The following is a 55,807-nucleotide window of genomic DNA, read 5'->3' as shown; positions in this document are numbered from 1 at the left end:
CTGGACATCGAGGTGCCGACCATGATCCCGGCGCGCGGTATCGCCCTGATCGGCGACGCCGCCTTCGTGGCCCGGCCCCATGTCGGGATGGGCGTGACCAAGGCCATGGAGGACGCCGGCGCCCTGGCGGAGGCGCTGGACGCGGCCGGCGGCGCCGTGGACGCCGCGCTGACGGCCTTCGACGCGCGCCGGCGGTCCTACGGCGCGGCGGTCGTGGCGCGGGGACGGGATCTCGGCGCGTACCTGCAGGCGCAGCAGCGCGGCGCGGCCGAGCGGGCGGCGGCGGAGCGGTTCCGCAGCCCCGAGGCGGTCATGGCCGGGACGGCGGTCCCGCCGGAGGTCCGCCTCCGTTAAGCCGCGCGGCAGGTCGCCTCGGCGCGCACGGCGGCCGGGAGGGCGAGGGGCGGATTCGCGCTGTCCAGAAACTCGACGGTGGTGAAGATCAGCTCCGTGTCGCCGATATTGGCGAGGTCGTGGGTCATCGACTCGCCCGGCCCGAACGACAGGTGCTGGATGTCGCCCGCGCGGTAATCGACCTCCGCGACCCGCCCGTCGCCGTAGTGCGAGCGGGCGCGCCCTGCCGTCACAGCGGTCCAGAAATAGTCGAGCACGTGCGTGTGGAAGCCGATCCGCGCGCCGGGCGCCAGGACGATGGTCCAGACCCGGCAGCGCGCGTCCTCCGAGAGCAGCCGGGTGCCGACGCAGCCGTTGTCCCGCGCCGCCGCGAAGTCCTGAGCCAAGTCGGGCGGCAGCGCCGCCGAGGCCGGTTCCGTTCCCTTGGTCATGGCGCTCCTCCGGCCCGTGAGGCTAACGCAGTTCCCGCGAAAGTCATCGCCGCGGCGGCACCTCTCGGTGACACGTCTCGGTGACACGTCCGCGGCCGAGGTGGCGCGTCCCGCGATCTGGCCATCCCGGCACGGCCTCTAGATCGCGTCGGCCGGTCGCGCGGCCGTCACCACCCGGCGGTGGGTGGCGAGAAGCCCCGGTAGGGCCGCGTCGAGCATCGCGGCCCGGACCGCGTCGCGGTCCGCCGTGCCGTCGATGCCGTAGACCCGCGAGCGCAAGCCGACATAGACCAGGGCGCCGTGGATGCCGAACAGGAGCTCGAACTCGTCGTCGGCGAGCGGCTGCGCCTGCGGGTCCGGCAGGTTCGATTCCGCGCGCATCCCGGCGAGCAGCGGCGCGAAGATGCGCGCGCGGACCATGCCGAGGTAGCGGCTCGGCAGATCGAACCCCTTGAGGCCCGCCGAGACGAAGATCCGCAGCCACGCGTAGTCGTCGATCCGGCGCTGGTAGTCGATCTCGAAGCGCCGGAAGCGCTCGAGGACGGGGAGCGCGGGGTCGCGCACCGTCGCCTCCCAGGCGGGATCCCAGCGCTTGAGGTAGACCTCCGCGTAGATGCGCTCGATCAGCGCGGCCTTGGTCGGGAAGTAGCGGAACAGCAGCGGCTGCGTGATGCCCAGCCGGCGCGCGAGCTCCCGGGTGTGCCCGTCGAGGCCGACCTCGGCGAAGTAGGCGACCGCCCCCTCGACGATCTGGCGCTCGCGGGCCTCGGGCGCCAGCCGTCGGCCGGTCGGCACGCGACCGTCACTGCCCGCCGGCCTGCTTGACGCCATCTCGGTTTCGCCTTCTATTGAGCGAACGATAAATAGAGGCTTCCAGCCTGTCCCATCGGGGCGGTCATGGGCAAGCCCGTCGGGAGGAGACCAGGGCTTGAAGGCGCCCGACTTCGCCTACGCGCGTCCAGCCTCGCTCGAGGCGGCGCTCGCCCTGCTCGCCGAGCACGGGGACGATGCCGTTCCCCTCGCGGGCGGCCAGAGCCTCGTCACGGCCCTCAACATGCGCCTCTCGGCGCCCGGGCTGCTGGTCGACCTCAACGCGATCCCCGAACTCACCGGCGTCTCGGAGGCCGACGGCGTTGTGCGGATCGGTGCCATGACGCGCCACCGCGACGTCGGGACCGCGGCGATCGTGCGCGATCGCCTGCCGCTGCTCGCCGCCGCCCTGCCGCACATCGCCCATCCGGCGATCCGCAATCGCGGCACGATCGGCGGCTCAGTGGCGCTGGCCGACCCGGCCACCGAGTGGCCCGCCTGCTGCCTCGCCGCCGGCGCCACGATCGTGGTGCGCGGCCCCGCGGCCGAGCGGCGCGTCCCGGCCGACGCGTTCTTCCGCGGCCTCTACACGACGGCCCTGGAGCCCGGCGAGATCGTCACGGCGATCGAGTTTCCCGTGCCGGGAGCCGACGCGGTCTGCGGGTTCGAGGAGTTGTCGCGCCGCCACGGCGACTACGCCCTCGTCGGCCTCGCGGCGACCGGGCGCCGGGCCGCGGGCGGCCTGTCGGACCTGCGCCTCGCCTTCTTCGGCGTGGCCGATCGGCCGGTCCTGGCGCGGACCGCCGCGGCGGCCCTGGAGGCCGGCGACCTCGCGGGTGCCCAGGCGGCGCTCGCCGGTGAGCTCGACCCGCCGGACGACCCGACGACCAAGGCCGCGACGCGGCTTCACCTCGCCCGCGTGATCCTCGGCCGCGTTGCGGCAGGGATGCGCGGCGGCGGAGCGCAGGAGGGAGACCCCGATGGCGTCTGAGAGCCCGGACCGCGCCCGCGCGGTCGCCTTCACGCTGAACGGCGAGGCCGTGCGGGCCCATGTCCCGGCCCGGATGCATCTCGGCGATCTGCTGCGCCAGTCCTTCGGCCTCACCGGCGTGCATCTCGGCTGCGAGCACGGCGTCTGCGGCGCCTGCACGATCCTGGTGGACGGCCGGGCGGTGCGGTCCTGCCTGATGCTCGGCGTCCAGGCCGACGGCGCCACCGTCGAGACCGTGGAGGGCCTGACCGAGAGCGGGCGCATCCGCGACCTGCAGGACGCCTTCCACGCCCGCAACGCCCTGCAATGCGGCTACTGTACCCCCGGCATGCTGGTGACGGCCGCCGAGCTCCTGGACGACGCGGACGCGGCGGCGTCGCGCGCGGCGATCCGCGCGGCGATCGCGGGCAATTACTGCCGCTGCACCGGCTACCACGCCATCGTCGACGCGATCGCGGCGACCGCCGAGGCGCGCCGGCAGGGTCGCCAGAATGCAGGCCGGGAGGCCGCCGAATGAGCGCGGATCCGGGCGGCCTCACCTTCCTCGATCGGCCGAACAGCTATATCGGCCGCTCGGTCCCGCGGCCGAACGCCCGGCGCCTCCTCGAGGGCCGGGGCGTCTACGTGGACGACGTGGCCGTCGCCCGCCTCGGCCACGTGGCCTTCCTGCGCAGCCCCCACGCCCACGCCCGCATCGTCGCGCTGGAGACCGCGGACGCCGCGGCGATGCCCGGCGTGATCGCGGTGGTGACCGGCGCCGAGCTGGCGGAGGTGTGCGCGCCCTGGGTCGGCGTGCTCGGCCACTTCAAGGGTCTGCGCTCGGCGCCCCAGCACGCGCTGGCGATCGACCGGGTGACCTGGGTCGGCGAGCCGTTCTGCGCCGTGGTCGCGCGCGGCCGGGCCGAGGCCGAGGACGCGCTGGCCGCCATCATGGTCGAGTTCGACCCGCTCCCCGCCGTCGTCGACATGGAGGCGGCGCTCGATCCCGCGACGCCGGCGATCCACGCCGAACTCGGCGACAACCTCGCCTTCGAGCGCGTCCTCGACGTCGGCGACGTCGACGCGGCCTTCCGCGACGCCGCCGTCGTGGTCGAGGAGACCTTCCAGTTCGGCCGGCACACGGGCGTATGCCTGGAGCCGCGGGCGATCCTCGCGGACTGGGCGGCGGCGGACGGGATGCTCACCGTCCACCATTCCTTCCAGGCGCCGCACATGATGCAGGACATCCTGTGCAAGCACCTCGCTCTGCCCGAAGGGGCGGTGCGGGTGATCTGCAAGGATGTCGGCGGCTCCTTCGGGATCAAGGTCCACATCTACCCCGACGAGATGGCGACCTGCGCGCTGGCGCTGATGCTGAAGCGCCCGGTCAAGTTCGTCGCCGACCGGCTGGAGAGTTTCCAGAGCGACATCCACGCCCGCGACCACCGGGTCACCGCCCGGATGGCCTTCTCGGCCGAGGGCGACATCCTCGCCCTCGACATGGACGACCTCACGGGCATCGGGCCCTACTCGGTCTACCCGCGCACCAGCGCGGTCGAGGCCAACCAGGTCGTCAACCTGACCGGCGGTCCCTACCGGCACCGGCATTACCGGGCCCGGGCCCGGGTCGTGCTGCAGAACAAGGCGCCGACCTGCCAGTACCGGGCGGTGGGCCACCCGATCGCCACGATGGTCGCCGAGGGGCTCGTCGACCTGGGCGCCGCCCGGCTCGGGCTCGATCCCCTGGCCGTGCGCGAGCGGAACGTCATCCCCGACGACGCCTATCCCTGCGCGGGCGTCTCGGGGATCAAGCTGGAGAAGCTGTCCCACCAGGCGGCGCTCGCCAAGCTCAAGGCGATGATGGACTACGATGCCCTGCGGGCCGAGCAGGCGCGCCTGCGCGCGCGGGGGATCCACCGCGGCATCGGGCTCGCGGCCTTCATCGAGATCACCAACCCGTCGGCGGCCTTCTACGGGGTCGGCGGCGCGCGCATCTCCTCCCAGGACGGCTGCACGATCCGGCTCGATCCCCAGGGCGGTGTCGTCGCGGCGGTCAGCGTCACCGAGCAGGGCCAGGGCACCGAGGGCATCATCGCGCAGATCGTGGCGACCGCCACCGGCGTGCCGATGGACAAGGTCCGGGTGATCTCGGGCGACACGCAGGCGACCCCCTACGGCGGCGGGACCTGGGCCTCGCGCGGGGCCGGCATCGGCGGCGAGGCGGCGTGGCAGGCCGGCAAGGCGCTGCGCGGCAACGTCCTGGCGGTGGCGGGCGCGATCCTGCAGGCCGATCCCGGGAGCCTCGACGTGCGCGACGGCGCCGTGGTGGACGCGGCCACCGGGACCGAGCGCATGCCGCTCGCGGAGCTCGGCCGCATCGTCTACTTCCGCCCCGACACGCTGCCGCCGGGCGTGCAGCCGGAGTTCGTGGCGACCCGCCACTACGTGCCGAAGGATTACCCCTTCGCCTTCACCAACGGCGTGCAGGCCTCCTACGTCGAGGTCGACACCGAGACGGGCTTCGTGCGGCTGCTGAAGCACTGGTGCGTCGAGGATTGCGGCACCGTGCTGAATCCGCTCCTCGTCGACGAGCAGATCCGCGGCGGCATCGTCCAGGGGATCGGCGGCGCCCTGTTCGAGCACTGCCTCTACGACAGCGAGGGCCAGCTCCTGAACGGGTCGATGGCCGACTACCTCGTGCCGATGGCCGGCGAGATGCCCGACATCGCGGTCGCTCACGTGGTCTCGGCCACCGCGTCGTCCGAGATCGGCGCCAAGGGCGCGGGCGAGGCCGGCACCGCCGGCGCGCCGGCCGCGGTCGTCAACGCCATCAACGACGCGCTCGCGCCGCTGAACGCCCGGGTCGCGCGCCAGCCGGTGACGCCCGAGGTCGTGCTGGAGGCGCTGGGACTGATCTGAACGGATATCGGGAACCGGTCCGCACGAACGAGACCGGTCCCGACGGGGAAACGCCGACGGAGGGACGAAGGGATGGGAACGGGCTTCGACAGGCGCCGGATGCTCCAGGGCGGCGCCGCCGCATCCGCGCTGGCGCTCGCCGCCCCGGCGCTCCTGCGCGCCGCGGCCGCGCAGGACGGTCCGATCCGCATCGGCTTCCCGGTACCGCTCACCGGCGCCTTCGGGGCCGAGGCGAACGATCAGGTCCGCGCCGCCCAGCTCGCCGTCAAGGAGTTCAACGAGTCCGGCGGCTTCCAGGGCCGCAACGCCGAGCTCCTGGTGCGCGACGACAAGCTCAATCCCGGCGAGGCCGCGACCCGGACCCTCGAGCTGATCGAGAAGGACAAAGTCAATGTCCTGGTCGGCGGCCTGTCGGCGGCGGTGACGCTCTCGATCAACAACGTCGCCCGCGAGCGGGGCGTGATCTACAACTCGATCAGCCAGTCCGACGCGATCAACGAGGCCAAGGATTTCGGCCGCACGACCTTCCACGAGGCCCTGAACCCGCACATGACCGCGGGTGCGGTCGGCCGCTACGTCTTCCCGAAATCGGGCAAGCGGGTCGCCTTCCTCAGCGCCGACTACGCCTACGGCCACGAGATGATGCGCGGGTTCAAGCGCGCCGGCGAGGCCTTCGGCATCGAGGTCGTCGCCGACATCCGCCACCCGATCGGCGCCTCCGACTACTCGGCCTTCCTGCCCCGCATCGCGGCGCTCAAGCCCGACGTGCTCTGCCTGTGCAATTTCGGCCGGGACCAGGTGGTCTCGATCCAGCAGGCCACCGAGTTCGGCCTGAAGCGCAGGACCAAGCTCGTCGCGCCGGTGCTCCTGTTCACCGCGCGCAAGGCCGGCGGCGACGCCTTCGACGGCGTGATCGGCGGCACCTCCTACTACTGGCGCCTGGAGGACAGCGTGCCCTCCGCCAAGGCGTTCAACGACCGGTTCCGGGCCGCCTACAACGGCGCCGTGCCCTCCGATTACGGGGCGCTGGGCTATGCCGGCGTCCGCTCGGTCCTGGAGGGGGTGAAGGCCGCCGGGTCGGTCGAGACCGACAAGGTCGTGGCCGCCATGGAGGCCCTGAAAGCCGATTTCTACAAGGGGCCCCAGAGCTTCCGGAAATGCGACCACCAGTCGGTGCAGTCGGTCCTGATCGTCGAGGCGAAGTCGAAGGACATGAAGACCCCGGACGACGTCTTCACGATCCTCGGCACGGAGGGGCCGGACGAGCGCTTCCTGCGCGGCTGCGACGAACTCGGCCACAAGGCGTGAGGCGCTCCGTGCGAACCCGCGGGAGGGCGCGGCCTTGAGCGACATCGCGATCGGCGGCTTCCCCCTCGATCTCCTCGCGCTCCAGCTCGTGACCGGCATCGCGCTCGGGGCGATCTACGTGCTCGTCGGCATCGGCCTGTCGCTGATCTTCGGGCTGATGAACGTGGTCAACTTCGCCCACGGCGCCTTCTTCATGGTCGGCGCCTATGTCGGGGTCTTCCTCTACGGCTACACCGGCAGCTTCTGGCTCAGCCTCGTCGCGGCGCCGCTGGCGATGGGGCTCCTCGGGCTCGCCGTGGAGCGCGTGCTCGTGCGCCCCCTCTACGGGCGCGGCATCGACGACCCGCTGCTCCTCACCTTCGGCCTGTCCTACGTCATGGTCGAGAGCGTGCGCATCGCCTTCGGGCTGACCGGGCTGCCCTTCGCGGCGCCGCCCGAGCTGCGCGGCGCCGTCGATCTCGGCATCGGCTACTTCCCGCTCTACCGCCTGTTCCTGATCGGCTTCGCGCTGGCGGTGGTGGGCGCCCTGTGGCTGTTCATCGAGCGCACGCCCTTCGGCCTCGTGATCCGCGCGGGCGCCCGCGACCCGCAGATCGTGCAGGTGCTCGGCATCGAGATCGCCAAGGTCTGGCTCGCGGTCTTCGCCCTGGGCTGCGCGCTCGCCGGGCTCGCCGGCATCCTCGCCGCGCCCCTCCAGGGCGTCACGCCCGAGATGGGGATCCCGGTTCTGGCCGAAGCCTTCGTGGTCACGGTGGTCGGCGGCATGGGCTCGCTGGCCGGCGCCGTGCTCGCCGGGCTGATCGTCGGCGTCGTGGTGGCGATGACGTCGCTCGTCGCCCCCGACATGACCAAGATGGCGATCTTCGCCCTCATGGCCCTGGTGCTGCTCGTGCGCCCCCGCGGCCTCCTCGGGCGGGCCGGAGCCCTCGGATGAGCGCCCGCGCCCCTGCCCCCGCCGTCACGAAGGCCGGAGCCCGGCCGACGGCCCGGCCGGGCTCCGGCCGGACCGGCCGACGGCTCGCGTGGTGCGGCCGGCACCGCGTCGCCCTGACGCTCGCCTTCCTCGTCGTGTTCCCCTGGATCGCGCCCTATCAGGCGCTCGCCGTGAACATCCTGGTGCTCGGCCTCTACGCCCTCGGGTTCAACCTGCTGTTCGGCTATACCGGGCTCCTGTCCTTCGGCCACGCCGCCTTCCTGGGCGGCGGCGCCTACGGCTGCGGCATCGCCATCGTCCGGTACGGGCTGCACCCGGTCCTGGGCCTCGCCGCCGGCACGCTGCTCGCCACCGGGATCGCCGCCGCCATGGGCGTGCTCGCGATCCGCACCCGCGGCATCTACTTCGCGATGACGACGCTGGCGCTGTCGATGTGCGTCTACTACGCCTTCTACCAGGCGGAAGCCTTCACCGGCGGCGAGAACGGCCTGCGCGGTATCAACGTGCCGGCGCTGGCCCTCCCGGGCTTCAGCCTCAATCTCCTCGACCCGGTGGTGAAGTACTACGCCGCGCTGGCGGTGGTCGGGGTCGCGGTCTGGCTGTTCTCGCGCCTCCTGTCCTCGCCGTTCGGGGCCGCCCTCGAGGCGATCCGCGAGAACGAGGGCCGGGCGCAGGCCTGCGGCTACGACGTGCGCCGCATGAAGCTCGTGGCCTTCGTGATCTCCGGGGCCCTGTGCGGTCTCGCGGGCGGTCTTCAGGCGATCCACCTCTCGATCGTACCGATCGAGACGATGCACTATTCGACCTCCGGGCAGGCGGTGATGATGGCGCTGCTCGGCGGCATGGGGACCTTCTTCGGTCCGTTCGTGGGGGCCGCGACCTACGCGCTCCTGCAGGACGGGCTCGCCACGGTCACGAGCCACTGGCAGCTCTTCGTCGGCGCCATCTTCATCGCCTTCGTGCTGTTCCTGCCGCTCGGTATCTGGGGCGAGGTGCTGGCGCGCCTGAGGAGGGCCGGATGGTGAGCGCTGCCCCGGCCGTCGCGGCGCCCAGTGCGGCGCCGCCGATCCTCGCCGCGGAGAGGCTCGGCAAACGGTTCGGGCATTTCCGTGCCCTGTCCGACGTGACCGTCGCGTTCCCGGAGGGTGGCATCACGGCGATCATCGGGCCGAACGGTGCGGGCAAGTCGACCTTCTTCAACCTGATCTCCGGCGCCGTCCCGCCGAGCGAGGGCCGCGTGCTGTTCCGCGGGCGCGACATCACCGGCGCGGCCCCGCACGCCTTCGCCCGGATGGGCATCGCCAAGTCGTTCCAGATCACCAACGTCTTCCCGCACCTCACGGTGCGCGAGAACGTGCGGGTGGCCGCCCAGGCGCGGCGCGTCCGCTTCGCGTTCTTCCGCGACCGCGCGGCCTACCCCGAGCTGACGGAGCGGGCCGAGGCGCTGCTGGGCGAGGTCGGGCTCGGCGTCCGGATGGACCGCCTCGCCCGGGAACTCGCCCACGGCGAGCAGCGGGCCCTGGAGATCGCGGTGGCGCTCGCCGCCGAGCCGCGCCTCCTCCTGCTCGACGAGCCGACCGCCGGGATGAGCCCCGAGGAGACGCGGGAGATGATGGACCTCGTGCAGCGCCTCGCCGAGACCCGGACCCTGATCCTCGTCGAGCACAAGATGAAGCTCGTCATGGGCCTGTGCCGCCGCCTGGTCGTCCTGCATCAGGGCCAACTCCTGGCCGAGGGCAGCCCCGACGACATCCGCGCGCATCCCGAGGTGCGCCGCGTCTACCTGGGCAACACGGCGAGCAAGACCGCATGAGCGCCGCCCCGCAGCGCGACGCCGCCCAGCCGCTCCTGGCGGTCGAGAACCTGCGGGCGTGGTACGGCCATTCCCACATTCTCCAGGGCCTCTCGCTGGAGGTGCGTCCCGGCGAGATCGTCACGCTGGTCGGCCGCAACGGCGCCGGTAAGACCACCACGCTGAAGGCGATCATGGGTCTCGTGGCGAAGCGCGCGGGCCGCGTCACCTTCGCGGGGGCCGAGATCCTCGACCGGCCGCCCCACGAGCGCTTCCACCGGGGCCTCGCCTACGTGCCGGAGGAGCGGCGCATCGTGCCGGGGCTGACCGTGGAGGAGAACCTGCGCCTCGGCATCCTGGCCGCCAGAGGCGCGCGCGCGACGCGCCGCGACGAGGCGCGGCGGATCGAGGTCATCGCCGAGACCTTCCCGCGGCTCAAGCAGCGCCTGAAGCAGGAGGCGGTCACGATGTCGGGCGGCGAGCAGCAGATGCTCGCCATCGCCCGGGCGCTCATGGCCGAGCCCGTGATGGTGCTCCTCGACGAGCCCTCCGAGGGGATCATGCCGATCCTCGTCGAGGAGATGTTCGCGCAGTTCGTCGCGATGAAGCGGGCCGGCACCACGATCCTGCTCGTGGAGCAGAACGTCGAGCTCGCCCTCGACGTCTCCGACCGCGTCTACATCGTCGACGGCGGCGCCGTCGTCTACCACGCCCCCGCGGCCGCTCTGCGGGACGATCCCGAGATCCAGGCGCGCTACTGCGCGGTCTGAGCGCCCGCGCCGGCCGAGCGGGCACTGCATCAGGAGGAGACCAGGATGGACATCGCTGGCGCGTATCGGATCCCGGTCGCGCGGGAGGCCGTCTGGGCGGCGCTGAACGATCCGGACGTGCTCGCCCGCTGCATCCCGGGCTGCAAGGAGCTGGTGCAGGTCTCCCCGGAGGAGATGACCGCCAGGGTCGCCCTGAAGATCGGGCCGGTCTCGGCGACCTTCACGGGCACGGTCCGCCTGGAGGACTTGCGTCCCCCCGAGGGCTACAGCCTCGTCGGCCAGGGCAACGGCGGCATGGCGGGCTTCGCCAAGGGCCGCGCCGCGGTCAGCCTCGCGGCCGAGGGCGGCGAGACGCTCCTGAGCTACACCGCCAAGGCCGAGGTCGGCGGCAAGATCGCGACGCTGGGCGGCCGGCTCATGCAGGCGACCGCGCGCAAGCTCGCCGACGAGTTCTTCGGCAAGTTCGCCGCCGAACTCGGGGCGGCCGGCGACCCGGCCGCATCGAGGGCGGCCGAGGCCTAGGCCGGCCGCCGCGCCTCAACCGCGGCGGCTGGGGCGGTCGCGCGCGGGGCCGGCTCGCCGAAGTCCGGTCATCGCTGCGTTCCGATCTGCAGCACATTGAACCCGCGCTGCCTGTACGTCTCGATGAACGCTGCGAACGGGGGCTTCGCGCCCTGTGCCTGAGCGACGCGAAGGACGGCGGCACAGCCGCGCCGCGGGCTCTCGACCGTGCGGCCGTCGAGCGAGGCCGCGGGCGCCATGCCGGCTTGCCACCGCGCCTTCAGCGCCGTGACGGCCCTGCCGGCCGTCCGGCAATCGGGATAGGCAAGGGACACGAGGAGCGCCGGGCCCGCCTTGCCCTGGTAGTCGGCCACGAGACCGCCGGCATAGGCCGGGACGCCGTCCGGATCTTGTTCGCGCCGGTCGTCGATCGCCTTCGCCTTGGCGGCCATCTCGGTCGGGGCCGACAGGACGGCGGCAGGATCGCCGGGGGGCGTGCCCATCAGCGGCGTGACGACGGCCGCTTGGACGATCGCGCCCGGGTCGCGGTCATCCGCGGTGGCCATGCCCGCCAGCGCCGTGGCGACCGCCCCGTGATCCGCCGCGCTCCGTCCGACCCCGGTGAGGTTCTCCAGATCCGCGGCCGCGGACGCCTGGGCGACGACCCGATCGATCGCCAGCACCGCGCTGGTCTCGCCCATGGGTCCGGACCAGGGATTGGTCGGCTGCCGATTCCTCAGACTCACGGCGCGCGGCTCACCGTTGGCGAGAATGCGCGGTGCGGTCGTGACCGGTCGGAAGGTCCTGTCCTGTAGCTTGCCGATCAGGTTGTCTGCCGCCGCCTTCGTCGCCAGTCCCCAGTAGCTCACGCGCGCCGGAGGCTGGCCGAAGGCTGCGAAATAGGAAATGTCGTCGAACGGGATGCCGGCGGTCTCGGTCCATGTCCGCGCGCCGCCATAGCTGAGCACGTTCAGCGGGCGAATGCTCTCGTGGAAGGCCATGCGCCGCAGGGCGGCATCGCTCAACGCGCCGCCGGCCGCCTCGGACAGCGCTCGGACGTCCAGGAAGACGATCGGCATCGGATCGGACGTCGCGAGGGCGGAATCCGGTACCGTGCGGAGAGCCGCCTCCAGATTGCCGGCCGCCCGCGCCGCCGGCACGATCATCAGGGCCGAGACCGAGACGGCGACGAGGCGCGATGAAACTGTGTGCCGGAGCGTTCGGGTCAAGATGAATCCCATGCCTTCGGGTCCCTCGGATGCGCCGCGCGTTCATCGGCCAAGTCGACGATCGCGACGGGCAAGAAGAGGTGTCTGCCGTGTTCGCCTGATCGTCCCTGTACAGGGTCTCTGCCGTGTCGATCTCTCGAGTCTAGCAGGGCGGCTCTCGGCCTCCACTAGGGAGGGTGACCTATTGACCGTGCCGCCCGGATCGCGCCCATCGGATGCCCGGCTCCCTCGCGGCGAGCGACGATCGACGAAGGCGGTTCGGGGAGAGCCGTGACGGGCGTGCCCGCCGGATGGGCTCCGGGCACGCAGCCGCAACGTCGGGCTCGTCGACCGGGCGCGGCTGCACGAGGCCGGAGATCTGTCGGAGGACCGCGGTCGGATCGTCTCGGTCAGATGCGATCCGCCACCTCCGGGTGCCGGGGATCGACCGTCGTCGGGCGCGGGCGGACACGCACGACCGGACCGTGACGTGGGCCGCAGCGCCTCGTCCCGAGTCCGTGCCGGACATCATCTCACGCGAGCGATTCTCCGGTCCGATCGCGCATCGTCAGGATCGCGGCGAGCGAGATGGCCGACAGCACGGCCACGTAGAGACCCGGCCCCGTAGGCCATGCCAGGTGGTGGACGATCCAGGTCGCGGCCATCGGGGCGGTGCCCCCGACCAGCGCCATCGAGGCGTTGAAGCTGATCGCCAGCGCCGTGCAGCGCGAGCGGTGCTGGAACATCTCGACGAACGCGGTCGGCACCACGGCGGCGTTGCCGGCGATCAGGATCGCGAACGCGACCTGGCTCAGGACGATCAGGAGCGTGTCGCCGGTGGTCAGCAGCATGAACAGCGGCCACGACAGGATCGTCAGGCCCGCCCCGGTCAGGACCAGAACGCGCTTGCGTCCGAAGCGGTCGGACAGGGCTCCGGCGATCGGGATGCACGCGGCTTGAACCACCATGGCAAGGGTGTTGATGAGAAACGCCGTGTGTTGCGGGAGACCCGACACGGTATGCAGGAAGGTCACGAGGTAGACGAACACCACGTAGAAGCCGCAGGCCAGGCCGAGATTCATCGCGAAGGCGCGCAGCATGGCGGCGCCGTCGATCTCGACGGCCATGCGCAGCGGTGAGCGCCGGTCCGCCGGCGCCTGATCTTCGCGCAACACGGTCTCGGCGTGCGCGTCGTCGATGTGCCGGCGCAGGGCGAAGATGAAGACGCCGAGCACGATCCCGAACAGGAACGGCAGGCGCCAGCCCCACAGATGCACGTCCTCGGGGGTGAGCAGCCCGGTGACGAGCGTCCCGGAAATGGAGCCGAGCAGGATCCCGCCGGCGGCCCCGATGCAGGCGAGGCTGCCGGTCAGCCCGCGGCGCGCGGGGGCCGCGGTCTCGGACAGGAAGATGGCCGAGGAGGTGTACTCGCCGCCCACCGAGAGGCCCTGGCCGAGGCGCAGCAGCACGAGCAGGACCGGCGCGAGGAGCCCGGCGGACGCGTAGGTCGGCAGGCAGCCCATCAGGAAGGTCGAGACCGCCATGAGGCCCGCCGACAGCAGGAGTGCCCTCTTCCGCCCGTAGCGGTCGCCGATGTGACCGAACACGATGCCGCCGATCGGACGCATGAAGAAGGCCGCGGCGAAGACCGCGAAGGCCGAGAGCAGCGACGTCGTGGGACTAGCGGACGGGAAGAAGTTCCGGCCGATGACGGCGCTGAAGTACCCGTAGGTGGCGAAATCGTACCATTCGAGCGCGTTGCCGATGGCGCCGGCGACCACGGAGCGACGCCGCGCCGTGCTGGGGGTCTTCGGGCCGTCGCCGATCGCCCCGGAACTGATCGGCACAGGCGGCTCACCGTACGGAGGGGTGAAATGCATGATCCGCCCGCCCTTCCGCCGAAATCAGTCTTGAAGCTAGACTGAAACGCCGATCTTGGCGAGACAATAGATAAAGAGGGATAACGCCCCGCGGACCGACAGGGAAAATGCTGGCGGCGAACAGGCGATCGGCGCCCGCGCCGCGGAAGGCCCGTTCGCCGAACCGGGCTCTGATGCGCCTATCCCGGCCAGACCGCGATCGGGACAGCCTCGGCCGTCACGATGGCCCGGGGCCGGCGGGCAGGTCCGCAGCGTCGGCCGCCGCCGCGAACGCGCGACGGGACCGCTCGATCTCGGCGTGGTGCGTCTCGGCCCAGATCCACACGCCGCAGAACGCGGCTCCCAAGCTCCGGCCGAGCGGGGTCAGCGCGTAGTCCACGCGCGGCGGGATCACCGGGTGGACCGTCCGCCGGACGAGACCGTCCCGCTCCATCTGCCGGACGGTCTGCGTCAGCATCTTCTGGCTGATCCGACCGACGGCCTTGCCGAGCTGCGTGAACCGGAGGGTGCCGTGCTCCTCCAGGGCTTCGAGGATCAGCATGGTCCACTTGTCGGCCACCTGACCGATGATGTCGTTCACCAGGGCCTCAATCGCCGGATCGGCGTCCTGCGGGACCGGGCCGCGCCGCTTCGCCTCGATCGCGGGGTCAGGATTGGACCGGCGCATCCGACACTCTCCTTTCGGTAAGTACAAATCTTTTCGGTGCCTACTTCAGGCTGGAGAGTGTGGGCCATACCCTCTGCGGCGGCAACAACGAGGGTCGCCACCATGAAGACTTCAGGCAACACGGTTCTCATCACCGGCGGCGGATCCGGGATCGGAGCGGCGCTGGCGCAGCGCTTCCACGACCTGGGCAACACTGTCATCGTCGCCGGTCGTCGGGTCGAGGCCCTGGACCGGGTCACGGCCGGCCGGCCGGGCATGCACGCGATGCCGCTCGACATCGCGGAGGCCGGCGACATCGCGGCGTTCGCCGAGCGGATCATCGCCGAGCACCCGACCCTGAACGTGGTGATCAACAACGCCGGGATCATGCGCCTCGAGGCGCTGGATCGGGCCCGCGACCTCTCCGATGCGGAGGCGACGATCACCACCAACCTGCTCGGCCCGATCCGCCTGACGGACGCGCTCGTCGCGCATCTGGTCACGCGCCCGGACGCGGCGCTGATCAACGTGTCGTCCGGGCTGGCCTTCGTGCCCCTGACGACGACGCCGACCTACTCGGCGACGAAGGCGGCGATCCACAGCTACACGGTCTCGCTGCGCGAGGTTCTGAAGGGCAAGGTCGAGGTGATCGAGCTCGTGCCCCCGGCGGTGCAGACGGATCTGACGCCCGGCCAGGCCACGCGCGCGGGCTACCTGCCGCTGGCCGACTTCATCGACGAGGTCATGGTCCTGTTCCAGCAGCAGCCCACGCCGCGCGAGATCCTGGTGCAGCGCGTCGCCTTCCAGCGCAACGCCGAGGCCGAACACCGCTTCGACGCGGCCGTCGCGACCTTGAACGAGGCCGCCCGCGCGGCCCGCGCAGCGCAGCGGTGAGGCCCGCGCCGTCGCGCGGGCGCGGTCAGTGTTCCGTCGATTCAACCTGGAGAAGATCGATGCCGTTCGCCAATTTCAAGATCCCGCAGGGCATGATGACCGGTGCGCAGAAGGCGGATCTGGTTCACCGCGCGACGGATCTGCTGGTCTCCTACTTCGGAGAGGCCGCGCGACCGCACACCATGGTCCTGGTCGATGAGGTCGTCGACGGCGGCTACGGTCGCGCGGACGCGGTGTTCGACCTCGCGGCCCTGCGACGCCTGCAGGCGCAGCAGGGGCCGGGTTCACGCTGACGGATCCGAGCCTCGGCGCGAGCGAGATCTTCGCGCGTCAAGACAGCCCGGGTCCGGTCGGTGGCGCCCCGGGTCAGGCGGAGAGCGAGGCGTCTCCGGCAGCGTCGCGGCTCGGCGGCCGCGCGAGCCCGAGATGGTCGCGCAGGGTCGCGCCCGCGTAGTCGCGCCGGAACAGGCCGCGGCGCTGGAGGATCGGAACGACCGCGTCCACGAAGGTCTCCAGCCCGTCGGGCAGGACGTCCGGCATCAGGTTGAAGCCGTCGGCGGCGCCCGCCCGGAACCACGCCTCGATGTCGTCGGCGATCGCCTCCGGCGTCCCAGCGACGATGCGGTGGCCGACGCCGCCGCCCAGCGCCCGCAGCAGCTGGCGCACGGTCAGCCCGTCCCGCCGGGCGAGCGCCACGGTGCCCAGGAACATCGTGTGGTTGGCGTCGGGCGGGAGCGGCAGCGGGTCCGGCAGCGGCCGGTCGAGGTCGAGCCGCGCGGGATCGATCCGCAGCGTCCCGGCGAGCCGCGCGAGGCTGTACTCGACCGGCACGAGGTTCCAGAGCGCGTCCTGGCGACGCCGCGCCTCGGCCTCCGTGGAGCCGATCACCGTGGCGAGGCCGGGCAGGATGACCAGCGCGTCCGGGGCGCGGCCGTAGCGCGCCGCGCGGGCGCGCAGGTCCCGCGCATAGGCCGCCCCGTCCGCGACGGTCTGGGCCAGGGAGAACACCGCGTCGGCGGTGGCGGCGGCGAGCTCGCGCCCGTCCTCTGAGCCGCCCGCCTGGAAGGTCACCGGGCGCCCCTGCGGGCTGCGCGGCACCGTGAGCGGTCCCTCGACCGCGTAGTGGGCGCCGCGGTGGCGGATTGCGTGGACCTTCCCGGTGTCGACGAACCGCCCGCCCGCCTTGTCGCCGACGAACGCGTCGTCCTCCCAGCTGTCCCACAGGGCGTGGACCAGCTCGGTGAACTCCCGCGCCCGGGCGTAGCGCGCCCCGTGCTCGGACGCGCCCGCGAAGCCGAAATTGCGGCCCGCGGCGGCATCGGCGGTGGTCACCACGTTCCAGCCGGCGCGGCCGCGGCTGACCATGTCCAGGCTCGCGAAGCGGCGGGCGAGATTGTACGGTTCGTTGTAGGTCGTCGAGGCGGTGGCGACGAGGCCGACATGGCTGGTCGCCGCCGCGACGCTCGCCAGCACCACGGTGGGTTCGAGGGCGTTGAACGGCCGGTAGTCGATCCGGTCGTTGATCGCCGGCGTGTCGGCCAGGAAGATCGCGTCGAGCTTGCCCCGCTCCGCGACGCGGGCGACGCGCACGAAGTGGTCGATGTCGACGAAGGCGTCCGGCCGGCTGTCCGGCAGCCGCCACGCGGACGGGTAGACGCCCGAGTGCAGCAGGTTGACGTTGAGATGCAGCGTGCGTCCGCTCATCGAACTCTCCGGATCAGCGGACGCGCGGCAGAACCTGCTCGGCGAAGCGGCGCATCTCCGCCTCGAACGGCTGGAACTGCAGCATGAACAGGTCGATGCCGGCCGCGTGGAACGCCCGGATCCGCTCCGCCACGGTGGCGTAGCTGCCCACCAGCCCGGCGGCCGTGCCGCCGTTGGTGCCGACGTGGCGGGCGGCGGCCGCGTCGGTCTTGGCGAACATCACGCTGGCCGTGTCGGTCCGGGCGCGGGTGTCGGCGCGCAGGTCGGCGTCGCGCTGCGCCAGGGCGAGGAGCCGCGCGTGCTCGGCCTCCGCCGCCGCGTCGGTGTCCCGCGCGATCACGAAGGCCGAGAGGCCGTAGCGCAGCGGGCCGTTGGCGGCGGGCCGGCGGGCGACGTCGGCGATCAGGGCGGCGACGTCCTCCAGCGGCTGGCCGTTGATGAACCAGACATCCGCGTGGTCGGCCGCCAGCGCCCGGGCGGGCTCCGACTCGCCGCCGAGATAGATGGTCGGCCGCTTCCGGAACGTGCCGGCGGGGCGGAGCTGGTAATCCTCCACGCGGAAATGCGCCCCCGCGAACGTGACCCGCTCGCCGCGCATCAGCCGGTCCACGAGGCCGATCCACTCGCGGCCGTAGGCGTAGCGGTCGTCGTGCGCGGGGAACGGCAGGCCGGCCCGCTCGAACTCGGCCCGGTTCCAGGCATTCACGAGGTTCAGCGCGAAGCGGCCGCCGCTGATATGCTCGATCTGGAGTGCCATCTTGGCGAGCACGACCGGGTGGTAGAGCCCGGGCTTGATCGCCGCGATGATCTCGATGCGCCGGGTGAGCGCCGCGAGGGCCGCCGCCCCCGTCCAGGCCTCGAGCTGGTCGCGGTCCCCGTCGTAGGGGTTCATCGTGTGCTGGGCGACCAGCACGGAATCGTAGCCCAGGGCCTCCGCCTCCAGGACCAGGGCGCGGTTGCGCTCCCAGCTGGCGTCGTCCGGCTCGTCGGGGTCGTGGTGGGAGGCCCGGGAGCCGTGAACGGCCGCCCAGATGCCGAAGCGGGGTGCGTCGGTCGGTCCGGCCACGGCCTCAGCCCCGACCCACGGGCGCCTGCCAGATCGGCACGTCGGTGGCGTCGATCCGGCGCGGGATGAGCTTGGCCTCGTAGAACACGTCGGCGATGGCCTGCTGCTCGCCGAGCTGGGCGCGGTCCACCGGCTCGACCGCGTAGGTGCGGCGGCTGTTGGCGGCGGCCACCACCGCGGGCGGCAGGTCGCCCCAGATCGGCGCGAGGAGCGCCACCGCCTCCTGCGGGTTCGCCCGCATCCAGGCGCCGGCCTCGACCAGCGCCCGGTAAACCGTGGCGACGACCTCCGGCTGCGCGGCGACGAAGCTGTCGTTGACGAGGTAGTAGCGGTGATAGCTCGTCAGACCGGTGGCGTCGGCGACGACCCGCACCGGGCGCTTGGCCTGCGCGAAGGCGAGGAACGGGTCCCAGATCGACCACGCGTCGAGGCTGCCCTGCTCGAAGGCGGCCGCGCCCTCCGGTGCCTGGAGGTAGGCCGGCTTGATGTCGGCGAAGCTCAGGCCCGCGCGCTTCAGGGCGGCGGCGAGCACGTAGTGGCTGCCCGAGCCCCGGGAGACGCCGACCGTGCGGCCCTTCAGGTCCGCGACCGTGCGGATCGGCGAGTCCGCCGGGACGATGATCGCCTCGGCGGCCGGCGCGCCGCGCTCGCGGGCGTAGAAGGTCAGCGGCGCCCTGGCCGACTGCGTGAAGATCGGCACCGCGTCGGCGACGTCGGCGTGGATGTCCACGGCGCCGGCCGACATGGGCTCGATCACGCTGGTGAACAGGTGCCAGCTCGGGGTGAAGCCCAGCGGCGCGAGGCGCTCGGCGAGCGTCCCCTTCACCTTCAGCACGGTGAACAGCACCGAGGAGCGCTGCATGCTGATCTTCACCTCGCGGGGACCGGCCAGCACCGCGGGCGTGCCGAGCGCCAGGGTGGCGGCGGCGCCGAGGCCAGTGCGCAGCACCGATCGGCGGGACGGGGCGATCCGGCTCAACGTGTCGTCGGTCATCGAGATCTCGCGGATCGGACGGTGTGGTCGAAGGCAAGGCCGGATAGGCGCGGCGGTCCGGATAGTCCGCGACGGTCCGCGCCACATCTGGCTGCGTACTATTCAAGACCGGCGCCGATGACCGGATCAATGGAATAGGATTTCTATTTACTCGCGGAGTGGAAAAGCGCGTCCTCCCGATGGCGGTGCGCGCAGCAAGGCCGTCTTCCGAACGCATCGGAGGGCCCGTCTCATGTTGCGGGCGGCCTCGGCCGGCCCGATGGCTGGGCCGGATCCGGCGCCGCAGAGGATCTCCGTGACGCGCGCCCCGGGCGAAGAAAAGTATTTCCTCGGAGGATCAACTTGTAAATCAAACCTATTTCTGAAGAGTATCTGCCGAGATGTTGGTTCCAAATGCCTGGCCGGCATCCGGATTCGGCTTGAGTGCGGAGATCATCTCACCGATTCCATGGCCGTGCGCCCGGGGGCGCGGGTCGGAATCGGGAACAGGAAGCCATGTCGCAGACGGAAGCGGGGTGGGGTGCGGGTGCGAGCGCGCGCTACGAGGCGCTGGCGGATCGGTTTCGCCCGGTCTTCGCCGAGATCCGCGCCACCGCGGTCGAGCGGGACCGCACGCGTCGCCTGCCCCATGCCGAGATCGGCTGGCTGCGGGAGGCGAACTTCACCACCCTGCGTCTCGCCCTCGAGGAGGGCGGACACGGCGCCAGCCTTCCGGAGCTGTTCGCGCTGCTGATCGAGCTGTCCCAGGCGGATTCCAACGTCACCAACGCCCTGCGCGCCCATTTCGGCTTCACCGAGGACGCGCTGTGCTCCGCGTCGGCCGCTTGGCGCACCGCCTGGATCGCCCGGATCGGCGCCGGCGAGACGATCGGCAGCGGCGTCTCGGAGACGGGGCCCGCCAAGGTCGGCGCCTTCGACACGGTGGTCCGGCGCCGCGACGGGACCCCCGTCGTCGACGGCCGTAAATTCTACACCACGGGCTCGCTGTTCGCGGATTACATCCACCTCTCGGCCGAGGACGAGGCGGGCGGCGCCGTGACCGCCGCGGTGCCGGTGCGCGCGCCGGGCGTGACCATCGTGGACGACTGGGACGGGTTCGGGCAGGCGCTCACCGCCAGCGGCACCGCGACCTTCGCGGACGTCGCGCTCGACCCGGCGCTGATCAAGCCGGATCCGGCGCGCTTCCCCTACGCCATGGCGTTCTTCCAGCTGGTGCATCTCGCCACGCTCGCCGGGATCGGCCGGGCCGCGGCCGAGGACGTGGCGCGGCTCGTGGCCGAGCGTTCCCGGGTCTACAGCCACGGCAATGCCGGGCGCGCGGCGGACGACCCGCAGATCCAGGCGGTGGTGGGGCGCGTCCGGGGGAACGCCTACGCGGCCGGCGCCGTGGTGCTGAAGGCCGCCGAATCCCTCCAGCGGGCCTACGACGCGCATCGGGCCGGCGACGGCGCGGCGGCGGACCGGGCGGCGACGCTCGCCGATGTCGAGGTCAACCAGGCGGTGAGCGTGGTGACCGATCTCGTGCTCCAGGCCACGACGAGTCTGTTCGACGCGCTGGGCGCCTCGGCGGTGAAGGCGGGCCTCGGACTCGACCGCTACTGGCGCAACGCCCGCACCATCGCGTCCCACAACCCGCGGATCTACCGGGACCGGATCGTCGGGGCCTTCGCGGTCACGGGCGCGCCGCCGCCGCGGCAGTACCGCGTCGGATCGGCGTGAGGCGACCGTGCCGCGCCGCCGCGAACGCCTGCGCCTGGGCGCCTGCCTGGACCCAGGCGGGCACCACGTCGCCGCGTGGCGGCACCCGTCCGCGCAGGCGGATGCCGGGAGCAACGCCGCCCATGACCGGCAGATCGCCCGGACCGCGGAGGCCGCGAAGTTCGACCCGGTTTTCCTCGCCGACGGGGTCAGCATCCGGGGCGACGACCTCGACGCCCTGAGCCGGACGGCGAACCGCTACGCCGGCCCGGTCGAGCCGCCGACCCTGCCGGGGGACCGCGACGGTTTCGCCGCGCGCGTCGTCCCCGCACTGCAGCGCCGGGGCCTGTTCCGAGAGGACTATGAGGGACCGACGTTGCGTGAGAATCTCGGCCTGCCCCGGCCGGTGGGGCGAGGCAGCGTGCCAGACGATGAGCCGTGACGATGAGCCGTGACGATGAACCCCCGCCGGCGCGCCGGCGCTTCCTCGCTCAGGGCGCGGCGGCGGCCGCGGCCGCGCTCGCCGGCGGGCCGGCCCGGGCGGAGGAGGCGGCGCCCCCGGCCGTTCCCGAATGGATGAAGATCCCGGGCGCCGATGTCGGCAGCCAGACCTACGGCCGGCCCTCGCGCTTCGAGGACGGCGTCATCCGCAACGTCCCGCAGGGTCTGAAGCAGTATATCTCGGCGTCGAGCCGCACGCCGCTGCAGGATCTCGACGGCATCCTGACGCCCAACGGCCTGTTCTACGAGCGCCACCACGGCGGCATCCCGGACATCGATCCCGCCCGGCACCGGCTGATGATCCACGGGCTCGTCGAGACACCGCTGATCCTCACCATGGAGGACATCCGCCGCTTCCCGTCGGAATCGCACATCTACTTCCTCGAATGCTCGGGCAACCCGGGCTTCGAGGCGATCAAGGGGCGGACAGCGTCGGATCTCGTCGGTCTCGTCAGCTGCGCCGAATGGACGGGCGTGCGCCTCGCGACCGTGCTGGCGGAGGCCGGGCTCAAGCCGGACGCGCGGTGGATCGTGGCCGAGGGCGCGGACGCGGCCGCGCTGACCCGCAGCATCCCGATCGCCAAGTGCCTCGACGACGCCCTGCTGGTCTACAGCCAGAACGGGGAGCGGCTGCGCCCGCAGCAGGGCTACCCGCTCCGGGTGCTCCTGCCCGGCTACGAGGGCAACATGAGCGTGAAGTGGCTGCGCCGGCTCAACGTCACGGCGGAGCCGGCCTATTCGCGCGAGGAGACGTCGAAGTACACCGACCTGATGCCCGACGGCACGGCCCGGCAATTCACCTTCGTCATGGAGGCCAAGTCGATCATCACGCGGCCCTCGGGCACCCAGCGGATCGCCCCCGGCTTCCGCGAGATCACCGGCCTCGCCTGGAGCGGGCGCGGGCGGATCCGCGGCGTGCAGGTCTCGACCGACGGGGGCGCGAGCTGGCGGGACGCGGTGCTGCAGGAGCCGGTGCTCAACCGGGCGCTGACGCGCTTCCGCCTGCCCTGGCACTGGGACGGCACGCCGACCACCATCGCGAGCCGGGCGATCGACGAGACCGGGTACGTCCAGCCGAGCTTCGACGCGCTGACGGCGGTGCGCGGCCTCAAATCCTTCTACCACAACAACGCGGTCGTGCCCTGGCGCATCGGGCCGGACGGCGAGGTGACCAATGGCTACGCGTGAAGCGAGCGCCGCCGTCGGCATGGCCCTGGTGCTCGCCTGCGCGGGGTCGGCGCCGGCGAGCGAGCGCCTCGGGATCGGGCGCCCGGCCTCGGAGGCCGAGATCGCCGCCTGGAACATCGACATCGACCGCGACGGGCGGAAGCTGCCGCCGGGACACGGCAGCGTCGCCCAGGGGCGCGCGGTCTTCGACGCGCAGTGCGCGTCCTGCCACGGCGGCCGGGGCGAGGGCGGGACCGGCGAGCGGCTCGTCGGCGGGCGGGGCACGCTCGCCTCGGCGAAGCCGCTCAAGACCGTCGGCAGCTTCTGGCCCTACGCGCCGACCCTGTTCGACTACATCCGGCGGGCGATGCCGATGAACGCACCGCAATCGCTCAGCGCCGACGAGGTCTACGCGGTCTCGGGCTACGTGCTGTACCTGAACGGGCTCGTCCCGGAGAGCGCCGTGCTCGACGCCGCCACCCTGGCCGCCGTCCGCATGCCGAACCGCGACGGGTTCGTTCCCGATCCCAGGCCCGACGTGAGACCCTGACGGGAGCGGCGTACCCGATGAGACCGCCCCGGCCCCGCCCGCCGCCGTGCCGCGACGGCGCTGTGGCCGTTCCGCCACTGTTGTCGCAACATTATTACATTCGGTTGTCGGGGCGTTGACCCGGCCGGTCACCGCGGCAAGTATCCTCCGGCCAAGGTTCTCCGGGCACGGCTCGGAGCCGGAACGGGACGCTGGCGCGCTCTTCGCGCCGCATCCGGATCTGCCCCGCACCTGTGGACGGGGCGTTCCCGCTCTGCGCGGCCGCCGGTGCCGCGCACCGGGACGGTCCGGCGGCGGCGATGACCCGCGTCACGGGAGGCGACCTTCGGCGCGATGACGTTCCTCGGGCGCGGTGCCCCAGCGGAGCGCGCGGTGACGCCCCTCCGGGTGGGACGCCGCTCGCCGCCGCGTGGCCGCGCGCCGGCAGCAGCGAGTGTGTGGTGGCGAGTTCTGGACGACCGTCCTTCCGCGAAAGTCCCAGGCCGCGCCGGGGATACGCCGGCCCTGCACGGGCGCGACGCGGCAGCCCGCGTCTGGCACTCGCGGCCCTGCTGTCCGCCGGCGCGCCGGTCGGCGAGGTCCGCGCGCAGGAGAGCGTGACCCTGGAGGAGTTGTCGGTCGAGCATGTCGGCGAGGGTGCCGGTCGCACGACGGCGTCCGGGCGCGGGACCATCGGCCTGATCGGCCCGACACCGGGCTACGGCGCGGGCGCGGCCGTCAGCGCGACGCGCACGGCGACGCCGCAGATCGACGTGCCCGTGGCCGTGTCGGTGGCGCCGCGCGAGACGATCACCGACATCGCCGCCACCCGCGTGGACCGGGTCTTCGACTACCTGCCCGGCGTCGCCCGGCAGAACAATTTCGGTGGGCTGTCGATCTTCAGCTACGCCATCCGCGGCGTCACGACCTCCGAGATCTACAAGAACGGCTTTCCCCTCAATCGCGGGACGCCGCCGCCGCCGGATGCCCAGAACATCGAGCGCATCGAGGTGCTCAAGGGCCCGGGCGCGGCCCTGTTCGGGCGCAGCGATCCCGGCGGCCTCGTCAACCTGATCACCAAGCAGCCGACCGCCGAACGGTTCGTCGAGTTCGGCAACCAAATCGACTCGTTCGGCCTGACCCGGGGCACGATCGATGCCGGCGGCGCGCTGAGCGCGGACGGCACGGTCCTCTACCGCTTCAATCTCGCCGCGCAGGGCGCGGGCAGCTTCCGCGATTTCGTGGACAGCGACCGGCTCCTCGTCGCGCCGGTGGTGAGCTGGCAGGTCACCCCGGACACGCGGATCACGGTCGAGACCGAGTTCGTGCGGAACCGGATCGTCTTCGACCGGGGCGTCATCGCGCTGAACCGGCAACTCGGATTCCTGCCCGTCTCCCGCTTCCTCGGCGAGCCCGGGCAGAGCACCTATCAGAACAACAACAGCCTGCAAGTCCGCGTCGACCATCGGTTCGACGAGAACTGGCAGCTTCGCCTGGCGACCTACTTCAACACGGGCGATCTCGCGGGCGAGTCGGCGGAGATCCGCGCCATCGCCGCCGACAACCGCACGGTCTCGCGCGACCGCAACGTGCGCGACTACCGCTGGGACGTGGCCGTCGGCCAAGCCGACCTCGTCGGGCGCTTCGATACCGCCGGCATCGGCCACACGCTTCTTCTCGGGATGGACCGGGAGAGCACCGACAGCCGCACGCAGTACCTGCGCTCGAACTTCCGCACGAGCCCGTTCGCCCTGGACATCTACGCCCCGGTCTACGGCCAGGCGCTGCCGCCGATCACCGTCCCGCGCAACAACCTGGAGCGGATCACCAACACCGGCCTCTACGCGCAGGACGAGATCGTCCTGAGCCCCGAATGGCGGGCGCTCGTCGGTGTGCGCCTCGACATCTTCGAGCAGAGCTTCCGCGAGCGCGCCGTTCGCAGCCAGGTCGACCAGTCGCGGGTCGCCGCGTCCCCGCGGGCCGGCCTCGTCTACCGGCCGATCCCGGAACTCGCCCTCTACACCAACGTCGGCACGAGCTTCCGGCCGAATACCGGTCCGGACGCCGCCGCCGTCACCCGCGGCACGGCCCTGCCGCCCGAGACCGGCCTCGGCTACGAGGTCGGCGCCAAATCCGAGCTGTTCGGCGGCACCCTGCTCCTCACCGCCGCGGCCTTCCGGGTGGAGCGGGAGAACGTGCTGACGCCCGACCCCGCGAATACCGGCTTCTCCCTCGCCGCCGGGGCCGTCCGCAGCCAGGGCTTCGAGCTGACGGCCCAGGGGCAGATCACGCCGGAACTGAAGCTCCTGGCCGGCTACGTCTACGCCGATGCCCGGGTGACCAAGGACAACGTGCTGCCGGTCGGGGCCCCGCTCATCAACGTGCCGCGCCATTCGGGCAGCCTGCTCGCGGTCTACGAGCCGGAGGGTGCGTGGCGCGGCTTCGGTGTCGGCGGCGGCGTCCGGGGCGTGGGCGCGCGCGCGGGCGACGCGGCCGGCTCGGGCTTCACGCTGCCGGCCTACGTCGCGGTCGATGCGCTGGCCTATTACCGCTTCGACAATGCCCGGATCGCGCTCAACGTCGAGAACATCTTCGACACCGCGTACTACGAGAGTTCGCTCAACGTGTTCCGGGTCTATCCGGGCTCGCCCCGGCGGTTCACGGGCTCCGTGACGGTGCGGTTCTGATGGCGAGCTCCGGGGCCGCCCCGGGGCGAGGGAGCGCCCGGATGCGCCCGGGCGACTCGACGCGTCGCGGCCGCCGTGAGACTGCCGCGCTCGCGGTACTCCGCGGCTCGGCCGGTTCTGCGCTATGTCGGATCGCGCGCGGCGGCGCGGGGCCGGGCGGCGGCGCCGAGGGGACGATGGTCGGGTGGGTAAGGGTTTGATGGAAGCGATCGTCCCGTCCGATGGCACGGCGCCGCGCGTCGTGCGACGCCGTATCGGTCTGCTCTACCTCGTCCTGATCGCGGCCAACATCGCGGCCTGGATGTGGGCCTACAGCCTGTTCGCCGGCCAGCCGGCCCTGCTCTCGACCGCGCTGCTGGCCTACGTCTTCGGGCTGCGCCACGCGGTCGATCCCGACCACATCGCCGCCATCGACAACGTCACCCGCAAGCTGATGCAGGCGGGCCAGCGGCCGGTCTCGGTGGGCTTCTGGTTCGCGCTCGGCCACTCCACCGTGGTGGTGGTGGCCGCGGCCGCGGTGGCGCTGGCCGCGACCAGCCTGATCACGGCCTCGGAGGGCTACCGGGAACTCGGCGGCCTGATCGGCACCGGCGTCTCGGCCGCCTTCCTGATCCTCATCGGCCTCGTCAACCTCGTCGTCCTCGCGGGCGTCTGGCGCGCGTTCCGGCAAGTGCGGCGCACCGGCCGCTACGTCGAGGCCGACTTCGACATGCTGCTCGCCAACCAGGGCGTTCTCGCCCGGATCCTGCGGCCCCTGTTCCGCCTCGTGACGCGCTCCTGGCACATGTACCCGCTGGGCCTGCTCTTCGCCCTCGGCTTCGACACCGCCACGGAGGTGAGCCTCTTCGGGCTGTCGGCCGCCCAGGCGAGCCAGGGCACCGACCTGTGGACGATCCTGGTCTTCCCGGCGCTGTTCACCGCCGGGATGACGCTGGTCGACGCGACCGACGGCGTGCTGATGCTCGGGGCCTACAGCTGGGCCTATGTCCAGCCCATGCGTAAGCTGTTCTACAACCTCACCATCACCCTGGTGTCGGTGGCGGTCGCGCTGGTGATCGGCACGCTGGAGGCGCTGAACCTCCTGGCGGACAAGCTCAACCTGCAGGGCTGGCTCTGGCAGCGGATCGCCGCGATCAACGACCATTTCGGCGTGCTCGGCTTCGGCATCGTCGGGCTCTTCGCGGCGGCGTGGCTCCTGTCGTTCCTCATCTACCGCCTCGGCCGGTTCGACCGGATCGCGGTCGAACCGGCCGATATGCCCTGACCGGCGCCGGCCGTGCCCGCGCGCGGATCGTCCAGGCCCGGTGAGCCGGGCCGACGTCGAGGCGCGCCGGATGCGCGACGCGGGCTGAACCTACTCGGCCGCCTCGCTCAGCCTCAGGCCGGTGAAAGTCAGCGTCGCCGTGTAGATCGGAGCGCCCGCCGCATCCCGGACAATCACCGTGTAGGATTGCCTGTCCCCGTCGCTCGGGATCTCCCATCGCGCGACGTCCGGGAGGGAGATCATCGCCTCTCTGCGAGCGGCGTCGAAGTCGGCGCACTCGGTCCCGTCCTCGTCCCGTTGCCACTGGCCGTCGTGGATATCGAAGAAATAGCGTGGCACCCACGCCTCCGTGACTGGCTCCCTCCTCACGAAAGCTAACCGGGGTCAGAAGTGTCGGTTCTCGGCGCGCGGCGCCCGGTCCGCGCCGCCCGCCCGTCCCGGCGGCCCGCGCGGATCCGGCGCGGAACTCCCGGTCGCGCGCTTCCAGCGAGAGGCCCGGCGGCGACCCGGGAGGGTATCGCGCGGGCCTCGGCCGTCGCCGCCTCAGGCGGCCTGCACGGTGGTCAGGAAGCGGCGCACCTCCTCCGACAGTCGCTCGGATTGCTGTGACAGCTCGGACGCCGACGTCAGGACATGGGCGGCTGCCGCGCCCGTCTCCTCGGACGCCCGGGCCACGCCCGCGATGTTGCCGGTCACCTCGGACGTGCCGTTCGAGGCCTGCGCCACGTTGCGCACGATCTCCTGCGTGGCGGCGCTCTGCTGCTCGACAGCCGCGGCGATGCCGGCCGCCACATCGTTGATCTCGCGGATCCGTCCCGTGATCCCGCCGATCGCCGCGACGGCCTGATCGGTCACGCCCTGTACCTGGCCGATGCGCTGGCCGATCTCCTGGGTGGCGCGCGCCGTCTGGTTGGCCAACGCCTTGACCTCGGCCGCCACGACCGCGAAGCCGCGCCCGGCCTCGCCCGCGCGCGCCGCCTCGATCGTCGCGTTGAGCGCCAGAAGGTTCGTCTGGCCCGCGATGTTCGAGATCAAGCCGACCATCGCGCCGATCTGCTCGGCCGCCTGGCTGAGCTCCTGCACGAGGCGCGTGGTCTGGTCAGCCTCCGCGACAGCCGCCTGAGCGAGCCCGGCCGAGCCGGCCACCTGCCGCCCGATCTCCTGCACGGACGTGCCCAGCTCCTCGGCAGCCACCGCGACCGTCCCGACATTCGCCGCCGCCTCTTCGGCCGCCGCCGCCACCGTGCTCGATCGCGCGGCCGTCTGGCTGGCGTTGGCGGTCATCTGCTCGGCCGTGGCCTGCAGCTCGGTGGAGGACGAGGACACCAGGCCGACGATCCCCCCGACCGCCCGCTCGAAGCTGTCGGCCATCTCGACCATCGTGCGCCGGCGCTCCGCCGCGGCGGCCGCGTCGGCGATCTGGCGACGCTCGGCCTCCTCGGCCGCCTTGCGGGCGACCATGCTCTTGATGGTGTCGACGGCGCGGCCGAGTGCGCCGATCTCGTCGCCGCGCCGGCGCTCGGCGATCTCGGCGTCGATCTCGCCGGCAGCCATGCGCTCCAGAACGGCGACGAGGCGGGTGATTGGGCGCTGGATGTTGAGCATCAGCAGCATCGCCGCCCCGAGCAGGCTCAGCAGCATCGCGGCGCCCGCGACCAGACCGAAACGCGTCGCGGCGCTGACTTGCTCGGCGGTGGTCTGCATGGCGCTGTCGGTGAAGCCGCGCGCGTTGGCGACCGCCTGGTTGATCATCCCCTCCGCCCGGGCGATCTGGTCCGTGATGGACCGTCGCGCCGCACTGGCCGCCTCGGAATCGGCCGCGCCGCCGCGCAGGTCGCCCCGCCCGGCTCCGGCATAGCTGCCGATCGCGGTGGCCAAGTCCTGGAGAGCCTTCCCGCTGTCGCGCAGGATCTGCGGCTTGAGCGCGATGGCGATGGGACGCTCCAGCCCCCGCATCGCCTGATCGGCCTCCCGCGCGGCGGCGGAGACGGCCGCGTCGGCCTCGGGACCAGTCCGCGCGAGATCGACGGCCTTGAAGCTCAGCTGGATGCGATTCAGGGCGACCTGTGCCTGGGAGATCCCGGACAGGATTGCCTGCTCGCGGACGACCGCATCGGTCGCCTCGGCGATCCGGCGATCGCTGTTCCACTGGTTGTAGATGACGCCGACAGCGAACGCGGCCGTGACAGCAGAGGAAAGGATGAGCTTACGTCCGATAGTCAGGCTGAGCATGTCTGTAGCCAGTATCCGCAGTCACACGACAAGGTTTCTGGTCTTTAATACCCAGCTCGATCTAAAAGAGTCTTAATCTATCGATGATTTGTCTTGACGTCACCAATTTCAACTTTTGATGATCCTGGCCACAGCTTTGGCGTGTGCCACGTGGCTGGACCAGATCTGGACCCGGCGCCGAACGCGCGGCCGTCACGGAAGTTCCCGTGGCAGCCGCCGGGATACCCTCCGTTCCCGAGGCCGACCGTGCCCCGCCGCGCCGTCCGCGTGCTGGCGGCGAAGCGCGCCCCTGCGCTCCTGCTGCGTGCCGACGGCGCGATGCCCTCGTCGGTCCCACCGAGGGTCGTCATCGCGACCGCGTCCGGTCCGGCCGGCGAGGCTGCGACGCTCGCGCGCCATGTCCACGGCGGCGGCGGCGATGCCGACGCGTGAGTCCTGATCCGCGTCCGCGACGCGGACCGGCGCCCCATATAGCCTCGCGGAAGCGCGGGCCTCCGGGACGTCGTCCGTGACGGCTCGGGGATCTTCCGGAGCACCGGGTTGACGCGGTGCTTCCCGATCGGAGGCGCGCGAGGCCAGGGGACGAGGATGACCGAGACGCTGCGCGACAATATCGAGCAAAGCCGGTTCGAGCTGCAGGTCGGCGACGACGTCGCCTTCGCGACCTACCGGCGCGAACCCGGCCGGCTCGTCATCGGCTACGTCTACGCGCCGCCGGTCCTGCGCGGCACCGGGGCGGCCGCGCGGCTCATGGAGGGGGTCGCGGCGCACGCGCGCGCCGCGGGGGATCGGATCGTACCCCTGTGCGGCTACGCCCGGGCATGGCTGCGCGGTCACCGGGCGCATCGCGACCTGCTCGCGTGAGACCGCGATCGGGCGCGCTCGCCGGGCCCGGACCGGGATCGGCCGCCGACGGGCCGGGCGCCCGGATCGCCTGGACTACGACGTCCGTCGCGCCGCATGCCGCCGGCGCTGGACGGCCTCGCGGACATGGGTGACGAGCAGGGCGACGAGGCGGATCTCGATGCTCTCCGTCCGCCGGTGGGCCTCGATCCGGATCGTCTCCGCCGCGAGCGCGTCGGCCTCCCGTTCCAGCTGATCGAGCTCGACCGGGTCGGCACTCGAGACGGACAGCCAGATCTCCAAGAGGCGCATGACCCGGGTGGGCGGCTGCCGCGGCCGGAAGCGCCGATACAGGCCGATGCCCGCCGCGCCGAGCGAGGCCGCCGCGCTGATCATGAGCCCGACCCAGTAGGCCGCGTTCTGCGCCTGATCGCTCAGGCTGGGCTGGTTCCCGGTCAGGTACGCCGTGGCACCCGGATGGATCGGCAGCGCCTGGACCTTGTCGTCGGTGTCGGGGGCCTCGATGCCGGCCAGATCGTCGTCGAGCGCGACGAGCCGCGGCTTGCCGGTGAGAACCTCGCGCGTGATCTCGCCCGCGAGCCAGTCCGGCATGGCGCCGCGGGCCACGAGCCGGTGGCTGACGGACAGCGTGGTGATGTCGTCGCCCGGCTCCGGCAGCGAGCCGAGGAAGGCGCCCTTGGGCACGTCGATCGTGTCGAGCACGGGGTGCTCCTTGGCGATCGCCGCCGCCTCGTCGACCTCGAACAGCTTCACCGCCCCGGAGCCTTTGCGCAGCGCCGTGAACAGCGGCAGCCACAGCGCGCTGCCGACCGGGGCGACCACGAACACCGAACCGATCTGGCGGCCGCGGGCGGCCTCTGTCAGCTGGTCGATCGTCAGGATCCTGCGATGCACGCTGCTCGGCGGGATGCCGAAATGCGTCAGGATCAGGTCGAGCAGGCGCGGGTCGAGCTTCCGCCCGTCGAGGAGCCCGACTGTGCTGCCCCGCAGCTTGGCCACGCTGTCGACGGCGCTGCCCCCGGGCGCGAGGAAGACCACCGCGTCGCGGCGCAGGATGACCAGGGTCTGCCCATCCTTCGGTGCGGCGTCGCTGCGCACCAGGGCGAGCTGGGTCTCGCCCCTGTCCAGGGCCGCCGACGCCCCGAGGCGATCCGGCTCGAAGATCGTCCGGATGCGCAGCCGCGGATGCTGCGTCTCGAAGAGCTGCGTCAGGGCCTGTGCGGCCTCCCGGTCCTCGGTGCTGGTCTTGGCGACCGCGATGTCCAGGGAGAGCAGGCCGAGGAGGAGATGGACGAGCAGGGCGACGATGGCGGCCCCGGCCATGACCCCGAGGACGATGACAGTCGTTCTGGAACGCCGGATCATCCGTGCCGCGCTGATCTGCAGATCCGCCAGCATAGCGCGATCGCGCGGCCCGGTCTCCCGCCCACCGACAGCATCCGGCGACGTCCCAACCGCGATGACTCGGGCGACGGTGCATCGCGATCAGTTCATGTGGCGGTGCCGGTCCCGAACCTCCTGGAGGGCGAGCTTGCGGCCCAGCGTCCTCAGCAGCGCTTCGGCCTGCACCTTCAACTCCGGGTCCCGCAGCGCGCTGATCGCGTACATCGCCGCGATGGCGTGATCTGCCGCCACTTCGAGGGGCGACGTCTCCAGCAGCGGCGCCGCCGCGTCGGCCAGGTCCTCGAACATCCGCATCCGCGTGATGTCCAGGAGGATGCCGCTGCCGCTCCGAGGCCGTCCGGCATGATCGCCGATGAAGCGGCCGCGCACCAGCACCCAGCGCGTCTCACCGTCCGCCGAGGTCACCCGATGCTCGGCGAGGTACGGTGTCCCCTCGCGCGCGCTGCGCCTTATCAGATCCTCGATCCGCGCGCGGTCGTCCGCGTGGATGCTGTCGAAGTAGCGGCCGAGCGGGACACCCTCCTCGGCCTCGATCGGATCGACGTTGTGCACCAGGGCGACGGAGGCGTCGGCGCGCACCCGATCGAGGCCCGCGTCCCATTCCCAACGGCCGACCACGTCGAGCGCATCGCGTGCGGACTGGAAGGTTTCCGAGGTTGTTTGCCCGTCCAGGGGCTTAAAAGCTGCCACCCGAGCACCCGTCTTCTGTGATCCGTAACATAGGTTGGTCCGAAAACTCTGCAACCGCAAGGGGCATATAGCGTCTATCAATCAACTGTGGCGTGCCAGACACTGTGAGCCCGCCGCACCGTCGGGAGGTGTGTCGGGTATCGCCCCGTCCCGGCGCCCAGAGACCCGGCACCCAGAGACCCGGCGGGTCGCCGGGGTGGCACCCTCCGCGCCGGCGGCGCGCGCGACGCCCTTGCCGATCCTGCCCCAAGCCCCCATTATGACCACAGTGGTCACGGAGGTCGCCATGCAGGAGATCCAGCTTCGCGACGCCAAGGCGACGCTGTCGGCCGTCATCGATCAGGCCAAGCAGGGCGCGCCCTCGATCATCACGCGCCACGGCCGGCCCGAGGCGGTGCTGCTCAGCTTCGAGGAGTGGCAGCGGCTGTCCCGCGTCCCGTCGTTCGGCCGCCTGCTCATGGCCGCGCCCGTCGCGGCGGACGACCTCCCCTCCCCGTCCGGCGGGCTCAGAAGCGCCGAGCTGTGACGCCGTGTACCTCGTCGACACCAATGTCCTCTCGGCCGGCGCGCCGACCAAGGCCGTCCCGGCCGTCGACCTGATCGACTGGATGGACCGGAACAGCGCCGGGCTCCACCTCTCCGTCGTCACGATCGCCGAGATCGAGGACGGCATCGCGAAGAGCCGCAGGGAGGGTGCCGCGCGCAAGGCCGAGCGCCTCGCGGCGTGGCTGGAGACCCTGCTGCACCTGTACGCCGCCAAGGTTCTCCCGATCGACCTCGCCGTCGCGCGGCACATCGGCGGATTGTCCGATCTGGCGCGCGGTCAGGGGCACGCGCCCGGCTTCGCGGATCTCGCGATCGCCGCCACGGCGCGCTGCAACGGCTGGATGATCCTCACTCGGAATGTGCGGCACTTCGCGCCGCTGGGCGTTCCCGCGTGCGATCCCTTCGTGGCGCTGCCGGCCGATGGGCCGTGACTGCCCCGCGCGCGTCACCGCGGGGCGGCGCCGATCGAGCGCGCGCTAACGGGACGGCGCGCAGAACTCGGCCGCAAGGCCGGCGAAGGCGGCCCGCAGGAAGGCGTCCACCGGCCGGTCCCCGCCCGCCTGGATCCAGGCCTCGATCGCCAAGCGCATCGCACCGAGCGACGCCATGGCGACGAGGCGCAGCGAGGCGCTGCGGGCCGGATCCCCCCAGCGCTCGATCAGTGCGGCGTGCAGGGCCTGCTCGTGCAGGCCGTAGGCCGCCTGCTTGCGGGCCTTCAGGGTCTCGCTGGATCGCATGACCCGGTCGATGCTGATGAACTCCTGGGTCCGGAATCCCGTCGACAGCGTCAGCAGGGCGTCGCGGACGACCTCGACCGGAACCTTGCCCTCCGGCTGGGCCAGGACGGCCCTGCGCAGGGCCGCGCCGAAGCCCCGCATCTGCCAATCCAGCAGAATCTCTTCTTTCGACTTGAAGTAGTAGAAGAAGGTTCGACGCGAGATGCCGGCGGCCTCGGCGATCGCGTCCAGAGTCGTGGCCTCGTAGCCGTGCTGGCTGAACAACCGCAGGCCGGTCTCGGCGATCCGTTCCAGTGTCTCCTGCCGCTTTCGCGCGCGCAGGCTGCCGGGCTTCGGTGGCGGGATCCCCATGCCGGCGTTGTCGCATGCGATTCCGCACTTGCAAAGTTGCACGCAGTGCAATTATATTTTCGCACCGAGTGCAAATTTCTGGAACGGTATCGGGACGCGGTGCCGGTTTCCGGTCGCGTGCTCGCTCGCCCGCCGAGTCCGGCAGGCTCGGTCGCCGTCGGGACGCGCGTCCCGACGGCCGAACTCTCGCCGGCGCGCCCAGCGGCGGGCGCGCGTCGTGGTCGCGCTGTGACCGGCGACGCGCAGCGCCGCGGGTCGTCCCGTCCCGCCTCCTCTCGCGAAAGCCCTGCCCCATGCTCGATTGCTCCAGTCCGACAGCGGCGCGGCCGACGCCCAGCCGGCGGCAGGTCGGCGCCCTGCTGCTGGGAACCCTGGCCGCGGGACTGACGCGCCCGGCCGCGGCGCAGCCTGTCGTGGAGGACGTCCGGATCGCCGATTTCGACTGGGTCGACGGCGCGCGTCAGCGGCCCGTGCCGGCACGCCTCTACTGGCCGAACACGTCGTCGCTCAGAAGGCGCGTTCCGCTCGTCGTGTTCTCGCACGGTCTCGGGCAGTCCCGGACCGGCTACAGCTATCTCGGTCGGCACTGGGCGTCCCACGGGGTCGCGAGCCTGCACCTGCAGCACGTCGGCAGCGACACGTCCGTCTGGACCGGCAATCCCCTGGCCCTGCTTGACCGGATCGAGCGGGCGGCGCAGGAACAGGAGGCGATCGCGCGGGCGCGCGACCTGCGCTTCGCCCTGGACCGCATCCTCGTTCAGGACGGGGGCGCTTTCGGAGACCGGATCGACCCGCGCCGGATCGTTGCGGCCGGCCATTCCTACGGTGCCAACACGACGCTGATCGCGGCGGGCGCGCGCGTCATCCGCGACGGACGCCCCCTTCAGGCGCGGGACCCGCGGATCGCGGCCGGCATCGTGATCTCGGCGCCGCCCTTCTACGGCGAGCGCGACCTGCGGGCCGTCCTGGGCGCGGTGGAGATCCCGACCCTGCACGTCACGGCGACCGAGGACGTCATCCAGCTGCCCGGGCGGACCTCGCCGTTCAGCGATCGCCTCGCCGTGTACGAGGCGATCGCGACGCCCCGGAAGGCGCTGGCGGTCTTCCGGGGCGGCTCGCACAGCATCTTCACCGACCGTCCCCTGACCGGCGGTCTGAACCTGAACCCGCAGGTGAAGGAGGCGACCGCCACCGGGGCGCTGGCCTTCCTCGACCTCGCGTTCGGCGGCGATCCGGAGCCGCTGCGCGCGTGGTCCTCGACCTGGAAGCCGATCCTCGCCGTCGCGCCCGCGGGCTTCGCGCGCGCGTCGCTGGCGCAACCCGCCGTGTCGTCCCGCGAGAGGGACCGCGCGCGCGCGCACCCTGTGCAACCGCTCTGACACGCCGGTCATCGCGCCCCATCGGAGCCGAACCTGCCAGCCCGGTCTCACCGTCGATGTCGGCGCTCCGGGTCAGGTCGCTTCGCGCGACGTGAGGGTGCGCTCGACCAGTGCGCGGATCCGCTCCCGGTTCGGCGCGGTCCCGAACAGGATCCGGTAGAGGATCGGCGAGACGACCCCGTCCAGCACCGCCTCGGGATCCGGGAAGGCCTCGCCGCGGGCCAGGGCCCGATCCGCGATGATCGCGATCTGATCGCGCGTGAAGCTGCAGCATCGCTGGGCACAGTTCGCGTCCGACGCCGCCAGAACGTCCCGGATCATCGCCCGCCCCGGCGCGGACGACATCTCGTCCGCGTACTGTTCCGCCCAGGCCTCGAGATCGGTCCGGCCGTTGCCGGTATCGGCCGGCTCGGCGTCGGGACGCAGCCGCTCGACTGCGACGTCGGCGAAGAGTTCGGCGAGCGTGCCCCACCGCCGGTAGATCGTCGACGGCGTCACGCCCGCCGCGGCGGCCACCAGGGGCACCGTGATCTCCGAACGGTCCGTCCGGGTCAGGAGTTCGCGCACGGCCGCCTGAACCGAGGTCTGCACCCGCGCGCTGCGCCCGCCCGGACGCGGCCCTTGCCTCGTCGTCATCCTGCACTCTGCCGTCGGCGGCGCCACAAACGCAAAAGAGTTGCGTTTGTGGCGCGGAGGGACTACGCATCAAACGCAACGGATTAGCCTTTAGGGTCGTCAATGACCAGGGTCGGCAACCTGAAAGTTGTGGCTGTCGCGGGCGGCGGCACGCTGTTCTTCCACGCGGCGGTGCTCGGCACCTTCCTCGCCGCGTCCGCCGCGCCGACGCCGCTGTACCGTTTCTATCAGGAGACCTACGCGCTCTCCCCCGTGCTCACGACCGCGGTGTTCGCGGTCTACGCGCTGGCCCTCCTCAAGGCGCTTCTCGTCGCCGGGTCGATCTCGGACCACCTGGGTCGACGGCCGGTGATCTGCGGCGCGCTGCTCCTCGAACTCGTGGCGATGGTCCTGTTCACGACGGCCCACGGGGCGTGGGGTCTCATCGCGGCGCGCTTCGTCCAGGGCGTGGCCACCGGCATCGCGGCGAGTTCCCTGGGCGCCGCGCTGGTCGACGTCGACCGGGGGCGGGCCCAGCTCGTGAACGCGATCATGCCGCTGATCGGGATGGCGGTGGGCGCGCTCGGGACCAGCGCGCTCGTGCAGTACGGCCCGCATCCGCTCCGTCTCGTCTACGCGATCCTGGGGGCGGTGTTCGTCGCGCAGGCCGCCCTCCTCTGGCTGACGCCCGAGACCGGGGAGCGCCGCACGGGAGCGCTGCGGGCCCTGAGGCCCCGCGTCGTGGTCCCGCCGCAGGCCAGACGGCCGCTGGCCGCGATCACGCCGACCAACATCGCGACCTGGATGCTCGGCGGCTTCTACCTCTCCATCGTCCCCTCGCTGGTGGTCGCCGCGACGGGCAGCCGGACACCGTTGACGAGCGGCGTCATGGTCGCGGCCCTGATGGTCGCGGGCGCCTGCGCGGTCGTCCAGCGGCGCGGCGGGGACGCGGCAGCCAACCTGACGATCGGGACGCTGGCCATGACGACCGGTCTCGTCATCGTGCTCGCCGGCATGCACGGCGGGAGCGTGCCGGTCCTGATCGGCGGGACGTTGGTCGGCGGCGCCGGCTTCGGGACGAGCTTCCTCGGTGCCCTCGGGACGATCGTTCCGCTGGCGAAGCCGGGCGAGCGGGCGGGGCTTCTCTCGACCTACTATGTCGAGAGCTACCTGGCCTTCAGCCTGCCGGTGATCTGTGCCGGATATCTGGTGCGCCGGATCGGCTACGTGACCACCGCCGACATCTACGCGGCCGCCATCGTCGCCATGAGCGCGGCCGGGTTCCTGGCACGGCGGGCGATGGCGGCGCGGCGCGTCCTGCCCGGCTGATGCACGGTGCCGTGGCCGAGACGGTCCCCGGCCGCATTCCGCGCCCGCTTCAACGGCTGCCCGACACGCGCGAGCGCCGAGGGCGGCGCCGCGCGGGCAGCGGTTGTCGTGCCGACGGAGGCGAGACCGGCGGGACGGTCTCGGCCCAGCCGCGTTGAGGCAGGTCAGCGGCGCGCGCGAGGGACACCTGGCTTCCGCGCGCTCCCGGGACGCGGATCCGAGCGGAGGCATGCATGCGAGACTTCACGGTCGTCTGGGACGCGGCGCGGCTGGCCTGGGTGCGGGAGCGCGTGCGGGCCTACCGCATGCCGCGCCTGCCGACGGGGGCCGGCTGGCGCTACGGCTGCGATCCGGACGTCCTGGCCGCCCTGTGCGCCCACTGGCTCGACGGCTTCGACGAGGCCGCCGCCGCGGCCGAGCTCAACCGCTTCCCGCAGATCCTGGCCCGCGTCGAGGATCTCGACCTGCACGCGGTCCACGTCGTCGGTGAGGCGGAGGGCCGGCGCCCGCTGCTGCTGATCCACGGCTGGCCGGGCTCGATCTACGAGTTCTGGTCGGTGATCGAGCCCCTGGCCTTCCCGTCGCGCCACGGCGGGCGGCCGGAGGACGCGTTCGACCTCGTGATCCCGGCGCTGCCCGGCTTCGGCTTCTCGGGCAAACCCGCCGCGCCGATCGGGGCGCGCACCGCGGCGCGGCTGTTCGACCGCCTGATGCGCGAGGCGTTGGGCTACCCGCGCTACCGGGTGCAGGGCGGCGACTGGGGCGCCGGGGTCGCGGCCTGGCTCGGCCTCGACCACGCCGACGCGCTGGAGGCGATCCACCTGAACTACCTGCTGGTGCAGCCCGACGCCGAGCCGGAGAGCGCGGCGGAGCGGGCCTGGCAGAAGCAGGCCGCGGCCACCCAGCAGGCCCTCGGGGCCTACGCGCAGCTCCAGGGCACCAAGCCCCTGTCCCTGGGCTACGCCATGGCGGACGAGCCGGTGGCGCAGCTGGCCTGGCTGGTCGAGCGCTTCCACGACTGGGCCGACCTGCGGGAGCGGCCCTTCGCGCAGGTGTTCTCGAACGATCAGCTCCTGACCAACGCCCTGCTCTACATCCTGACCGATTCCTTCGCGACGGCGACGTGGTTCTACGCCGGCGCGCAGCTTGAGGGCGTGCGCCGGATGCCGCCGGGCCGGCGCGTCACGGTGCCGACGGCCTTCGCGGCCTACCCGGATCCGCGCACGCCCGCGCCGCCGCGGGACTGGCTCGAGCGCGGCTACGCGGTCTCGCGCTGGCGGACGATGCCGCGCGGCGGGCACTTCGCCGCCATGGAGGCTCCGGACCTGTTCGTCCAGGACCTGCGGGACTGGGGCCGCGGCTGACGGAGTCATCCCGCCGCACCCCGGACCCGGCCGCGCTCTGGGGCGTTGGCCGGGGATATCCCCCATCCTCGTGGAGTGCGCGCTATGAAGCTTGCAGGAGGCGTTCGCGCCGGGCTGGCCGTGTCGTTGATGTCCGGCGCGGCCGTGCTGGCAGGTCCCGCCGCGGCTCAGGACGCGAAGCCCGCGCCCGCGGCACTCACGAAGGTGGCGGGCTTCGCCCATCAGGTCACGGGTATCACCGTCAGCCGCGACGGGCGCATGTTCGTCAACTTCCCCCGCTGGAGCGAGGACGCGCCCGTCTCGGTGGCCGAGGTGAAGGACGGCACGCCTGTCCCCTATCCGGACGCGGAGTGGAATAGCTGGCGCAACGCCAAGAAGGACGAGGTCGACCCGAAGACCCACTTCGTCTGCGTGCAGAGCGTCGTGGCCGACGGTCAGGACCGTCTCTGGGTGGTCGACGCGGCCGCGCCCGCCATGGCGCACGTGGTCAAGGACGGCCCCAAGCTCGTCGGCATCGACCTGAAGACCAACCGGGTCGTGAAGACCATCCCGTTCGACACCAGCACGGTGCTGCAGGCCTCCTACATCAACGACGTGCGGATCGCGCCCGACGGCAAGACCGCCTACCTGACCGATTCCGGCGCCGAGGGGGCGCTGATCGTGGTGGATCTCGACAGCGGGTCCGCCAAGCGCGTGCTGTCCGGGCATGCCTCGACCATGCCGGACAAGAGCGTGACCGTGCAGTACGACGGCAAGCCGCTGCGCCGCCCGGACGGCCGCGGCGTCGAGTTCTCGGCCGACGGCATCGCCCTCTCGCCGGACGGGAAGACCCTGTACTGGCAGGCCATCAAGGGCAAGACGCTCTACAGCCTGCCGACCGACGCCCTCACCGGCTGGGCGACCGCCTCCTTCGTGCCCGAGACGCTCAGCGACAGGACGCTGGAATCGAAGATCGTGACGGTCGGCGAGAACGGCCCCGCCGACGGCCTGCTGATCGCCCGCAAGGACGGCCGGATGTACGTGACCTCGCCGCAGGACAACGCCGTGAAGGTCCGCGACCTGACCGGCAAGGGGAGCGGCCTCACGACCCTGGTGCAGGACCCGCAGCTGCGGTGGCCGGACACGTTCAGCGAGGGACCGGACGGCACGATCTACGTGACGACGTCGCACATCCAGGACTCGGCCGACTACAAGCCGGGCGCGCCGATCAGCCTTCCCACGGAACTCTGGGCGATCCGGTCGGGACCGGGCGACGTCACCGGGTCCACGGCGCCCGGGACGGCTCGCTGAGGACCGCTGCGGCCGCGCCCCGTCGTCCCGACGCGGGCCCCCCTCGCCCGGTCAGGTCGGCGGAGGCCGTGCTCGTGCTGCCGGGGGCATCGGCCTCGCCCGAGCCCCCGCGACGCGCCGGGCGGGGCCCGACCCGCCACCGCGCCCGCTGCGGCGCCGCGCCTCGGGACCTCTAGACCAGCGCGTATCCGGCATCGGTCCGCTCGATCCGCCCCCGGGCGGAGAGATGCATCCCGGTCACGCTCAGGCCCTCCGTCGCCGCGCGATCGAGGACGCGCCGGCGGGTCGCGATCGCCTCCGCCGGGTCGGTGTCCCAGATCACCGTCCAATCCGGGTGCGGCATCTGCAGGAGCCGCGAGTGGACGATGTCGCCCCAGATCAGTAACCGGTCCGCGCCGTCCGCGATCAGCACGCCCATGTGCCCCGGCGTATGGCCGGGTAGCGGCAGCGCGTGGATGCCGGGGGCGAGTTCCGCCTCGCCCGAGACGCGGCGGGTCCGAGCGCGGTAGGCGGCGAGCACGGCCTGCGCCGTCTCGAACATCGGGCGCAGGGCGGCGGGCGCGGAGGCCCGGGCCCCGGCATCGGTCCAGTAGGCGACCTCGCGCGCCTGCACCACGAGCTCGGCGTTCGCGAACCGCGCCAGGCGTTCCGGCGTCAGGAGACCGCCCACGTGGTCGGCGTGGAGGTGGCTCAGCCAGATGGTCTCGACCTGATCGGGCCGCACGCCCTCCGCCGCGAGCGCGGCGGTCACGCGGTCGAAGCCCGGTCCGAAGACGGTGCCGCAGCCCGCATCCAGCAGCCAGTGGCGCGCGCCGCGCCGGATCAGGAAGGCGTTGACCGGCTCCGGCGACGGACCGTCCGCGCTGAGACCGGCCCCCTGCAACAGCGCCCGTCCGGCCGGGCTCTCGGCCGCCGGCATCATGCGCGGCTCCAGCGGAAACAGCCCGTCGCGCAGCGGCGTCACGGTGAGCGCGCCGACCCGATAGGGTCCAGGCGCGGCCGCGGCGGGTTCGCGCAGGCCGAGCGGCAGCAGGGCGGAGGCGGCGAGCAGCCTGCGGCGGGAGAGATGAAGGGCCATGGCGGGCTCCGCGGGAGACGGGACGCCGCCATCCTGCGGTGCGTGTCGGCGTCGGGCCAGGGACGGCCTCCCGCCCGCGACCGGGCATTCTTCCCGCGCTGATCGGCACAGCTTGCGCGCCGGCCCGGTCCCGGTGCCAAATCGGCGCGTCGTCTCGAGCCCGGCCGTTTCGCCCCCATGAGCCTGCCCGCGCATCTCGGCTTACGCCTCCTCGCGGTCGCCATCCTGTGCTTGGCCGGCGCCGTCGCCTGGACCGGCTGCGCGGCACAAGCGAGCCTGCGGCGGGAGGCCGCGATCTCGGCGGACCGGATCGCCGCGCAGCTCGCGCGTCAGCCAGGCCTCGGCAGCGCCGGCCCGGTCGCGATGGCCGCCGCGCCGCCGCAGCCCGCACCGGCGATCCTCACGCTCCTTCCGGGGATCTGCGCCGACATCCAGCTCGGCGTCGAACCGCCCCGGCGGGTCTGCGGCGACTGGGATGGCCTCGATGCCGCGCCCGGGTGGTTTCGGGCGGCGGACGCCGCGGTCGAGCCGACGATCCGCGCCGTCGTCTATCGGGAGCGCGCGATCGGCAGCGTCACGTCCTGGCCCGACCCGACCGCCGCGGCGGCCCGTGTCTGGCAGCGGGTTCGCCTCGCCGGCGGGCTCGCGCTCGCTCTGACGGCGGCGACACTGCTTCTCAACTGGCTCGCCGTCACGCGCCTCGTCGCGCCGGCCCGGCAGATCGTGCACGGGCTGGCGAACGTCGACGCGGCCCGCGCCCGGTCGCCGCTGCCGCGCTTCGCAGCCGCCGAGTTCGACCGGATCGCCCGCGCCTGCGACGATCTCGCCGACCGTCTCGTCCGCGCCGAGGCCGCGCGCGCGGAGCTGATGCAGCGGCTCGTCACGGTGCAGGAAGAGGAGCGGCAGGCGCTCGCGCGGGACCTGCACGACGCCTTCGGCCAGTGCCTCGCAGCCGCGGGCGCGCGGGCGGCCGCGATCGAACTCGCCGCGCCCCACGACCGCGAGGATCTCCGCGCGGACGCGCGCGGCATCGAGGCCGTGATCGCCAGCATGCGGGAGAGCCTGCGCGGGGCGTTGGCGCGCCTCGAACTGCCCGATCTCGCCGAGACCGGGCTGGAGGACGCGCTGCGGGGCCTCGTGGCGGATTGGCGGGGGCAGCTCAGGTCCGGCCCGGCCCTCCATCTCGACGTGGTCGGCGACCTCGCCGACATGCCGGTGACCGTCGCGGCGAGTCTCTACCGCGTCGCGCAGGAGCTCCTGACCAACGCCCTCCGCCACGGGCGTCCGAGCCGGATCTTCCTGCGGGTCGTCCGGGCGGAGACCGGAGCGCGGTCGGTGACGCTCACCCTGGACGACGACGGCAGGGGCGATGTGTCCCGCACGGCGTCCGGGACGGGCCGCGGGCTCGTCGGCATCCGCGCGCGCCTCGCCGCCCTCGGGGGCACCCTCGCGCTGACCGGCACCGGCAACGGGATCCGCGCCTGCGCGACCGTCCCGACCGCGGGCTGAGGCGCCATGGCCGCGTCCATCCTCCTCGTCGACGACCATCCGGTCGTGCGCGAGGGCTACCGCCGCCTGATCGAGCGCCAGCCGGGACTCGCCGTGACGGCGGAGGCGGCGAGCGCGGCGGACGCCTACCGCCAGTACAAGGCACACGGGCCGGATCTCGTGATCCTCGACCTGTCGCTTCCGGGACCGAGCGGCATCGAGGCCATCCGGCACATCCGCCAGTGGGACAGAACGGCCCGCATCCTCGTCTTCAGCATGCGCACCGGGGCCGTCGTCGCGCGCCAAGCCTTCGCCGCCGGGGCGTGTGGCTATGTCAGCAAGGCGAGCCCGCCGCGCGAGTTGCTGGCGGCGGTGACCGCCGTGCTGCGCGGCGAGCGGGCGATGAGCGCCGACATCGCGCGCGCGATCGCCCAGGACGACGTTGCGGGCGGGCGCGCGGCGGTCGACGCGCTGAGCCCGCGGGAAGTCGAGATCCTGAGCCTGACCGCGGCGGGAATGACCGCGCAGGCCGTGGCCGAGGCCCTCTGCGTGAGCCTGAAGACCGTGCACAACAACCTGTCGGGGATCCGCGCCAAGCTCGGTGCCCGCACCGATGCACACCTCGTCTGGATCGCCCTGGGCGCCGGGCTCGTGTCCCCGCCCGAGGCGCCGGCCGGCAGGACGTGACGGGGACCGCGCGCGCGCGCGAACTCCGATCGAGGCCCGCCGCGCCGCAACCGTCGCGGCGCTCGGCGTCGGCGCGCCCTGCGGGCCGGCCTGTCGCTCGACGCCCTGCCCCGCTCCGGATCCTGAGGGCAGCGTCGCCAGCCGCGTGACCGCGCGTGCATTGATCTGACTGAGGGCTGATCCTTCCCGACATCCGTCAGCGGGCGGCGCGCCGCGTTTAATCCGCGCCGATGCGTGCGTGGGGGCACTCCGCGATTGCATGTCGTCGCCTACATTGCCATCGCGGCGGAATATTACGGGCCCATTCACGGCTCGTGATTTTGCCGAGACTGCGGATTAAACGACGATTACATGCGAACGGCGTCGCTGCTCTTGTCTGGCGCGGGGCGGGCGCACCCGATGCCCGGGTTGTCGCTCGCGGATCTCCTGCCGGTCGTCGGTTCTCGCCGCGAGGACGGGCGCGTCCCGCCGCGCAGGCACATCAGAGCGGAGATTGAATCGGGAGGCTCGCCATGACTGTCGGAACAGCACTGACGCGCGGAGCGGTCATCGGCCTCGTCGCGCCGTTCATCGGCATCCATGCGGCGCTGGCAGCCCCGTTCACGGGGACGGGCGGCGGCCCTGAGACCACGATCAACGCGCCGTACCGCTCGTCGGTGGGGCAGACGGTGCCGCCCGGCGCGGGGGCCGCGCCGCTGCACGATCCGCGCGAGCGGACGCGCCGGCAGAAGGACCTCGACGCAGTCCTCGGCAGCGTCTGCGACGGGTGCTGACACCGTCGCGACAGGTCCGCCTCACTCATCGACTGGCACGAACGGGAACGAGCAGTTGCGTCCTCCACACGACATCCGAATCCTCAGCCAGGTGCGCTGCCACCTCGGCGAAGGGCCGAGCTACGATCCGCGTACCGGGACGGCGTGGTGGGTCGATATCCTGGAAGCGCGCCTGTTCGAGAAGCCGATCGCCAGCGCCCAGAAGGCGCTGGTCCACGTCCTGCCCGTCCAGGTCAGCGACGTCGCGGCGATCGACGGCGCCCACCAGCTGCTCTCGGCGGAGGACGGTCTCTATGTCCGGTCGATCCGGGACGGGGACATCCGGATGCTCTGCCCCCTCGAGGAGGATCTGCTCGACAACCGCTCCAACGACGGCCGCGTCCATCCGAGCGGGGCCCTGTGGATCGGCACGATGGATCGCGACGCCACTAAGGGGCGTGGATCGATCTATCACGTGGCCGGCACGAAGGTGCACCGCCTCTTCGGTGGCCTGACGATCCCCAACGGCATCAGCTTCTCGCCGGACGGCGCCACCGGCTACTTCGTCGATACCGACGTCGGCGTGCTTCACCGCGTGCCGCTCGACCCGAGGACCGGGCTGCCGCGGGGGCCGGTCGCGATCCACTTCGACCATCGCGGCGGCGAGGGCGCGATCGACGGGGCCGCCGTCGATGCCGAGGGCCTGATCTGGACGGCGCGCTTCGGCGCCGGCTGCCTCGACGCCTACAGCCCCGCGGGCGAGCGGGTCCGCACCGTCTCGGTGCCGATGCGGCAACCGACCTGCCCGACCTTCGCGGGCCGCGACCTCGACCGCCTGCTGGTCACGTCCGCCTACGAGGGCATGGACGCGGCGGACCGCGCCGAGGATCCGGAGCACGGCCGAACCATCCTGATCGACGTGGGCGCGCGGGGGCTGCTGGAGCCGGCCTTCCGGCTCTGCGCCTGACCCAGCGGATCCGGCCGGAACCCGTTCCTCGCGCGCCCTCGGCCCGGGCGTCGGAGCCCGACCCTCAGGAGATTCCATGACCGACGCGGGCGAGCGCCCCTATCAGCCCATCGAAGCCTACGCCCTCCTCAGCAACTGCGAGGGGTGCGCGCTCGTCGCCCGCGACGGGTCGATCGACTGGGCCTGCCTGGAGCGCTTCGACGCCGACCCGGCCTTCTCCCGGCTGCTCGACCGCCGGCGTGGCGGCCATTTCTCCATCCGCCCCGAGGGGCGGTACGAGACGACGCGGCAGTACCTGAGCCGCAGCAACATCCTGGAGACCACCTTCACCACGCCGGACGGCTTCGTGACCCTGCACGACTTCATGGTCGGGCCGGAGGGCGGCCCGGACCGGCCCCGGTTGGTCCGGCACGTCAGCGGCGTGTCGGGCCGCGTCCCGATCGCGGTCGCCTACCGGCCGCTGGCGGGCTTCGCCGAGGCCGTCGCGCCGCCGGAGATCGCGGGCGGACGGGTGACGGCACCGGGATGCCCGGGCCTCGTCGCGGATGTCGAGTTCGTGCGGGACGGGACCGGCGCCGCGGCGCGGTTCGTCCTGGAGGGCGGGCAGGCGCGGAGCTTCAGCCTCTACGGCGATGCCCTGCCGGACGCGCCGCCGGACGCGCGCGCCCTGATGGAGCGGACGCGCAGCGCCTGGGTGCTGTGGACGCAGGACGCCGCCTATACCGGGCCGCTCGCGGACGAGCTGATCCGGTCGGCGCTCGTGCTCAAGGCGCTGACCTACGCGCCGACCGGCGCGATGGTGGCGGCGGCCACGACCTCGCTGCCGGAGGAGATCGGCGGGATCCGCAACTGGGATTACCGGTTCTGCTGGATCCGCGACGCGTGCCTGTCCTTCTACGTCCTGAAGAAGTTCGGCATGCTGCGCGAAGCCGAGGCCTTCTTCGGGTTCGTGGCCGAACTCTGCGCGCGGGCGAAGGGGCGGCTGCGGCCGCTCTACAGCGTCTCGGGCGAGGCCGATCTCACCGAGGCCACGATCGCGCATTTCGAGGGCTGGCGGGGCAGCGCGCCGGTTCGGGCGGGCAACGAGGCCGCCGAGCAGCATCAGGCCGACGCGTACGGACAGGTGCTCGACCTGCTCTACCTCTACACACGCCTGGGCGGCACGCTCCCGGACGCGATGCACGGGCACGGCGCCCGGCTGGCCGACATCTCCGCCGCGCACTGGCACCGGCCCGACGCGGGCCTCTGGGAGCCGCGCAAGCCCGAGCAGCGCTACCTCCACGCGGCGATCATGAACTGGGTCGCCCTGGACCGGGCGATCCGCCTGTTCGGCCCGCGCGAGACCTGGTGCCGGGAGCGCGACCGGATCGTCGCGTGCGTGAACGGCCCGGGGATCCACCGGGACGGCTACTACCCGCAATACCTCGGCGGGGACGACGTCGATGCCGCCCTGCTGATGGCGCCCATGGTCGGCTTCCCGATCGACGAGGCCGCCTTCGCCCGGACCGTGGACGTCGTCATCGAGCGCCTCGGGCACGGCCACCTCGTCTACCGCTACCGCAACGGCGACGGCCTGCCCGGCCACGAGGGCACCTTCCTGCTCTGCGCCTTCTGGCTGGTCGACGCGCTGCTCTGGCTCGGCCGGGACGCGGAGGCGCGGCTGCGCTTCAACGCCCTGCGCGCCCTCCAGAACGACGTCGGGCTCTACGCCGAGGAGGTCGCGCCGGACGGCGCGTTCCTGGGGAACTTCCCGCAGGCGTTCAGCCATCTCGGCTTCATCCACAGCGCCCTGATGCTCGACCTGTTCGACCACGGCGGCCGCCCGGCGGTGCAGGGCACCTACGCCGACCGGTCCCTGCGCGAGACGGCGCTGCGCCGGAGTCCGACCCTGGGCGGGCCCGCCTGACCGCCGCGCGTTCCGCCCTGCCCGCCTCACCACCCGCCTCGCCACCCGCGTCGCTACCTGGAGTGCCCATGTCCCGATCGAGCCGTCACGAAGCCCGTCTCCTGAGCGTCGACGAGGCCGATCTCGTCGCGCGCTCGCATCATCCCAGGCTCGCCGAGGCCGATGACGGCGGCTTGGCGGAGCTGGTCGCGCGTCTTCGGGAAAGCCGGGACCGCGCGCGGCATATCTCCCGCCGGCAGCGCCGCGAGCTGCGCGGCAAGGCCGACCCGTCCGGCGCGCGGGCCGCGACGGACAACACCGGGACACGCCGGAAGGCCGCGGTGCTGGCGGCCGCGGTGAAGCGTGCCAGCAAGGAGAGCGAGCGCAGGCGCAACGCCCGGGCGCGCGGTCGCCTGGTCACGAGCTCCCGCAGGGCGCTGGCGATGAGGCAGGCCGCCGGCGATCCCGGTCCCGCGCGGCCGTCCACGCGCGAAGCGCACGATGGCATGCGGCCCGTGCCCAACGACGGCCTCGCACCGTCGGGCGCCCTCGACAGTGCGGGCCATGAGATCGCGCGGCGGCGCGGCGGCGGCCCGCGGTAGCGCCGGACCCGGCCGGCCCGAGCGGGCGCTCCGGGCCGAGCCCTTCTCCCCCCGGCGTCCGCCTCCGCGGCATCTCACCGGGGGCGGACGGGCCGGAGCGGATCTCGCGAGGTCCCGCTCCAGGCTCCCTGTCGAAGAGCGCGACCGCGTCCAAGGACGGAGCGACAGAGGTCGTCAGTCCTGGCAGGGTGGGATCCGTTCGCGGCCCTGAGCCGATGCAGAGCGCGCACCGACAGGTGCGGGCACGAGGATGTCGTCGATGCGGGGCGCCGCGCTGGTTTTCGGAACACTTCTCGTCATCGCGACCTTCGTGTGGTTCATGTACTTCGTCCCTCTGGGATGCGCGATGAACACGACGGGATGCCGGGAGACGTTCACCGTCTGGAGCGGCGGCGGCCTGGTCCATTTCTGGGCCCCGCTCCTCGTCGCAGCCTCGGCGATCGTCTTCGGATTGTCGGGCTCCAGGTAGATTGGCGGTGTCATCGTCCCTCGATGGATGCGCACCGATCTCCACAGTCGTCGACGGATCTGTTCGGGAGCGATGAGGCGAGCATCGATGCCGTGGCGGACGATGCGGCCGGGATCATCGCGATGGCCGGGCAGCCGTTCCGGTGATCTTGCTCGCGGGTCACAGCCCGGCGTGCCGGCGCGAGCGGCCGATATCGGCGGTGGCAACCTGGTCCACCGGACGGTGTTGGGTCCCCCGGAGGTCGCTTCGGTATGGCGCGTCGCATCCTGATCACCGGCGCCAGCATCGCCGGCAACACGGCGGCCTGGTGGCTCGGCCGCAGCGGCTTCGACGTGACCGTGGTCGAGCGCGCGCCCGCCTTCCGGGATGGTGGGCAGAACATCGACGTGCGCGGCGTCGGTCGCACGGTGCTGCGCCGGATGGGCCTGGAGCGGGCCGCCCTCGACAGCGGTACCGGCGAGGAGGGGACGGCCTGGATCGACGGTCAGGGGCGGGTCGCCGCGCGATTCGACGTCGCCGGGTCCGCGGGCGATGGCCCGACCGCCGAGATGGAGATCCTGCGCGGCGACCTGGCCCGCCTTCTCTACGAGCCGGCCCGGGAGCGGGCCCGCTACCGCTTCGGCGACCGCGTGGCCCGCGTCGCGGAGGACGAGGACGCGGTCGCCGTCACCTTCGCGAACGGCGCGACGGAACGCTACGACGCGGTGATCGTGGCCGAGGGCGTCGGCTCATCGACCCGCGAGCTCGTCTTTCCCGGGGAGAATGCGCCGCGCTGGATGGATCTGACCATCGCCTACTTCACCATTCCCCGAACCCCCGACGACGACCGGATGTGGCGCTGGTTCAACGCGAGGGGCGGCCGCAGTATCTCGCTGCGGCCGGACCAGCACGGCACCACGCGCGCGATGCTGACGCTCCGTCAACCGCCCGGCGGCGAGCAGGAATGGGATATCGCCCGGCAGAAGGCGTTCCTGCGGGCGCGTTTCGAGGGCGCCGGGTGGCAAGCCGAGCGCGTCGTGGCTGGTCTGGACGGGGCGGACGATCTCTACCTCGACGTCCTGCGCCAGGTGCGGATGAAGCGCTGGTCGTCCGGCCGCGTCGCGCTGACCGGCGACGCGGCTTGGTGCGCGACGCCGCTCGCGGGAATCGGAACGACGCTGGCGGTCACCGGCGCCTGCGTGCTGGCCGGCGAGCTGGCCCGCGCCGACACGGTCGGGGCCGCGTTCGCGGCGTACGAACGGGCGATGCGCCCGTATGTCGAGCGGGCGCAGAGTGTTCCCAAGCTCGCGCCGAAGCTCATGAATCCGCGGACGCGGACCGGCATCCGTCTCCTCCACGCGGCCCTGGACGTCGCGAGTCGGCCCGTGGTTCGCCGCGTCACCGCGAAGCTGTTCGACGGGCGATCCGAGGAGCCCGATCTCTCCGCTTATCTCGGTCGATCGGCTTGATCCGACAGCGCGGCACCCGCGCGCCGCACGGTTTTACCGCGAGCGCTCGGATCTCCGCGGCCCGGCGCGCTGCGGGCTCTGACCCGGGGCTGGTGCGCGACACCGTCTGTTGTCGGCGCCGCCCCTGCCGGCACGCAGGTCAGTGCCGGCACGCGACAATCCTCTCCATCCCCGTGAGATCACTGTCCGGTCTTTCGTGAATCGGATCCCTGCCGGGTCCCGACGCGCGCGAGCATGTCGAGGGCGTCACCGATCGCCGCGAACGCCGCGGTGTTGTCGAAGATGCACCACGCGCGACGGCCGAGGGCCTCGTGCTCTTCGAGTCGCTCGGCGATCCGGGACAGGACGCGCGGCTCGTACGCCGAGTGGTACATCCGCGGCGAGCCGTGGAGCCGGTAGTAGACGAGGTCCGGCCAGCCGCCGGGCACGGCGGCGTTCCGGACCGGCGCGGGGTCGGCCGCGACGCGGGCGATCGCGAGGCCGACGAGCAGGCGATCGACATCCTGGGTGAACCACGTGGCGTGGCGCGGCTCACAGACGATGTCGCCCGGGAAGCGCCGCCGGAATTCCGTCAGGAAGGACGCCGCGGACGGGCTGTCGAAGGCCAGACTCGGCGGGAGCTGGAGCAGCAGCGGCCCGAGCCTCGTCCCGAGACCTGCGACCTCACCGAGGAAGCGCGCGAGGGGCTCGTCCGCTCCGATGAGGCGCCGCTCGTGCGTGACCGACCGCGGCACCTTCACGGCGAAGCGGAACCCGTCCGGCACCGCCGCGGCCCATTTCGCGTACGTCGTCACCCGATGGGGCCGATAGAAGGAGGAGTTGATCTCGACGGCGGGAAAGCGCTGTGCGTACCGCTCCAGGTGGCTGCCCGCCTCTGGAAATCGCGGCGCGTAGGTCTTGGGCAGGCTCCAGCCCGCGGTACCGACGGCGATGGCGTCTGATGGATGCATGGAATACCGCTCGTAGCCGAAGCCATGCCGGCCCGACCGGCGATCGGTAGACCGGGACCTGCGCGCATGCGAGCGCTCGACGAGGTGTTCGACCGTCTCCCGCACTCCGCGTTCCGTCGACGATTCCGGCTGGCGCCCGCCGATCGCGCTTATCTCCGGGCGAAGGGGCTCCCGACGGTCCTGGACCATGCGCGGGACTTCGTGCGGCGACGCCTCGCGCCCGCCGAGCCCAGGAACGACGGCAAGCAGACGCCCTTCCGCGGCCACCCCGTCTTCACAGCGCAGCACGCGTCGGCAATCTGCTGCCGCGGCTGTCTGGCCAAGTGGCACGCGATTCCCGCGGGCCGGGAATTGACCGCGGCCGAGCAGGCCCACGCGGTCGCGGCGATCGCGCGCTGGCTGCGCTCCCAGGACGTCGAGGCCTGAGGCGCGCCCGAGCCCGGGCGCTGCCGCCGGGCGCCGCGATTCCCGACACGCCCGCCGAAGCGGTTCAGGCCCGGCGGCGTGCCGTCGCTGGTCGCGGCGTCCGGGCCGACCGGCCCCGCCGCTTCTCCCGCTCCGCGGATTTCTTGCCCTTCGGCCCTCCGGCACTCGCCTCGCCCCTCCCCTGCCGCGGCGGCGCGGCGTGCGCGTCGAGGAAGCGGCGGCACGCGTCGAAGTCGGTCTCCGCCTCCGGAGGGCACGGGACGCCGCGCTGCTGGGCGAGGCTGCGCGCGTAGCCGAGCATCGCCGCGCTCGGGATCCGCTGGCCGCCGGCGTGGTCCGCCTGCGCGGCGCGCGGTCCGGCATGGGTGTCGAGGAACGCGCGGCAGACGCTGATGCTGCTCCTGCAGCCGCGCGGCAGCGTCACGCCCTTCCGCTCGGAGAGGCTCACCGCGAACGCCATCATGGCCGGCGTCGGTGGCCGCTGGTCGCCCTGACCGGCTGGGATCAGGCTCGGATCGAGGCTGACCGCCGGCGCCTGCGCAATCGCGGCGATCAGGTCGTCGAGACGGGCGCGGGTGCGCTGCCGGAAGGCGTTCGCGCGCGCGACGGCCTCGGCCCGCGTGGCCGCCCGTCCGATCTCGGCGAGCTCCGCCTCGAACATGGCGCGCCCGACCGGATCCCCGTAGGCCGGGAACACCCCGCGCACCGCGCGGATGAAGGTCCGGCCGACCTCGGTGACCTCGATGGCCGGATCCTTTCCCGTGGACAGCATGATGTAGCGGCTCTTCAGGAGCTTGGGCAGGATCGTGTCCCGGGTCGCGGCGGTCCCGAGCCCCTTCGGCTCGTTCGGGTTGGCCGGGTTCTCCAGGGCGCGCTTGGCGGCCGGATCGTCCACCTGGTCGATCAGCCGACCCATCACCACCGGCAACTCGCCCCGGGTGATCCGCCGCGGCGGCTCGGTCATCGCGGTGGCGACGTCCGCCGTCGCGGCGGAGGCGGCCTCGCCGTCGGTCACGAGCGGCAGGCGGGTGGCGGTGGCTTCCGCCTCGCGCTTGGCCTTGCCGGGCACGACGTCCGCCTCGGCCTCGGCCTCGCTGCCGTAGATCGCGCGCCAACCGGGCGCGCGCACGACGCTGCCGGAGACGGCGAACCGCTTCACGCCGAGCGGTGTCTCGACCTCCGCCGTGACGCTCGTGCGCGCGTCGACACCGTCGGGAAGGTGCGCGGCGAGGTAGGCCTTCGCCACGAGCTCCCACACTCGGAACTGATCGGCGCCGAGACGGCCGCGCTCGGGCGCCTTGCGCAGGGGCACGATGGCGTGGTGCTCGCCCGGATCCGCGACGTAGTGGCCCTTGAGACCGCGACGGATCAGCGGCGCAGCGTCTCGCGGAACCACCGCGTTCAGATCGGTCAGGACGGTCGTGACGGCCGCGATGACCGCGGCGGCATCGCCGGCCTGGCCCTCCGGCAGGTGCTCGGACTCCGTGCGCGGGTAGCTGAGGTACCCCTGATCGTAGAGGTCCTGGGCGACGCCGGCCGTGTGCTGCGGGTCCCAGCCGAACCGCTTGGCGCAGCGCCGCGCCAGGGTATCCTTCGAGAACAGCCGGGGCGGTGCTCGCCGGACATCTTTGTGCGCGACCGCCAGAGGGCCCGACCACGTCGCCGCGGCGGACCGGATCGTCTCGGCGATCGCCGCGTCGAAGATCCGCTCCTTCGGGGCGTGCCAGAGGGTGAGTTCCGCGCCCGAGCGGGTGGCCAGGTGCACCGCGACCTTGAAGAAGTCCTGCGGCACGAAGGACCGGATCCGCTCCTCCAAATCCGTCAGGATGGCGAGGGTGGGCGTCTGCACGCCGCCGAAGCGCCACGGCTCCCGGAAGGCGGGCGGGCGCAGGCGCAGCGAGATCGCCCGCGTGCCGTTCAGGCCGAGATGATAGTCCTCGTACTGCCGGCAGAGCGCCTCGAGGTAGGCGGCGTAGTCCCGCTCGCCCGAGTCGGGATCCTTGGCCAGGGCCGCGAAGGCGCGTCGGATCGACACTTCGTCGAGCGCGCCGAGCTTGAGCCGGTCGACACGCCCGTGCCAGCCGAGATGCTCGAGCACTTCCCAGGCGATCATCGAGCCCTCACGACCGGGATCGGTGGCGATAATCACGCGCTCGACGCCGGTCAGCGCCTGCCGGATCGCGGCGATCTTCGACTCGTGCGACTGGCCGGACCGGTTCGTCCCGTAGCCGACCGGGATCGTGGCGAGGACGATCGGGAGGACGTCGAAGCGCCAGGGCTTCCACTCGGGCCGGATGCTGCCCGGCTCCTCGGCCGACAGCAGGTGTCCCTCCGCGGCCACGCAGACCGTGCTCGGCGAGCGGAAGAAGCGCTGCAGCTGGCGCATCGCCGAGGGCTTCTCGAAGAAGAACAGCGTGCGACCGGAGCTCGGAGGTGGCATGTCGCTGACCGATAGGACTGTCGCCGCACCGGGCGGTGGTTCCCATTTTGTTCCAGACGGGTGCCGCTTGCAACCGGCGCCATCGATCGAGGGTTAGCCGAGGCCGCGGCACCGCGGGGGCGCCTGCGGCGCCGGTCACGAGAGCTCCGTTCGCCGAGCCGACGCATCGGATCGGTCGAGACCGTCGCGGACGCCTGGAGGCTCTGCCTTCGCAGCCCGTCGGACGGAGGAGCGTGGCGCGCGGTGGCTCCCTCCGGGCGCGGTCGTGTCCGAGCCGGGCGAGGCCGCCGGGTGCACCGGGCATGCCGTGTCGCCGGATCTTCGCCTGCGTGCGCCGCGCCATCGACGGCCGGGCGTTCGGCGCCCCGAAGGCTCCGAACGCCCGGCTGCGCGACACGGTCTTCCCGCCCCTAAGACCTGCCGGGACGGGCCGGCATCCTGCTGGCGTGGAACCGAGACCCGGTCGCCCACTAGCCGGCGCCGTGCGCCGAGACGGTCTTGTTGCCGTGAATGAGCTCCCGGCCGGCATAGAGCCCGCCGACGACCTGAAGATCGAGACGCTCCGCGTCGCGGCGCCGGACCTCTTCCATGATCGCGCTGGCCGCTTCCGGGTCGGCGCCGGTCGTCAGGAGGGCCTGCTCGCCGAGGAGCAGGGCCGAGGCGACAGTCTCCCGGATCTGGTAGGCCACGCCGGCCTGGATCAGTTCGACGGCGTGTTCCCGATCGCGGGCGCGCGCCAGCACGGGTACCAGGGGGAATTCCGCCTTGGCGATCTCCGCGACGCGCCTGGCCATGGCGGTGTCGTCGACGCAGATCAGGATCGCCCGCGCCGTCGCGGCACCGGCCGCGTGGAGGATGTCGAGGCGCGTGCCGTCGCCGTAATAGACCTTGAAGCCGAAGCCCTCGGCGAGACGGATGTTGCCCGGGTTCGTGTCGATGATCGAGACGGAGCAGCCCTGCGCGATCAGCGGCTGACTGGCGATCTGACCGAAGCGACCGAACCCGACGATGAGGGCGCTGCCCACGAGATCCTCGGGCGCCTCGACGCCGTCGGTGGACAGGGCGGCCTTGGGGCCGAGACGGTCGAAGGCGACGACCATCAGCGGCGTGATCGCCATCGACAGGATGATGGTGGCTGTCAGGACGGCGTTGGTCGTGCCGTCGATGATGCCGGCGCTCGCGGCGGCCGCGTACAGCACGAAGGCGAACTCGCCGCCCTGCGCCATGAGGGCCGCGCGCTCCAGCGACTCGGCATGGGAGGCGCGCAGAATCCGGGCCACGCCGTAGATGAGCAGGCCCTTCACGGCCATGTAGGCGGCGACGCCCGCCAGGATCAGACCGGCGTTCGCGGCGATCACGGTCAGGTCGAGGGACATCCCGACGCCCAGGAAGAACAGGCCGAGCAGGATGCCGCGGAACGGCTCGACATCGGCCTCCAGCTGGTGGCGGAAGCTCGATTCCGAGAGAAGGACGCCGGCCAGGAAGGCGCCCATCGCCATCGAGAGCCCGCCGAGCTGCATCGCGAGGGCCGAACCGAGCACGACCAGGAGGGCTGCGGCCGTCATGACCTCGCGCGCCTTGGAGGCCGCGAGGAGGCGGAACAGCGGGTTGAGCAGCCAACGGCCCGCGGCCACGAGCGCGCAGACCGAGACCAGGGCGATGGCGACCGTGACCGCGCGCTCCGTCGCGCTCGCTGCGCTCCCGCCCGGCGCGAGAAGGGCGACGGCGGCGAGGAGCGGGACGATGGCGAGATCCTCCAGCAGCAGGATCGCCACGATGCGCTGACCCTTCGGCGTCGAGAGCGCGCCGCGTTCCTCGAGGAGCTGCATGACGATCGCGGTCGAGGTCAGCACGAAGCCGGTGCCGGCCACGAAGGCGACGGTGACTGGGAAGCCCAGGGCGAGCCCGACCAGGGTGAGGGCCGCGATGCAGGCGCCCACTTGGGCGAGGCCGAGACCGAAGATCGCGCGGCGCATGCCCCAGAGCCGGGAGGGCTCCATCTCCAGCCCGATGATGAACAGGAACATCACGACGCCGAGCTCGGCCACGTGGAGGATGGCGTGGGCATCCGTGAACAGGCCCAGACCGAAGGGGCCGATCGCCAGTCCCGCCAGGAGGTAGCCGAGCACCGAGCCGAGGCCGAGCCGCTTGAACAGCGGGACGGCGATGACGCCGGCCGCGAGGAGGGCGACGACCTGGACGAGCTCGCTTCCAGCACCGGATGCTTCGACAGCCATGGCGAAATCCTTTCGTGGGTGCGCTTGCGCCCTCCAGCCCGTGCGAGGCTCCGAGGACGCGTCGATCGACCCATCTTGAGGGAGGAAGGCTGAATCACAAATGGAAACTATCGAAACGGATCGTTTCGATCATGACCCTGCGGGCGACCTTCTTCGGCTTCGGCCAGGCCCGCGCGACCGAGCCCTCGAACGCACGTGCGACCCGACGCGTACCCCTTGTCCTGATCACCGACAGGCCCGCCGGATGGCTGCCGCCCCGGCGACTTCCCTCGGGTGGGACTTTGCCGGATCGGAGAGCGGTTTTCGTGCACCTCGAAGATCGCGGTCATCAGCGTCTCGCGCGCCGATACGGGAGCAGGTCGCGACCCGCTCGTCAGGCGCGCGCTCGAACAGGAGCGTTGTTCGCCTGTCGCGGAGGACGGAATGCTCGTCCGAGTCCCGGATACCGAGGCGTTCGCGGCGCGACGCGGATCTGCACCCCCACGGACCGGCCTCCCGATCCGGCCGCTCGGCACCGGTTCGGAGAGCCTCGCGGCCGATGTGGAAGGGC

The 55,807-nt window shown here is 72.3% G+C and carries 54 protein-coding genes (1 of these 54 cut by a window edge); 35 read left to right on the top strand and 19 right to left on the bottom strand.

Features of this window, described 5'->3' with window-relative positions; all coding sequences use genetic code 11:
• A protein-coding gene (locus tag ME121_RS10280; protein WP_059408790.1) for an FAD binding domain-containing protein crosses the window boundary here: on the top strand, positions 1-354 show its final stretch. It extends 864 nt beyond the left edge of the window; 354 of the gene's 1,218 nt are visible here — the last part of the coding sequence; its start codon lies off the left edge, out of view; it ends in the stop codon at positions 352-354.
• Here ME121_RS10280 and ME121_RS10275 read toward each other — a convergent pair.
• Together ME121_RS10275 and ME121_RS10270 are read right to left on the bottom strand one after the other, a co-directional pair.
• A complete protein-coding gene (locus ME121_RS10275) occupies positions 351-785 on the bottom strand; it encodes a cupin domain-containing protein (RefSeq protein WP_043074731.1) in 435 nt (144 codons plus the stop codon). The two genes, ME121_RS10280 and ME121_RS10275, sit on opposite strands and share 4 nt — an antisense overlap.
• Before the next feature lie 138 nt (positions 786-923).
• Positions 924-1,580 carry a TetR/AcrR family transcriptional regulator gene (locus ME121_RS10270; protein WP_244633154.1) on the bottom strand — a complete coding sequence of 219 codons (657 nt, stop codon included), beginning with the start codon at positions 1,578-1,580 and terminating at the stop codon, positions 924-926.
• 133 nt (positions 1,581-1,713) lie between these two features.
• Between ME121_RS10270 and ME121_RS10265 the strand changes: the two genes are divergently transcribed.
• The 9 genes from ME121_RS10265 (at position 1,714) to ME121_RS10225 (ending at position 10,810) form a co-directional block, all read left to right on the top strand.
• Entirely contained in the window at positions 1,714-2,586 is an 873-nt protein-coding gene (locus ME121_RS10265; protein ID WP_059408789.1) for an FAD binding domain-containing protein, read from the top strand.
• Positions 2,576-3,103 carry a (2Fe-2S)-binding protein gene (locus ME121_RS10260; protein WP_029358104.1) on the top strand — a complete coding sequence of 176 codons (528 nt, stop codon included), beginning with the start codon at positions 2,576-2,578 and terminating at the stop codon, positions 3,101-3,103. The genes ME121_RS10265 and ME121_RS10260 overlap by 11 nt, the downstream gene beginning before the upstream one ends.
• The gene (locus ME121_RS10255; RefSeq protein WP_024827355.1) at positions 3,100-5,484 is read left to right on the top strand and encodes a xanthine dehydrogenase family protein molybdopterin-binding subunit; all 2,385 of its coding nucleotides are present in this window, start codon (positions 3,100-3,102) and stop codon (positions 5,482-5,484) included. Before ME121_RS10260 ends, ME121_RS10255 begins: the two co-directional genes overlap by 4 nt.
• 72 nt (positions 5,485-5,556) lie before the next feature.
• Positions 5,557-6,792 carry an ABC transporter substrate-binding protein gene (locus ME121_RS10250; RefSeq protein WP_043074734.1) on the top strand — a complete coding sequence of 412 codons (1,236 nt, stop codon included), beginning with the start codon at positions 5,557-5,559 and terminating at the stop codon, positions 6,790-6,792.
• A gap of 34 nt (positions 6,793-6,826) precedes the next feature.
• The gene (locus ME121_RS10245) at positions 6,827-7,726 is read left to right on the top strand and encodes a branched-chain amino acid ABC transporter permease (RefSeq protein ID WP_012329594.1); all 900 of its coding nucleotides are present in this window, start codon (positions 6,827-6,829) and stop codon (positions 7,724-7,726) included.
• Positions 7,723-8,751, top strand: coding sequence for a branched-chain amino acid ABC transporter permease (locus ME121_RS10240; protein WP_012329595.1), 1,029 nt, complete (start codon positions 7,723-7,725; stop codon positions 8,749-8,751). Before ME121_RS10245 ends, ME121_RS10240 begins: the two co-directional genes overlap by 4 nt.
• Positions 8,745-9,539: an ABC transporter ATP-binding protein gene (locus ME121_RS10235; protein WP_059408788.1), complete on the top strand. Its 795-nt coding sequence runs from the start codon at positions 8,745-8,747 to the stop codon at positions 9,537-9,539. The genes ME121_RS10240 and ME121_RS10235 overlap by 7 nt, the downstream gene beginning before the upstream one ends.
• Positions 9,536-10,288: an ABC transporter ATP-binding protein gene (locus tag ME121_RS10230; protein WP_012329597.1), complete on the top strand. Its 753-nt coding sequence runs from the start codon at positions 9,536-9,538 to the stop codon at positions 10,286-10,288. Before ME121_RS10235 ends, ME121_RS10230 begins: the two co-directional genes overlap by 4 nt.
• A 45-nt stretch (positions 10,289-10,333) precedes the next feature.
• The gene (locus tag ME121_RS10225) at positions 10,334-10,810 is read left to right on the top strand and encodes an SRPBCC family protein (RefSeq protein WP_024827351.1); all 477 of its coding nucleotides are present in this window, start codon (positions 10,334-10,336) and stop codon (positions 10,808-10,810) included.
• A gap of 68 nt (positions 10,811-10,878) precedes the next feature.
• On the opposite strand, the gene ME121_RS10220 is transcribed toward ME121_RS10225, so the two are convergent.
• From ME121_RS10220 to ME121_RS10210, 3 genes are all read right to left on the bottom strand, one after another.
• On the bottom strand, positions 10,879-12,018 hold the full coding sequence (locus ME121_RS10220; RefSeq protein WP_245337867.1) for a hypothetical protein: 1,140 nt from the start codon (positions 12,016-12,018) through the stop codon (positions 10,879-10,881).
• 512 nt (positions 12,019-12,530) lie between these two features.
• Positions 12,531-13,844 (bottom strand): MFS transporter, encoded by a 1,314-nt coding sequence (locus tag ME121_RS10215; protein ID WP_043074736.1) that lies wholly within the window; start codon positions 13,842-13,844, stop codon positions 12,531-12,533.
• Between the two features lie 250 nt (positions 13,845-14,094).
• On the bottom strand, positions 14,095-14,544 hold the full coding sequence (locus tag ME121_RS10210) for a winged helix-turn-helix transcriptional regulator (RefSeq protein WP_012329601.1): 450 nt from the start codon (positions 14,542-14,544) through the stop codon (positions 14,095-14,097).
• A gap of 102 nt (positions 14,545-14,646) precedes the next feature.
• Between ME121_RS10210 and ME121_RS10205 the strand changes: the two genes are divergently transcribed.
• Both ME121_RS10205 and ME121_RS10200 read left to right on the top strand, forming a co-directional pair.
• On the top strand, positions 14,647-15,417 hold the full coding sequence (locus ME121_RS10205; protein WP_012329602.1) for an SDR family oxidoreductase: 771 nt from the start codon (positions 14,647-14,649) through the stop codon (positions 15,415-15,417).
• 59 nt (positions 15,418-15,476) lie between these two features.
• The gene (locus ME121_RS10200; protein WP_024827349.1) at positions 15,477-15,710 is read left to right on the top strand and encodes a tautomerase family protein; all 234 of its coding nucleotides are present in this window, start codon (positions 15,477-15,479) and stop codon (positions 15,708-15,710) included.
• Positions 15,711-15,783: 73 nt separating this feature from the next.
• Here ME121_RS10200 and ME121_RS10195 read toward each other — a convergent pair whose 3' ends face one another.
• From ME121_RS10195 to ME121_RS10185, 3 genes are read right to left on the bottom strand one after another with little or no spacing between them, the layout of a single operon-like run.
• A complete protein-coding gene (locus tag ME121_RS10195; RefSeq protein ID WP_012329604.1) occupies positions 15,784-17,121 on the bottom strand; it encodes an LLM class flavin-dependent oxidoreductase in 1,338 nt (445 codons plus the stop codon).
• Between the two features lie 13 nt (positions 17,122-17,134).
• Positions 17,135-18,187, bottom strand: coding sequence for an LLM class flavin-dependent oxidoreductase (locus ME121_RS10190; protein ID WP_012329605.1), 1,053 nt, complete (start codon positions 18,185-18,187; stop codon positions 17,135-17,137).
• A 4-nt stretch (positions 18,188-18,191) separates the two neighbouring features.
• Entirely contained in the window at positions 18,192-19,181 is a 990-nt protein-coding gene (locus ME121_RS10185) for an aliphatic sulfonate ABC transporter substrate-binding protein (RefSeq protein WP_089231657.1), read from the bottom strand.
• Positions 19,182-19,676: 495 nt separating this feature from the next.
• Between ME121_RS10185 and ME121_RS10180 the strand changes: the two genes are divergently transcribed.
• The 6 genes from ME121_RS10180 (at position 19,677) to ME121_RS10155 (ending at position 27,027) form a co-directional block, all read left to right on the top strand.
• Positions 19,677-20,900 (top strand): acyl-CoA dehydrogenase family protein, encoded by a 1,224-nt coding sequence (locus tag ME121_RS10180; protein ID WP_059408787.1) that lies wholly within the window; start codon positions 19,677-19,679, stop codon positions 20,898-20,900.
• Between the two features lie 7 nt (positions 20,901-20,907).
• Entirely contained in the window at positions 20,908-21,321 is a 414-nt protein-coding gene (locus ME121_RS10175; RefSeq protein ID WP_059408786.1) for a hypothetical protein, read from the top strand.
• Between the two features lie 2 nt (positions 21,322-21,323).
• Entirely contained in the window at positions 21,324-22,568 is a 1,245-nt protein-coding gene (soxC, locus tag ME121_RS10170; protein ID WP_053620988.1) for a sulfite dehydrogenase, read from the top strand.
• Positions 22,555-23,097: a c-type cytochrome gene (locus ME121_RS10165; RefSeq protein ID WP_012329610.1), complete on the top strand. Its 543-nt coding sequence runs from the start codon at positions 22,555-22,557 to the stop codon at positions 23,095-23,097. Before soxC ends, ME121_RS10165 begins: the two co-directional genes overlap by 14 nt.
• Positions 23,098-23,645: 548 nt before the next feature.
• Complete coding sequence (locus ME121_RS10160; RefSeq protein ID WP_043373110.1) at positions 23,646-25,763, top strand: TonB-dependent siderophore receptor; 2,118 nt, start codon at positions 23,646-23,648, stop codon at positions 25,761-25,763.
• A 199-nt stretch (positions 25,764-25,962) separates the two neighbouring features.
• Positions 25,963-27,027: a HoxN/HupN/NixA family nickel/cobalt transporter gene (locus ME121_RS10155; protein ID WP_059408785.1), complete on the top strand. Its 1,065-nt coding sequence runs from the start codon at positions 25,963-25,965 to the stop codon at positions 27,025-27,027.
• Between the two features lie 90 nt (positions 27,028-27,117).
• Here ME121_RS10155 and ME121_RS10150 read toward each other — a convergent pair whose 3' ends face one another.
• Together ME121_RS10150 and ME121_RS10145 are read right to left on the bottom strand one after the other, a co-directional pair.
• Positions 27,118-27,366 (bottom strand): DUF6894 family protein, encoded by a 249-nt coding sequence (locus tag ME121_RS10150; protein ID WP_059408823.1) that lies wholly within the window; start codon positions 27,364-27,366, stop codon positions 27,118-27,120.
• Positions 27,367-27,570: 204 nt separating this feature from the next.
• Positions 27,571-29,259, bottom strand: a complete 1,689-nt coding sequence (locus ME121_RS10145) for a methyl-accepting chemotaxis protein (RefSeq protein WP_059408784.1) — start codon at positions 29,257-29,259, stop codon at positions 27,571-27,573.
• 246 nt (positions 29,260-29,505) lie between these two features.
• Between ME121_RS10145 and ME121_RS10140 the strand changes: the two genes are divergently transcribed.
• Positions 29,506-29,691: a hypothetical protein gene (locus ME121_RS10140; RefSeq protein ID WP_012329615.1), complete on the top strand. Its 186-nt coding sequence runs from the start codon at positions 29,506-29,508 to the stop codon at positions 29,689-29,691.
• 156 nt (positions 29,692-29,847) lie between these two features.
• Complete coding sequence (locus ME121_RS10135; protein ID WP_024827340.1) at positions 29,848-30,123, top strand: GNAT family N-acetyltransferase; 276 nt, start codon at positions 29,848-29,850, stop codon at positions 30,121-30,123.
• 75 nt (positions 30,124-30,198) lie between these two features.
• Here ME121_RS10135 and ME121_RS10130 read toward each other — a convergent pair whose 3' ends face one another.
• Together ME121_RS10130 and ME121_RS10125 are read right to left on the bottom strand one after the other, a co-directional pair.
• Positions 30,199-31,521, bottom strand: a complete 1,323-nt coding sequence (locus ME121_RS10130) for a TAXI family TRAP transporter solute-binding subunit (RefSeq protein ID WP_024827339.1) — start codon at positions 31,519-31,521, stop codon at positions 30,199-30,201.
• Positions 31,522-31,608: 87 nt separating this feature from the next.
• Positions 31,609-32,145 (bottom strand): PAS domain-containing protein, encoded by a 537-nt coding sequence (locus ME121_RS10125; protein ID WP_342586388.1) that lies wholly within the window; start codon positions 32,143-32,145, stop codon positions 31,609-31,611.
• A gap of 358 nt (positions 32,146-32,503) precedes the next feature.
• On the opposite strand from ME121_RS10125, the gene ME121_RS10120 reads away from it, so the two are divergent.
• Both ME121_RS10120 and ME121_RS10115 read left to right on the top strand, forming a co-directional pair.
• On the top strand, positions 32,504-32,743 hold the full coding sequence (locus ME121_RS10120; RefSeq protein WP_012329619.1) for a type II toxin-antitoxin system Phd/YefM family antitoxin: 240 nt from the start codon (positions 32,504-32,506) through the stop codon (positions 32,741-32,743).
• A 4-nt stretch (positions 32,744-32,747) separates the two neighbouring features.
• The gene (locus tag ME121_RS10115; protein ID WP_043074741.1) at positions 32,748-33,194 is read left to right on the top strand and encodes a type II toxin-antitoxin system VapC family toxin; all 447 of its coding nucleotides are present in this window, start codon (positions 32,748-32,750) and stop codon (positions 33,192-33,194) included.
• Between the two features lie 45 nt (positions 33,195-33,239).
• On the opposite strand, the gene ME121_RS10110 is transcribed toward ME121_RS10115, so the two are convergent.
• Positions 33,240-33,851, bottom strand: a complete 612-nt coding sequence (locus tag ME121_RS10110; RefSeq protein ID WP_012329621.1) for a TetR/AcrR family transcriptional regulator — start codon at positions 33,849-33,851, stop codon at positions 33,240-33,242.
• 293 nt (positions 33,852-34,144) lie between these two features.
• Between ME121_RS10110 and ME121_RS10105 the strand changes: the two genes are divergently transcribed.
• Positions 34,145-35,230: an alpha/beta hydrolase family protein gene (locus tag ME121_RS10105; RefSeq protein ID WP_043074743.1), complete on the top strand. Its 1,086-nt coding sequence runs from the start codon at positions 34,145-34,147 to the stop codon at positions 35,228-35,230.
• Positions 35,231-35,302: 72 nt separating this feature from the next.
• Here ME121_RS10105 and ME121_RS10100 read toward each other — a convergent pair whose 3' ends face one another.
• Positions 35,303-35,866, bottom strand: coding sequence for a TetR/AcrR family transcriptional regulator (locus ME121_RS10100; RefSeq protein WP_012329623.1), 564 nt, complete (start codon positions 35,864-35,866; stop codon positions 35,303-35,305).
• A gap of 102 nt (positions 35,867-35,968) precedes the next feature.
• Between ME121_RS10100 and ME121_RS10095 the strand changes: the two genes are divergently transcribed.
• From ME121_RS10095 to ME121_RS10085, 3 genes are all read left to right on the top strand, one after another.
• Positions 35,969-37,174, top strand: a complete 1,206-nt coding sequence (locus ME121_RS10095) for an MFS transporter (RefSeq protein ID WP_012329624.1) — start codon at positions 35,969-35,971, stop codon at positions 37,172-37,174.
• Between the two features lie 233 nt (positions 37,175-37,407).
• On the top strand, positions 37,408-38,538 hold the full coding sequence (locus tag ME121_RS10090; RefSeq protein WP_012329625.1) for an epoxide hydrolase family protein: 1,131 nt from the start codon (positions 37,408-37,410) through the stop codon (positions 38,536-38,538).
• A gap of 84 nt (positions 38,539-38,622) precedes the next feature.
• Positions 38,623-39,828, top strand: a complete 1,206-nt coding sequence (locus ME121_RS10085) for an L-dopachrome tautomerase-related protein (protein ID WP_012329626.1) — start codon at positions 38,623-38,625, stop codon at positions 39,826-39,828.
• A gap of 172 nt (positions 39,829-40,000) precedes the next feature.
• Here the strand turns inward: ME121_RS10085 and ME121_RS10080 are convergent, their stop codons facing one another.
• Complete coding sequence (locus ME121_RS10080; protein ID WP_059408783.1) at positions 40,001-40,906, bottom strand: MBL fold metallo-hydrolase; 906 nt, start codon at positions 40,904-40,906, stop codon at positions 40,001-40,003.
• Between the two features lie 177 nt (positions 40,907-41,083).
• Here ME121_RS10080 and ME121_RS10075 point away from each other — a divergent pair, with 177 nt between their 5' ends.
• The 8 genes from ME121_RS10075 to ME121_RS10040 all read left to right on the top strand — a co-directional run bounded on the left by ME121_RS10075 (position 41,084) and on the right by ME121_RS10040 (position 49,204).
• Positions 41,084-42,415 (top strand): sensor histidine kinase, encoded by a 1,332-nt coding sequence (locus ME121_RS10075; protein WP_059408782.1) that lies wholly within the window; start codon positions 41,084-41,086, stop codon positions 42,413-42,415.
• Between the two features lie 6 nt (positions 42,416-42,421).
• On the top strand, positions 42,422-43,081 hold the full coding sequence (locus ME121_RS10070) for a response regulator transcription factor (protein ID WP_059408781.1): 660 nt from the start codon (positions 42,422-42,424) through the stop codon (positions 43,079-43,081).
• Positions 43,082-43,593: 512 nt separating this feature from the next.
• On the top strand, positions 43,594-43,854 hold the full coding sequence (locus ME121_RS10065; protein WP_024827331.1) for a hypothetical protein: 261 nt from the start codon (positions 43,594-43,596) through the stop codon (positions 43,852-43,854).
• Positions 43,855-43,909: 55 nt separating this feature from the next.
• A complete protein-coding gene (locus ME121_RS10060; RefSeq protein ID WP_012329631.1) occupies positions 43,910-44,800 on the top strand; it encodes an SMP-30/gluconolactonase/LRE family protein in 891 nt (296 codons plus the stop codon).
• Positions 44,801-44,876: 76 nt separating this feature from the next.
• Entirely contained in the window at positions 44,877-46,706 is a 1,830-nt protein-coding gene (locus ME121_RS10055; protein WP_059408780.1) for a glycoside hydrolase family 15 protein, read from the top strand.
• A 68-nt stretch (positions 46,707-46,774) separates the two neighbouring features.
• On the top strand, positions 46,775-47,287 hold the full coding sequence (locus tag ME121_RS10050; RefSeq protein WP_029358073.1) for a hypothetical protein: 513 nt from the start codon (positions 46,775-46,777) through the stop codon (positions 47,285-47,287).
• A gap of 259 nt (positions 47,288-47,546) precedes the next feature.
• A complete protein-coding gene (locus ME121_RS10045; protein WP_012329634.1) occupies positions 47,547-47,756 on the top strand; it encodes a hypothetical protein in 210 nt (69 codons plus the stop codon).
• Positions 47,757-48,007: 251 nt separating this feature from the next.
• A complete protein-coding gene (locus ME121_RS10040) occupies positions 48,008-49,204 on the top strand; it encodes an FAD-dependent monooxygenase (protein WP_059408779.1) in 1,197 nt (398 codons plus the stop codon).
• A 179-nt stretch (positions 49,205-49,383) separates the two neighbouring features.
• Here the strand turns inward: ME121_RS10040 and ME121_RS10035 are convergent, their stop codons facing one another.
• Positions 49,384-50,154: a DUF72 domain-containing protein gene (locus tag ME121_RS10035; protein WP_059408778.1), complete on the bottom strand. Its 771-nt coding sequence runs from the start codon at positions 50,152-50,154 to the stop codon at positions 49,384-49,386.
• A 66-nt stretch (positions 50,155-50,220) separates the two neighbouring features.
• Between ME121_RS10035 and ME121_RS10030 the strand changes: the two genes are divergently transcribed.
• Complete coding sequence (locus ME121_RS10030; protein ID WP_059408777.1) at positions 50,221-50,580, top strand: DUF4186 domain-containing protein; 360 nt, start codon at positions 50,221-50,223, stop codon at positions 50,578-50,580.
• Positions 50,581-50,644: 64 nt separating this feature from the next.
• On the opposite strand, the gene ME121_RS10025 is transcribed toward ME121_RS10030, so the two are convergent.
• The 3 genes from ME121_RS10025 to ME121_RS33520 all read right to left on the bottom strand — a co-directional run.
• Positions 50,645-53,020, bottom strand: coding sequence for a type IA DNA topoisomerase (locus tag ME121_RS10025; protein WP_179240048.1), 2,376 nt, complete (start codon positions 53,018-53,020; stop codon positions 50,645-50,647).
• Between the two features lie 470 nt (positions 53,021-53,490).
• Positions 53,491-55,257: a monovalent cation:proton antiporter-2 (CPA2) family protein gene (locus ME121_RS10020; protein ID WP_012329639.1), complete on the bottom strand. Its 1,767-nt coding sequence runs from the start codon at positions 55,255-55,257 to the stop codon at positions 53,491-53,493.
• Between the two features lie 225 nt (positions 55,258-55,482).
• Positions 55,483-55,807, bottom strand: a 325-nt coding sequence (locus tag ME121_RS33520) for a hypothetical protein (protein ID WP_491892831.1), incomplete at its 5' end; no start/stop codon positions are given.

The organism is Methylobacterium sp. ME121, assembly GCF_000974725.1.
GTDB lineage: Bacteria > Pseudomonadota > Alphaproteobacteria > Rhizobiales > Beijerinckiaceae > Methylobacterium > Methylobacterium radiotolerans.
Note: the sequence above shows the minus strand (reverse complement) of the source record. Positions and strands in the feature narration are given on the sequence as shown.

Bases quoted from the DNA above. Each gene is read 5' to 3' on its own strand.
- ME121_RS10275 (WP_043074731.1), bottom strand. From the start codon at position 785: ATGACCAAGGGAACGGAACCGGCCTCGGCGGCGCTGCCGCCCGACTTG.
- ME121_RS10260 (WP_029358104.1), top strand. From the start codon at position 2,576: ATGGCGTCTGAGAGCCCGGACCGCGCCCGCGCGGTCGCCTTCACGCTG.
- ME121_RS10255 (WP_024827355.1), top strand. From the start codon at position 3,100: ATGAGCGCGGATCCGGGCGGCCTCACCTTCCTCGATCGGCCGAACAGC.
- ME121_RS10250 (WP_043074734.1), top strand. From the start codon at position 5,557: ATGGGAACGGGCTTCGACAGGCGCCGGATGCTCCAGGGCGGCGCCGCC.
- ME121_RS10240 (WP_012329595.1), top strand. From the start codon at position 7,723: ATGAGCGCCCGCGCCCCTGCCCCCGCCGTCACGAAGGCCGGAGCCCGG.
- ME121_RS10235 (WP_059408788.1), top strand. From the start codon at position 8,745: ATGGTGAGCGCTGCCCCGGCCGTCGCGGCGCCCAGTGCGGCGCCGCCG.
- ME121_RS10230 (WP_012329597.1), top strand. From the start codon at position 9,536: ATGAGCGCCGCCCCGCAGCGCGACGCCGCCCAGCCGCTCCTGGCGGTC.
- ME121_RS10225 (WP_024827351.1), top strand. From the start codon at position 10,334: ATGGACATCGCTGGCGCGTATCGGATCCCGGTCGCGCGGGAGGCCGTC.
- ME121_RS10210 (WP_012329601.1), bottom strand. From the start codon at position 14,544: ATGCGCCGGTCCAATCCTGACCCCGCGATCGAGGCGAAGCGGCGCGGC.
- ME121_RS10205 (WP_012329602.1), top strand. From the start codon at position 14,647: ATGAAGACTTCAGGCAACACGGTTCTCATCACCGGCGGCGGATCCGGG.
- ME121_RS10200 (WP_024827349.1), top strand. From the start codon at position 15,477: ATGCCGTTCGCCAATTTCAAGATCCCGCAGGGCATGATGACCGGTGCG.
- ME121_RS10195 (WP_012329604.1), bottom strand. From the start codon at position 17,121: ATGAGCGGACGCACGCTGCATCTCAACGTCAACCTGCTGCACTCGGGC.
- ME121_RS10185 (WP_089231657.1), bottom strand. From the start codon at position 19,181: ATGACCGACGACACGTTGAGCCGGATCGCCCCGTCCCGCCGATCGGTG.
- ME121_RS10180 (WP_059408787.1), top strand. From the start codon at position 19,677: ATGTCGCAGACGGAAGCGGGGTGGGGTGCGGGTGCGAGCGCGCGCTAC.
- soxC (WP_053620988.1), top strand. From the start codon at position 21,324: ATGAGCCGTGACGATGAACCCCCGCCGGCGCGCCGGCGCTTCCTCGCT.
- ME121_RS10165 (WP_012329610.1), top strand. From the start codon at position 22,555: ATGGCTACGCGTGAAGCGAGCGCCGCCGTCGGCATGGCCCTGGTGCTC.
- ME121_RS10155 (WP_059408785.1), top strand. From the start codon at position 25,963: ATGGAAGCGATCGTCCCGTCCGATGGCACGGCGCCGCGCGTCGTGCGA.
- ME121_RS10145 (WP_059408784.1), bottom strand. From the start codon at position 29,259: ATGCTCAGCCTGACTATCGGACGTAAGCTCATCCTTTCCTCTGCTGTC.
- ME121_RS10135 (WP_024827340.1), top strand. From the start codon at position 29,848: ATGACCGAGACGCTGCGCGACAATATCGAGCAAAGCCGGTTCGAGCTG.
- ME121_RS10130 (WP_024827339.1), bottom strand. From the start codon at position 31,521: ATGCTGGCGGATCTGCAGATCAGCGCGGCACGGATGATCCGGCGTTCC.
- ME121_RS10120 (WP_012329619.1), top strand. From the start codon at position 32,504: ATGCAGGAGATCCAGCTTCGCGACGCCAAGGCGACGCTGTCGGCCGTC.
- ME121_RS10110 (WP_012329621.1), bottom strand. From the start codon at position 33,851: ATGGGGATCCCGCCACCGAAGCCCGGCAGCCTGCGCGCGCGAAAGCGG.
- ME121_RS10105 (WP_043074743.1), top strand. From the start codon at position 34,145: ATGCTCGATTGCTCCAGTCCGACAGCGGCGCGGCCGACGCCCAGCCGG.
- ME121_RS10100 (WP_012329623.1), bottom strand. From the start codon at position 35,866: ATGACGACGAGGCAAGGGCCGCGTCCGGGCGGGCGCAGCGCGCGGGTG.
- ME121_RS10095 (WP_012329624.1), top strand. From the start codon at position 35,969: ATGACCAGGGTCGGCAACCTGAAAGTTGTGGCTGTCGCGGGCGGCGGC.
- ME121_RS10090 (WP_012329625.1), top strand. From the start codon at position 37,408: ATGCGAGACTTCACGGTCGTCTGGGACGCGGCGCGGCTGGCCTGGGTG.
- ME121_RS10085 (WP_012329626.1), top strand. From the start codon at position 38,623: ATGAAGCTTGCAGGAGGCGTTCGCGCCGGGCTGGCCGTGTCGTTGATG.
- ME121_RS10080 (WP_059408783.1), bottom strand. From the start codon at position 40,906: ATGGCCCTTCATCTCTCCCGCCGCAGGCTGCTCGCCGCCTCCGCCCTG.
- ME121_RS10075 (WP_059408782.1), top strand. From the start codon at position 41,084: ATGAGCCTGCCCGCGCATCTCGGCTTACGCCTCCTCGCGGTCGCCATC.
- ME121_RS10070 (WP_059408781.1), top strand. From the start codon at position 42,422: ATGGCCGCGTCCATCCTCCTCGTCGACGACCATCCGGTCGTGCGCGAG.
- ME121_RS10065 (WP_024827331.1), top strand. From the start codon at position 43,594: ATGACTGTCGGAACAGCACTGACGCGCGGAGCGGTCATCGGCCTCGTC.
- ME121_RS10055 (WP_059408780.1), top strand. From the start codon at position 44,877: ATGACCGACGCGGGCGAGCGCCCCTATCAGCCCATCGAAGCCTACGCC.
- ME121_RS10050 (WP_029358073.1), top strand. From the start codon at position 46,775: ATGTCCCGATCGAGCCGTCACGAAGCCCGTCTCCTGAGCGTCGACGAG.
- ME121_RS10045 (WP_012329634.1), top strand. From the start codon at position 47,547: ATGCGGGGCGCCGCGCTGGTTTTCGGAACACTTCTCGTCATCGCGACC.
- ME121_RS10040 (WP_059408779.1), top strand. From the start codon at position 48,008: ATGGCGCGTCGCATCCTGATCACCGGCGCCAGCATCGCCGGCAACACG.
- ME121_RS10035 (WP_059408778.1), bottom strand. From the start codon at position 50,154: ATGCATCCATCAGACGCCATCGCCGTCGGTACCGCGGGCTGGAGCCTG.
- ME121_RS10030 (WP_059408777.1), top strand. From the start codon at position 50,221: ATGCGAGCGCTCGACGAGGTGTTCGACCGTCTCCCGCACTCCGCGTTC.
- ME121_RS10025 (WP_179240048.1), bottom strand. From the start codon at position 53,020: ATGCCACCTCCGAGCTCCGGTCGCACGCTGTTCTTCTTCGAGAAGCCC.
- ME121_RS10020 (WP_012329639.1), bottom strand. From the start codon at position 55,257: ATGGCTGTCGAAGCATCCGGTGCTGGAAGCGAGCTCGTCCAGGTCGTC.